Source organism: Xanthomonas sp. LMG 12462 (assembly GCF_009192885.1).
In the GTDB taxonomy this organism is placed as follows: Bacteria; Pseudomonadota; Gammaproteobacteria; order Xanthomonadales; family Xanthomonadaceae; genus Xanthomonas_A; species Xanthomonas_A sontii.
Genome location: NZ_NMPP01000006.1, coordinates 57,672 through 98,446 on the forward strand (window position 1 = coordinate 57,672; position 40,775 = coordinate 98,446).

General features: G+C 69.0%; 23 protein-coding genes (1 of these 23 only partly in view). 7 read left to right on the forward strand and 16 right to left on the reverse strand.

Annotation, left to right across the window (positions count from 1 at the left end; all coding sequences use genetic code 11):
- The 5 genes in view from CEK69_RS02225 to CEK69_RS02245 are tightly spaced (at most 3 nt apart) and all read left to right on the forward strand, a layout consistent with a single transcriptional unit that may run on beyond the window.
- A protein-coding gene (locus CEK69_RS02225) for an efflux transporter outer membrane subunit (protein WP_226975007.1) crosses the window boundary here: on the forward strand, nt 1-439 show its 3' end. The gene continues 1,049 nt to the left of window position 1, outside the view; only the last 439 of its 1,488 coding nucleotides appear in the window; the start codon falls outside the window, past its left edge; its stop codon occupies nt 437-439.
- Nucleotides 440-442: 3 nt separating this feature from the next.
- A complete protein-coding gene (locus tag CEK69_RS02230; RefSeq protein ID WP_152243545.1) occupies nt 443-1,645 on the forward strand; it encodes an efflux RND transporter periplasmic adaptor subunit in 1,203 nt (400 codons plus the stop codon).
- On the forward strand, nt 1,642-4,794 hold the full coding sequence (locus CEK69_RS02235; protein ID WP_152243547.1) for an efflux RND transporter permease subunit: 3,153 nt from the start codon (nt 1,642-1,644) through the stop codon (nt 4,792-4,794). Before CEK69_RS02230 ends, CEK69_RS02235 begins: the two co-directional genes overlap by 4 nt.
- Nucleotides 4,791-5,474: a heavy metal response regulator transcription factor gene (locus tag CEK69_RS02240; RefSeq protein WP_152243549.1), complete on the forward strand. Its 684-nt coding sequence runs from the start codon at nt 4,791-4,793 to the stop codon at nt 5,472-5,474. The genes CEK69_RS02235 and CEK69_RS02240 overlap by 4 nt, the downstream gene beginning before the upstream one ends.
- Nucleotides 5,471-6,904, forward strand: a complete 1,434-nt coding sequence (locus CEK69_RS02245) for a heavy metal sensor histidine kinase (protein WP_152243551.1) — start codon at nt 5,471-5,473, stop codon at nt 6,902-6,904. Before CEK69_RS02240 ends, CEK69_RS02245 begins: the two co-directional genes overlap by 4 nt.
- A 15-nt stretch (nt 6,905-6,919) precedes the next feature.
- Here CEK69_RS02245 and CEK69_RS02250 read toward each other — a convergent pair whose 3' ends face one another.
- From CEK69_RS02250 to rsmD, 6 genes are all read right to left on the reverse strand, one after another.
- Complete coding sequence (locus tag CEK69_RS02250; protein WP_152243553.1) at nt 6,920-7,813, reverse strand: MBL fold metallo-hydrolase; 894 nt, start codon at nt 7,811-7,813, stop codon at nt 6,920-6,922.
- A 45-nt stretch (nt 7,814-7,858) separates the two neighbouring features.
- Complete coding sequence (gene ggt, locus CEK69_RS02255) at nt 7,859-9,616, reverse strand: gamma-glutamyltransferase (protein ID WP_152243555.1); 1,758 nt, start codon at nt 9,614-9,616, stop codon at nt 7,859-7,861.
- On the reverse strand, nt 9,613-9,897 hold the full coding sequence (locus tag CEK69_RS02260; RefSeq protein WP_017908325.1) for a YfhL family 4Fe-4S dicluster ferredoxin: 285 nt from the start codon (nt 9,895-9,897) through the stop codon (nt 9,613-9,615). Before CEK69_RS02260 ends, ggt begins: the two co-directional genes overlap by 4 nt.
- Before the next feature lie 225 nt (nt 9,898-10,122).
- Nucleotides 10,123-10,617, reverse strand: coding sequence for a hypothetical protein (locus tag CEK69_RS02265; RefSeq protein WP_010342035.1), 495 nt, complete (start codon nt 10,615-10,617; stop codon nt 10,123-10,125).
- Between the two features lie 40 nt (nt 10,618-10,657).
- Complete coding sequence (gene coaD / locus CEK69_RS02270) at nt 10,658-11,164, reverse strand: pantetheine-phosphate adenylyltransferase (RefSeq protein WP_010342036.1); 507 nt, start codon at nt 11,162-11,164, stop codon at nt 10,658-10,660.
- Nucleotides 11,161-11,766, reverse strand: a complete 606-nt coding sequence (gene rsmD, locus CEK69_RS02275) for a 16S rRNA (guanine(966)-N(2))-methyltransferase RsmD (protein WP_152243557.1) — start codon at nt 11,764-11,766, stop codon at nt 11,161-11,163. Before rsmD ends, coaD begins: the two co-directional genes overlap by 4 nt.
- Nucleotides 11,767-11,978: 212 nt before the next feature.
- Here rsmD and htpG point away from each other — a divergent pair, with 212 nt between their 5' ends.
- Entirely contained in the window at nt 11,979-13,883 is a 1,905-nt protein-coding gene (gene htpG / locus CEK69_RS02280) for a molecular chaperone HtpG (RefSeq protein WP_152243559.1), read from the forward strand.
- 180 nt (nt 13,884-14,063) lie between these two features.
- Entirely contained in the window at nt 14,064-15,128 is a 1,065-nt protein-coding gene (locus tag CEK69_RS02285) for an Ldh family oxidoreductase (RefSeq protein ID WP_304951728.1), read from the forward strand.
- Nucleotides 15,129-15,458: 330 nt separating this feature from the next.
- Here CEK69_RS02285 and CEK69_RS02290 read toward each other — a convergent pair whose 3' ends face one another.
- The 10 genes from CEK69_RS02290 to CEK69_RS02335 all read right to left on the reverse strand — a co-directional run bounded on the left by CEK69_RS02290 (nt 15,459) and on the right by CEK69_RS02335 (nt 40,294).
- Nucleotides 15,459-18,335 carry a TonB-dependent receptor gene (locus CEK69_RS02290; RefSeq protein WP_152243561.1) on the reverse strand — a complete coding sequence of 959 codons (2,877 nt, stop codon included), beginning with the start codon at nt 18,333-18,335 and terminating at the stop codon, nt 15,459-15,461.
- A gap of 493 nt (nt 18,336-18,828) precedes the next feature.
- Complete coding sequence (locus CEK69_RS02295) at nt 18,829-21,243, reverse strand: glycoside hydrolase family 127 protein (RefSeq protein WP_152243563.1); 2,415 nt, start codon at nt 21,241-21,243, stop codon at nt 18,829-18,831.
- 384 nt (nt 21,244-21,627) lie between these two features.
- Nucleotides 21,628-23,427 (reverse strand): Svx/AvrXca family virulence/avirulence protein, encoded by a 1,800-nt coding sequence (locus tag CEK69_RS02300; protein WP_152243583.1) that lies wholly within the window; start codon nt 23,425-23,427, stop codon nt 21,628-21,630.
- A 432-nt stretch (nt 23,428-23,859) separates the two neighbouring features.
- Entirely contained in the window at nt 23,860-25,461 is a 1,602-nt protein-coding gene (locus CEK69_RS02305; RefSeq protein WP_152243565.1) for a family 43 glycosylhydrolase, read from the reverse strand.
- The gene (locus tag CEK69_RS02310; protein ID WP_226975008.1) at nt 25,458-29,639 is read right to left on the reverse strand and encodes an Ig-like domain-containing protein; all 4,182 of its coding nucleotides are present in this window, start codon (nt 29,637-29,639) and stop codon (nt 25,458-25,460) included. The genes CEK69_RS02305 and CEK69_RS02310 overlap by 4 nt, the downstream gene beginning before the upstream one ends.
- 164 nt (nt 29,640-29,803) lie before the next feature.
- Nucleotides 29,804-32,632, reverse strand: coding sequence for a TonB-dependent receptor (locus CEK69_RS02315; RefSeq protein ID WP_152243569.1), 2,829 nt, complete (start codon nt 32,630-32,632; stop codon nt 29,804-29,806).
- A gap of 333 nt (nt 32,633-32,965) precedes the next feature.
- Nucleotides 32,966-35,332 carry a Tat pathway signal protein gene (locus tag CEK69_RS02320; protein ID WP_152243571.1) on the reverse strand — a complete coding sequence of 789 codons (2,367 nt, stop codon included), beginning with the start codon at nt 35,330-35,332 and terminating at the stop codon, nt 32,966-32,968.
- 150 nt (nt 35,333-35,482) lie between these two features.
- On the reverse strand, nt 35,483-35,791 hold the full coding sequence (locus CEK69_RS02325) for a flagellar basal body protein (RefSeq protein WP_152243573.1): 309 nt from the start codon (nt 35,789-35,791) through the stop codon (nt 35,483-35,485).
- A gap of 479 nt (nt 35,792-36,270) precedes the next feature.
- On the reverse strand, nt 36,271-38,583 hold the full coding sequence (locus CEK69_RS02330; RefSeq protein WP_152243575.1) for a S9 family peptidase: 2,313 nt from the start codon (nt 38,581-38,583) through the stop codon (nt 36,271-36,273).
- A gap of 139 nt (nt 38,584-38,722) precedes the next feature.
- A complete protein-coding gene (locus CEK69_RS02335; RefSeq protein ID WP_017916460.1) occupies nt 38,723-40,294 on the reverse strand; it encodes an APC family permease in 1,572 nt (523 codons plus the stop codon).
- Between the last annotated feature and the right edge of the window lie 481 nt (nt 40,295-40,775).

Below are 40,775 nucleotides of genomic sequence, written 5' to 3' on the forward strand. Positions count from 1 at the left end.
AGCGCTGGCCGGCACGCTGTTCGACGGCGGCGCCCGCCACGCGCAGCGCGCGCAGGCGCAAGCCACCTTCGACGCGGCCGCGGCGACCTACCGGCAGACCGTATTGAGCGCGTTCCAGGGCGTGGAGGACCAGCTCGCCGCCACGCGCGAACTGGCGCGCGAGGAGCAGCAACAGCGGCGCGCCGCCGACGCCGCGCAGCAGGCCGAGCGCGTGCTGATGGACCAATACCGGGCCGGCACCGCGCTGTACAGCGCCGTGATCACCGCCCAGGCCAACGCGCTGGAAGCGCAACGCACGTTGCTGCAGGTGCAAGCGCGCCAGTTCGGCGCCCAGGTCGCGCTGCTGGTCGCGCTGGGCGGCGACTGGGACAGCGCCCGTCTCCCCGCCGTGCGCGGCGCCTCGCCGGGCGCCACGCCGGCTCCTGTCCTCCCGGAGTAGCCCATGTCCACCGCCGCGCCCACCCGCCCTGCCGATCCGCCACCGCGCCATGCCATGCCACGGCGGCGCTGGCCATTCGTCGCCGCCACAGTGCTGGTCGCGCTGCTGCTGGCGGTGTGGTTGCGCCCGCGCCATGCACCGACCAAGGCCACGCCGCCGGTGCCGGTGACCAGCGCGCCGGTGCTGCGCAAGGACGTGCCGATCCGCCAGACCGGGATCGGCACGGTGCTGCCGATCGCCTCGGTGACCGTGCACTCGCGCATCGATGGGCAACTGATCGACGTGGGCTTCAGCGAAGGCCAGGACGTCAAGGCCGGGCAGGTGCTGGCACGACTGGATCCGCGCACCGACCAGGCGCAACTGGCCGCGGCCACCGCGCAGTTGGCGAAGGACAAGGCACAGCTGGGCAATGCGCAGGCCGACCTGCAGCGCTACACGCAACTGCTGCAGGACAACGCCACCACCCGCCAGACCCTGGACACGCAGAAGGCCCTGGTCACGCAACTGCGCGCCACCCTGCAGAGCGATGCGGCGGCGATCGACAACGCGCGGGTGCAACTGGACTTCACCACCATCCGCGCGCCGATCGACGGCCGCGCCGGCGCGCGCCTGGTGGATCCGGGCAACATCGTCCACGCCAGCGATGCCGGCGGCCTGGTGGTGCTGAACCAGATCGACCCGATCGCCGTGCAGTTCACCCTGCCGGAAAGCACGTTCCAGCAGATCAACCGCGCATTGCAGGCCGCACCGGCCAGCGTCGGCGTGGACGCGGTCGACCACGGCAGCGGACAGGTGCTGGCGCACGGCACGCTGGCCCTGCTCAACAACCAGATCGACACCAGCACCGGCACCATCGCGATGAAGGCGCACTTCCCCAATTCCGGGCACACGCTGTGGCCGGGGCAGACGGTGGATGCGCGCATCACCCTGGGCATGCGCAGCGGCGCGCTGGTGGTGCCGAGCGCGGCCGTGCAGCGCAGCCAGGACGGCGAGTTCGTGTACGTGGTCGGCAGCGACGGCAGCGTGCGCGACCAACCGGTGCAGGTGCTGGACGAGGCCGATGGCGAGAGCGTGATCGGCCAGGGCCTGCAGGCCGGCCAGCGCGTGGTGGTGGATGGGCAGTACCGGCTGCATCCGGGGGCGAAGGTAGTGGAGGCGAAGCCGGCCAGGCACGCCAAACCGGCCGCGGCGGGAGCGCACGCGTGAGCGTCTCGGCCGCTTTCATCAAACGCCCGATCGGCACCTCGCTGCTGGCCATGGCGCTGCTGTTGCTGGGCCTGGTGGCCTGGCCGCTGCTGCCGGTGGCGCCGTTGCCGCAGGTCGATTTCCCCACCATCCAGGTCTCGGCGAGTCTGCCCGGCGCCAGCCCGCAGACCATGGCCTCGAACGTGGCACAGCCACTGGAGCGGCAGCTGTCGCTGATCCCGGGCCTGAGCCAGATGACCTCGACCAGCGCGCTCGGCTCGACCCAGGTGACGCTGCAGTTCGACCTGGACCGCAACATCGACGCTGCCGCGCTCGATGTGCAGACCGCGATCAACGCCGCGTCCGGGCAGTTGCCGAGCGGGCTGCCGAGCGCACCGAGCTTCCGCAAGATCAACCCGGCCGAATCGGCGTCGCTGATCCTGGCGGTGCAGTCGCGGGTGTTGCCGCTGACCCAGGTCAACGACTACGCCGACAACGTGCTCGCGCAGCAGATCTCGCGCATCTCCGGGGTGGGCCTGGTCAACCTGTACGGTGCGCAGAAGCCGGCGGTGCGCGTGCAGGTGGATCCGGCCAAGCTGGCGGCGCTTGGCCTGAGCCTGGAGGACATCCGCTCGGTGATCGCCACCACCACGGTGAACGCGGCCACCGGCTCGATCGACGGCGCGCGCCAGGCCTTCACTGTCTCCACCAACGATCAACTGCTGCAGAGCCAGGCCTGGAACGACGCGGTGCTGGCCTGGCGCAACGGCGCGCCGATCCGCGTGCGCGACGTCGGCACCGCGGTGGACGGGCCGGAGAACGCCAAGATCGCCGCGTGGGGCTTCGCCGGCGCCGCCGCGCCGGCCGACAGCGGCATTGTCGACGGCCGCGCGATCATGATCGCCATCACCAAGCAGCCCGGCGCCAACGTCATCGACACGGTGGAACAGGTCAAGGCCGCGCTGCCCAGGCTGATGGCGTCGATCCCGCCCAGCGTCAGCGTCAAGATCCTCGCCGACCGCACGCAGAACATCCGCGCCTCGGTCAGGGACGTGGAGTTCACCCTGCTGCTGTCGATCGTGCTGGTGGTGGCGGTGATCTTCGTGTTCCTGCGCAGCGCGGTGGTCACCCTGATCCCGAGCCTGACCGTACCGCTGGCGATCCTCGGCACCGCCGCGCTGATGTACGTGCTCGGCTACAGCCTGGACAACCTGTCGCTGATGGGCCTGACCATCGCCGTCGGCTTCGTGGTGGACGATGCCATCGTGATGCTGGAGAACATCTACCGACACATCGAGGACGGCATGGCGCCGCTGCAGGCGGCGCTGCAGGGCGCGGCCGAGATCGGCTTCACCCTGGTCTCGATCTCGGTGTCGCTGGTGGCGGTGTTCATCCCGCTGCTGCTGATGGGCGGCATCGTCGGCCGGCTGTTCCGCGAGTTCGCGGTGACCGTGAGCCTGACCATCCTGGTGTCGCTGCTGGTGTCGCTGACCCTGACCCCGATGCTGTGCGCGCGCCTGCTCAAGCCACACGCCGAGCAGGCGCAGGGGCGCCTGGCGCGCGCGTTCGAGCGCGGCTTCGACGCGCTGCTGGCGGCCTACCGGCGCGGCCTGGAGACGGTGCTGCGGCACCCGCGGCTGACCCTGGCCAGCTTCCTGCTGACCGTGACCACCAGCGTGGCGCTGTTCGTGGTGATGCCCAAGGGCTTCTTCCCGCAGCAGGACACCGGCTTCATCTCCGGCACCGCCGATTCGGCGCAGGATTCGTCCTCGGCGGCGATGCGCACGCGCATGCTGCAACTGGCCGACATCATCCGCCGCGATCCGGACGTGCTGTCCTTCGGCATGCAGACCGGCGCCAGCACCTTCAACTCCGGCACCTTCTCGATCGCGCTCAAACCCAAGGACGCAGGCCGCACCGCCAGCGCCGATCAGGTGATCGCGCGGCTGCGCAAGCGCCTGGCGCACGTGCAGGGCGTCACCCTGTTCATGCAGGCCGGGCAGGACATCAACGTCGGCGGCCGCCTGGCCCGCACCCAGTACCAGTACACCCTGACCGACGCCAACCTGGACGAGCTGAACACCTGGGCGCCGAAGCTGCTGAAGGCATTTCGGGCGCTGCCGCAACTGACCGACGTCGCGTCCGACCAGCAGAACGCCGCGCCGATCGCCAGCCTGACCATCGACCGCCAGCGCGCGGCCAGCTTCGGCATCACCCCGCAGCAGATCGACGCGACCATCAACGACGCCATCGGCCAGCGCCAGGTCGCGCAGTACTTCACCCAGCTCAACAGCTACCACGTGGTGCTGGAAGTGACGCCGGCGCTGCAGGGCGATCCGTCGCTGTTCCAGCGGCTGTACCTGACCTCGCCGCTGACCGGCAAGCAGGTGCCGCTGTCCACCTTCGCCACGCTCGACACCAGCAAGACCGGCTACCTGTCGGTGAGCCACCAGGGCCAGTTCCCGGCGGTGACCATCTCCTTCAACCTGGCGCCGGGCGCGGCACTGGGCGATGCGGTGGACGCGATCCAGCAGGCCCAGGCGCAGCTGCGCGTGCCGGCCACGCTCAGCGGAAGCTTCCAGGGCACGGCGCAGGCGTTCAGCGCCTCGCTGCGCACCCAGCCGTACCTGATCCTGGCGGCGTTGATCGCGGTCTACATCGTGCTCGGCCTGCTCTACGAGAGCTACATCCACCCGCTGACCATCCTCTCCACCCTGCCCTCGGCCGGCGTCGGCGCGCTGCTGATCCTGATGGCCGGCGGCTACGACTTGAGCGTGATTGCGATGATCGGCATCATCCTGCTGATCGGCATCGTCAAGAAGAACGGGATCATGATGGTGGACTTCGCCCTGCATGCCGAACGCGAACGCGGGCTGTCCTCGCGCGATGCGATCTTCGAGGCCTGCCTGATGCGCTTCCGGCCGATCATGATGACCACCCTGTGCGCGTTGCTCGGCGGCCTGCCGCTGATGCTCGGCCATGGCGCCGGCTCGGAACTGCGGCGGCCGCTGGGCTATGCGATGGTCGGCGGGCTGCTGCTGTCGCAACTGCTGACCCTGTTCAGCACGCCGATCGTGTACCTGTACCTGGACCGCCTGCACGGCTGGTACCTGCAGCGGCGCCAGGCACGTCGCGCACGCACTGCCGCGCCGGAGGCGCTGCAGCCATGAAGGTGCTGATCGTCGAGGACGAGCGCAAGACCGCCGACTACCTGCAGCAGGGACTGAGCGAACAGGGCTGCACGGTCGACGTGGCCTACGACGGCATCGACGGCCAGCACCTGGCCCTGCACTACGACTTCGACGTGATCGTGCTCGACGCGATGCTGCCGGGCCTGGACGGCTTCGCCATCCTGCGCTCGCTGCGTTCGGTGAAGAGCACGCCGGTGATCATGCTGACCGCACGCGACAGCGTGGAGGACCGGGTCAAGGGCCTGCGCGAGGGCGCCGACGACTACCTGATCAAGCCGTTCTCCTTCATCGAACTGCTGGCGCGGCTGCAGGTGCTGGCGCGGCGCGGCCGCGCCCAGGAGAGCACGCTGCTGCGCGTGGGCGAGCTGCAGATCGACATGATCAGCCGCAAGGCCATGCGCGGCCGGCAGCGGCTGGACCTGACCGCCAAGGAATTCGCGCTGCTGGCGACGCTGGCCCGGCACCAGGGCGAGATCCTGTCCAAGACCGCAATCGCCGAGATGGTCTGGGACATGAACTTCGACAGCAACACCAACGTGGTGGAAGTGGCGATCAAGCGCCTGCGCGCCAAGATCGACGTGCCGTTCGACGCCCCGCTGCTGCACACCGTGCGCGGCATGGGCTACGTGCTGGAAGAACGCGAGGACGCGAGCGGGTGAGCGCGCCGGCGCGGCCCTCGATCGCGCTGCGACTGGCCGGCCTGTTCGCGGCCACCGCGCTGCTCGGCTTCGCCCTGATCGGGCTGGTGCTGCACCAGGTGCTGGAGCACGAACTGCGCCGCCACCAGCGCGAGGAACTGCGCTCGCGCATGGAGGCGGTGCAGTACATGCTGATCAACAGCCGCTCGCCGGAGCTGGCCGCACATGCGCGCACGCGCCTGGCCAGCGTCTCCAGCGCGCCGGACCTGCGCTTCTGGCTGTGGAGCGCCGATCCGGCGTTCCGCTACGGGCGCGGCGCCGAGGCGATGGCGGCGGCCACGCGCGGCCGCAGCGGCCTGGTGCGCATCGGCGATCCGCAGGCGCTGGGCATTGCCGACGCGCAGCCGCTATCGTGGCAGGCCATCGGCCAGGCGCTGCCGGCCACGCCGGTGCGCCCGCCGGTGCAGTTGATCGCGGCGATGGACAGCGCACCGTTCGCGCTGACCCGGCGCCGCTTCGACATCGCACTGGCACTGGTCACGCTGGCCGGCACCGCGCTGGTCGGCGCGCTGGGCTACTGGACCGCCAAGCTCGGCCTGCGCCCGGTGCAGCGGCTGTCGGCCGATGCCCAACGCATCGGCCCGCACGACCGGCGGCGCCTGGACCTGCCGCGGCTGCCGCGCGAACTGGAAGACCTGGGCGCCTCGTTGAACGCGGCCTTCGACCGGCTCGATGCCGCCTATGCGCAGCAGGAAAGCTTCAATGCCGACGTCGCCCACGAACTGCGCACGCCGCTGGCCAGCCTGATCGGCCAGACCCAGGTGGCGCTGACCCGCCACCGCGACGCGCAACAGTTGCGCCAGGTACTGCAGTCGAACCTGGAGGAACTGGAACGGCTGCGCGCGATCGTCGCCGACATGCTGTTCCTGGCCCGCGCCGAGCAGGGCCAGCGCGCGCGCCAGTGCGAGGACGCGTCGCTGGCCGAAGAAGTCGGCAAGACCGTGGAGTTCTTCGAGGTGCTGCTGGACGAGGCCGGCTTGCAGGTGGAGGTGCGAGGCGACGTGGTGGTGCCGGTCGAGAAGTCGCTGCTGCGGCGCGCGCTGTCCAACCTGCTGCACAACGCCATCCAGCACTCGGCCGGTCAAGCGCCAATCGTGGTGGAGATCGCACAGCGCGGCGGCGAGGCGCTGATCGCCTTCTCCAACCCCAGCGTGGCGCTGGCGCCCGAACATCTGCAGCGTCTGTTCGACCGCTTCTATCGCGGCGACGCCGCCCGCGCCAACAGCCGCGAAAGCCATGGCCTGGGGCTGGCGATCGTCAAGGCGGTGGCGAGCATGCACGGCGGGCGCGTGTTCGCGCAGCACCGCGACGGCATCACCACGATCGGGTTTTCGGTGGCGCTGGATGGCACCGCTGCCGGCGTGCCGGCGCAGGCCGCGCTGCGCTGGTAAGCCGCAAGGCCTCGCTCAGGCGGCCAGTGCGCGCGCCTGCAGCGCCGGCACTTCGTGCGCAGTGACGAAACGGCCCTTGGCATCGCGCTGGAGCTGCGCCAACGCGCAGTCCGGATCGTGGGTGAAGAACAGGCGCACGTCGCGCGCCAGCGCGTCTTCCAGGAACGCACGCTTCTCGTCGATCAGCAGCTCGGCGTTGCGGTCGTAGCCCATGGTGATCGGCACGTGCACCCACGAGCGGCCCGGGATCAGGTCGGCGCAGAACGCCACCCCGCCGTGTGCCTGACCGTCCTCGCCGTGGCCGGGGCCGACGATCTCGGCCAGCATCAGCCCCGGCGTGTGGCCGTCGCTGAAACGGAATCGCACCGCCTCGCCGAGCGCGCGCGAATACTCGCCGTCGACCAGCTCCAGCCGGCCGCTGGCCTCGAGCAGGCCGGGCAGCTCCGGGATGAAGCTGGCGCGGTCGCGCGGATGCGGGTGCACCGCGCGTTGCCAGTGCGCCGCGCCGACCAGGAACTGCGCGTTGGGAAACAGCAGTTCCGGCGCAGCGCCCTCGCGGTACGCGGCCAGCAGCCCGCCGGCATGATCGAAGTGCAAATGGCTCAGCACCACCACGTCGATGTCGGTATGGGCGAAGCCGGCGTCCTGCAGCGAATCCAGCAGCACGTGGCGCGCCTCCTGCACGCCGTAGCGCTCGCGCAGCGCCGGCGGGAAGAACGCGCCGATCCCGGTCTCGAACAGCACCGTCTTGCCGGCCAGCGGACTGGCCAGCAGCGCGCGGCAGGCCAGCGCGATGCGGTTGCCGTCGTCGGGCGCGGCCCACTGCTGCCACATCGCCTTGGGCGCGTTGCCGAACATCGCGCCGCCGTCGAGTTTCTGCGAGTTGCCTTGGATGGACCAGAGTTTCATGGGCGGGGATTCGGGATTGGGGATTGGGGATTCGCAAAACGCGCGTCAGGGCACCGGCGCGGTCTGCAGCACTTCGGCGCTGCCGACTTCGTTGCGCGGGTCGCTGCCGCCGCTGAGCACGTTGCGGCGCTTGTCCCATTCCACGGTCTGCAGGTTGCCCCAGACGTGGCTGGAGCCGTGGCCGTCCTCGGCCGTGTCGCCAGGCAGCTTGAGCGTGTGCCCCATCGCTTCCAGGCCCTTCGCCGTGGCCGCGTCGAAGGTGCCGGTCTCGGCCTCGATCACGTCCGGCAGCCACTGGTGGTGGTAGCGCGGCAGCGCGGCGACCTGCTGCGCCGTGAGGCCGTCGTCGTAGCCGAGGATGCCGAGCAGCACCATGGTGATGATGCGGCTGCCGCCCGGGGTGCCGAGCACGATGGCCTTGTCCGCGTTCTCCATGAAGGTCGGCGACATCGAGCTGAGCGGGCGCTTGCCCGGCTTGGGCGCGTTGGCCGCGTAGCCCATCACCCCGAACGCGTTGGGCGTACCCGGACGCAGCGCGAAATCGTCCATCTCGTTGTTGAGCAGCACGCCGGTGCCCTTGGGGATCAGCCCGGAGCCGTATAGCAGGTTGACCGTCTGGGTGGCGCCGACGCGGTTGCCTTCGCCGTCGATGATCGAGAAATGCGTGGTCTCGTCGTCTTCCAGCGGGGTCGGCTGGCCCGACAGCAGGTCGCTGGGCGTGGCCTTGTCCGGGTTGATGGTCGAGCGCAGGCCCACCGCATAGTCCTTGCTGAGCAGGATGCGCTGCGGCACGTGGGTGAAATCCGGGTCGCCCAGGAAGAAGGTGCGGTCGCGGTAGGCCCGGCGCATCGCTTCGACGGTCAGGTGCACGCGGTGCACCGGGTCCATGGTCTTGAGGTCGTAGCCCTCCAGGATCTGCAGCATGCTGGCCAGGGCGATGCCGCCGGAGGACGGCGGCGGCGCGGTGGTGATCGTCCAGCCCTTGTAGTCGAAGCGGATCGGCGTGCGTTCCTTGACCGTGTAGCCGGCCAGTTCCTCGGCGGTCCAGCGCCCGCCGGCCTGCTTCACGCCGGCCAGCAGCTTCTTGGCGGTGGCGCCGCGGTAGAAACCGTCGAAGCCCTTGTCGGCCAGCAGTTGCAGCGTGTTGGCCAGTTCCGGCTGCTTGAACACGTCGCCCACCGCGATCGGCCGGCCGTTGCGCAGGTAGACCTCGCGGGTGCCGGGATAGCGCTCCATCACCTTGCGCCGCGACTGGTAGCCCTCGGCCATGCGCGCGTAGACCGGGAAGCCGTCGCGGGCGATGCGGATCGCTGGCGCCAGCGACTGCCGCAGCGGCAGCCGGCCGTGCTTGGTCGCCAGTTCCACCAGCGCCGCCGGCAGCCCGGGGATGCCGGCCGACCACGGGCCGTTGATGGAGCGATCGCGGTCCAGCTCGCCCTTGGCGTCCAGGAACGCGGCCGGCGTCGCCGATTCCGGCGCGGTCTCGCGCGCATCCAGCATCACGTCCTTGCCGGTCTTGGCGTCGTGCAGCAGGAAGAAGCCGCCACCGCCGAGGCCGGAACTGATCGGTTCGACCACCGACAGCGTCGAGGACACCGCCACCGCGGCGTCGAAGGCGTTGCCGCCCTCGCGCAGGATCTGCAGGCCGGCCTCGGTGGCCAGGCGGTGGCCGCTGGCGATCGCGGCGCCGGGCGGGTGCGCGGCCGGGGCGGTGGCGGTCGCCTCGGCGACCGGCGCCTCGGCCCACGCCGACGGCGTCAGGACCAGGGCGAGCAGCAGGACACGGCGGACGAGGCTTCTCATGCGGCGGGGGGCTCCTGTGGGTACAACTCGGGGTGGTCGCGCTGCAGACGCTGCAGCTTGGCCAGCAATTGCGCGTGGGTCTCCGGGATGGCCGGGTCGGGGTCGATGCATTCCACCGGGCACACCACCACGCACTGCGGCTCGTCGAAATGGCCGACGCATTCGGTACAGCGGGCGGGGTCGATCACGTAGATCGTCTCGCCCATGGCGATGGCCTGGTTCGGGCAGGCCGGCTCGCAGACGTCGCAGTTGACGCAGAGCTCGTTGATCTTGAGGGACATGTGGCGCACTTCGGCACTGACCCGGGCAGTTTACCGGATCGGGGCGGAACGGCCCTGCGAAGGCGGCGCCGGGGCGCGGAACGCTGTAATGCAGCGCGCGGAGCGGCTTGGGCAACTGCCGCGATGTGGCGCGGCACGCAGCGGAACTTCGCGACGCGACCGCCCGTTGCGGGCGGCGCGGGATGGCGGAACCGGCGCGCATCGGCGCGCCGGCCCGCGCAGGGCTTACTTGGCTTCGACGAAGATGTAGTCGGCGCCGGTCGGCTTGACCACGGCTTCGACGCGGGCGTTGTCGGCCGGAGCGCCGATGTAGACCACGCGCACGCCCTTCATGCTGTTGGCCTCGACCTTGGCGAACGCGGCGGCGATCAGATCGGCCATCTTGGCCGAGGCCGAGGAACCGAACGCCAGCATGTTGCCCGGCTGGATGCCGCGGCCGATGGCGGTGGTGGCGCTTTCGACCTGGCGCTCGTACTTGGCCTGGAACTCCGGATCCGATTCCGGCGGCAGGTAGTACAGGAACGGGCTGTTGGTGACGTTGCCCATGTTCTGGATCGCCACTTCCTGCAGGTACTTCTTCCAGCCGGCGTCGTCGTCCTTGGCCGGGGCGGTCAGCGCGGGCTGCGCGTCGGCGGCCGGCTTGGCGGCTTCTTCCTTCTTGCAGGCGGTGAAGCCCAGGGCCAGCGAAGCGATCAGCAACGCGCGTGCGGTGGTGTTCATGGAACGGCTCCCTCTGTGTCGTCAGTGAATGGTGGTCGGCTCAGCGCTGCGCGGCGGCCTGGCGGGCCTGGACCAGCGCCTGCACCACCGACGGCGGCACGAAGCCGGAGACGTCCCCGCCCAGGCGCGCGATCTCGCGCACCAACGAGGACGAAATGAAGCTGTGTTGCTCGGCCGGGGTGAGGAACAGCGTCTCCACCTCCGGGATCAGATGCCGGTTCATGCTCGCCATCTGGAACTCGTATTCGAAGTCCGACACCGCGCGCAGGCCGCGCAGCAGCACGCCGCCGCCGACCGAGCGCACGAAATGCGCCAGCAGGGTGTCGAAGCCCAGCACTTCCACGTTGCGGTGCCCGGCCAGCGCTTCGCGGGCCAGCGACACGCGCAGGTCCAGCGGCAGGGTCGGCCCCTTGGAGGGGCTCTGCGCCACGCCCACGATCACCTGCTCGAACAGCGGTGCGGCACGGTTGACCAGATCGATATGGCCGTTGGTGATCGGATCGAAGGTGCCGGGATAGACGGCGATGCGGCTATGGGCCACGGTCATGCGTCGGGTACCGCGTGAAGGTCGCCGGGAAGTGTAGCAGCGGTGCGCCGGTACAGGGCAGCGCGCACCTCGCGGCTGCCGCCCTCACGGTACAGCGCCCAGGGCGCCGGCACTGCGGGCGCCTGCCCGGCCGGCGACTCCAGGTACAGCCAGGCATCGGCCGCCAGCCGCGCCGGCAGGCGCTGCAGCACCGTGTCCCACAGCCCGGCGGCGAACGGCGGGTCGACGAAGGCGATGTCCGCCAGGGCCTCGGCCGGCGCCTCGGCCAGCCAGCGCAGCGCATCGCCCTGCACCACCTGCACCTGGTCCTGCGCCTGCAGCCGCGCGACCGTGGCGCGTAACTGCGCCGCCTGGCCTAAATCGCGTTCGACCAGCACCGCAGCGGCCGCACCGCGCGACACCGCCTCCAGCCCCAGTGCGCCGCTGCCGGCGAACAGGTCCAGCACCCGCGCCCCGGGCAGCACCGGCTGCAGCCAGTTGAACAGGGTCTCGCGGACCCGGTCGGAGGTCGGGCGCAGCCCGGCCAGGTCCGGCACCGGCAGCCGCGTGTTGCGCCAGCGCCCACCGATGATCCGCACCTGACCGCCGCCGGGACGGCTCATCGGCGGCCTCGCAGGGGCCGGGACAGGCGGGACGGGGAATGCAGGAACGGCATGGGCGGCGGGCGCGGAAACGGGGTCCGGATCATAGACCAGCGCGGTGTCGCGCGTATGCGCAGCCCAGCGCTTGAAGCCGGCCGCAGCCGCCACCATGTCGGCCGGCAGAGCCGTGCCCTCCTCCGCGCGGCCGCCCATCCTTCATGGAGCACCTACCGATGAGCGTGGAAACCCAAAAAGAAACCCTGGGCTTTCAGACCGAGGTCAAGCAGCTGCTGCAGCTGATGATCCATTCGCTGTACTCCAACAAGGAGATCTTCCTGCGCGAACTGATCTCCAATGCCTCCGACGCCGCCGACAAGCTGCGCTTCGAGGCGCTGGTCAAGCCGGAGCTGCTGGACGGCGATGCGCAACTGCGCATCCGCATCGGCTTCGACAAGGACGCCGGCACCGTCACCATCGACGACAACGGCATCGGCATGAGCCGCGAGGAGATCGTGGCGCACCTGGGCACCATCGCCAAGTCCGGCACCTCCGAGTTCCTCAAGCACCTGTCCGGCGACCAGAAGAAGGATTCGCACCTGATCGGCCAGTTCGGCGTGGGCTTCTACAGCGCCTTCATCGTCGCCGACCAGGTCGACGTGTACAGCCGCCGCGCCGGCCTGCCGGCCAGCGAAGGCGTGCACTGGTCCTCGCGCGGCGAAGGCGAGTTCGAGGTCGCCACGGTCGAGAAGGCCGAGCGCGGCACCCGCATCGTGCTGCACCTGAAGGACGACGAGAAGGACTTCGCCGACGGCTGGAAGCTGCGCGGCATCGTACGCAAGTATTCCGACCACATCGCGCTGCCCATCGAGTTTCACAAGGAACACTACGGCGAGGACAAGGACAAGCCGGAAACCCCGGAATGGGAGACGGTCAACCGCGCCAGCGCGCTGTGGACGCGTCCGCGCACCGAGATCAAGGACGAGGAATACCAGGAGCTGTACAAGCACATCGCCCACGACCACGAGAACCCGGTGTCGTGGAGCCACAACAAGGTCGAGGGCAAGCTGGAGTACACCTCGCTGCTGTACGTGCCCGGCCGCGCGCCGTTCGACCTGTACCAGCGCGACGCCTCGCGCGGGCTCAAGCTGTACGTGCAGCGCGTCTTCATCATGGACCAGGCCGAGCAGTTCCTGCCGCTGTACCTGCGCTTCATCAAGGGCATCGTCGATTCCAGCGACCTGCCGCTGAACGTCTCGCGCGAGATCCTGCAGTCCGGCCCGGTGATCGACTCGATGAAGTCGGCGCTGACCAAGCGCGCCCTGGACATGCTGGAGAAGCTGGCCAAGGACGACGCCGAGCGCTACCAGAGCGTGTGGAAGAACTTCGGCCAGGTGCTGAAGGAGGGCCCGGCCGAGGATTTTGGCAACCGCGAGAAGATCGCCGGCCTGCTGCGCTTCGCCTCCACTCACGGCAGCGACGGCGCGCAGAACGTCTCGCTGGCCGACTACGTGGCGCGGATGCAGGAAGGTCAGGACAAGCTGTACTACCTGACCGGCGAGAGCTACGCGCAGATCAAGGACAGCCCGCACCTGGAAGTGTTCCGCAAGAAGGGCATCGAAGTGCTGCTGCTCACCGACCGCATCGACGAGTGGCTGATGAGCTACCTCACCGAGTTCGACGGCAAGTCCTTCGTCGACGTGGCGCGCGGCGACCTGGACCTGGGCAAGCTCGACAGTGAAGAAGAGAAGCAGGCCAAGGAAGAAGCCGCCAAGGCCAAGCAGGGCCTGGTCGAGCGCATCCAGAACGTGCTCAAGGACGATGTCTCCGAGGTGCGCGTCTCGCACCGCCTGACCGACTCGCCGGCGATCCTGGCCATCGGCCAGGGCGACCTGGGCCTGCAGATGCGGCAGATCCTGGAAGCCAGCGGCCAGAAGCTACCCGAGAGCAAGCCGGTGTTCGAGTTCAACCCGGCGCATCCGCTGATCGAGAAGCTGGATGCGGAAGCCGATGGCGAGCGCTTCGGCGATCTGGCGAAGGTGCTGTTCGACCAGGCGGCGTTGGCGGCTGGCGACAGCCTGAAGGACCCGGCGGCGTATGTACGTCGGCTCAACAAGCTGTTGTTGGAGTTGTCGGTGTAAGCCTGAGACATGTGGTCGCGAAAAGAACGAAGCCGGCATGCGCCGGCTTTGTTTTTTTGAAAAATCCTGAGTGATCGATCATTACAGTGCCTCGGAGCGAGGTGACGCTATGCATGGCACCGGCCGACTTAGATAGAACTTCGAGATTGCATGACGCTCCCAGGCTTCTCACGAAGCGCCGTGAGCGCGAGAATCCATGACATTCCCGGACCGTCCTCTTCGATGAACCCCAGCGACACCATCACCCTGTCCCTGGACCAGGCCACCGCCCTGGTCGAACGCATCCTGACCCACGCCGGCTTCAGCCCGGCGCACGTGCAGGCGCTCACCCACACCATCGTCGCCGGCGAACGCGACGGCTGCGCCTCGCACGGGTTGTACCGGACGCTCGGCTGCGTGGCGACGCTGCGCAACGGCAAGGTGGTGGGCGACGCCGAGCCTGCCGTGCACGATCATGCGCCCGGCATTGTGCGGGTCGATGCAGGCGGCGGGTTCTCGCTGCTGGCGTTCGAGCGTGGGCTGCCGTTGTTGATCGAGAAGACCCGTGCCAATGGGCTGGCGGCGCTGGCGATCAACCATTGCGTGCATTTCTCTGCGCTATGGCCGGAGGTCGAACGCATCACCGACGCTGGCTTGGTCGCGCTGATCTGCAACCCCAGCCATGCCTGGGTGACCCCGGCCGGCGGCCGCACGCCGCTGCTGGGCACCAACCCGCTGGCGTTCGGCTGGCCGCGCGCGGATGCGCCGCCGTTCGTGTTCGATTTCGCCACCAGCGCGGTGGCGCGCGGCGAGATCGAGCTGCGTCGCCGTGCCGGCCAGCGGATTCCCGAAGGCTGGGGCGTGGACGCGACGGGCGCACCGACCACCGATCCGGCCGCGGTCGCCGACGGTGGCGCGATGCTGACCTTCGGCGGCCACAAGGGCTCGGCGTTGTCGGCGATGATCGAGCTGATCGCCGGGCCGCTGATCGGCGACCTCACCAGCGCCGAATCGCTGGCGCACGACGCTGGCGCCGGCGCTTCGCCCTACCATGGCGAACTGATTCTGGCCATGGATCCGGCGCGCTTTCTTGGCGCCGACCGCGCCGCACACCTGGCCCGTGCGGAAGCCTTTTTTGCGGCCTACGAGGCCACCGGGGCACGCTTGCCGTCGCAACGCCGTTACCAGGCACGGGAACGCAGCCGCAGCGAAGGCGTGCGGATTCCGCAGGCCCTGCATCAGGATCTGCTGGCCTTGCTCGACTGAAGAAGACTATTGGTAACGCGCTTCAACGTGACTCAGCGGGACATGCCGTTGTCGCATAGAGACGGCGTCAGCCGCGACCGGCATTACTGGTGAGGCGTCGCGGCTAAAGTCGCTTCTACAATTGAGCTTCAGCGCATCGTGTGCTCGTGTCATGCGCGCGCCAGATGCGGGTGAGCAAGCGCCCCGCCCGCACGATCCGCGGGCAGGAACGGCATTACCGTCGATGTGGAATCCCGCTAGCATGTGGAATCCCGCCTGGCCGTGCGGACCGCGGCGGGTTCTACCCGCCACGGCACTGTCACCTGGTCGCCTGCGCAATCAGGCTCCGCCTCAGAACTTCACCGTCGCCCGCGCCCAGTAGTAGCGGCCAAGCAGATCGTAGGTGGCCACGTCGGTGTTGGCGTTGGTGACGTTGTTGGCGTAGTACAGCGGCGGCTGCCGATCGGCCAGGTTGTCCACGCCGACTTCGAAACGCGTCTTCCACGGCTTGACCTGATAGCCCACCTGCACGCTGTGGTAGACGTAGGCGCCGATATCGCGGACCACGGCGGGCTGGTCGGCATCGGCCGACAGGCTCTGGCGGGTATCGGCACTGCCGATCTCGGTGCGGCCGATGTAGCGCACGCGCCACGACGCGCTCCAGTCGCCCAGGTTCCAGTTCAGCGTGCCCAGTGCGCGCCAGCGCGGGAAGTTGCCGTAGGCGTAGGTGTACTTGCCGGCGTTGTGGATGGTGACCGTGCTGGGGTCGGTGGTGTCGGGGTTGATGTCGTAGCGGATCACGTAGGTGCCGTTGAGGCCGGCGCTGAAGTTGCCCCAGGCGGTGTCCGGCAGGCGGTAGGTGAGGCTGAAGTCCGCGCCGCTGGCCCACAGCTTGCCGAGGTTCACGGTGGGCTCGGCGATGTAGTTGATGGTGCCGTTGTCGTTGCGGTGGATCAGCGCGCAGAACGCGCTGGCATCGTTGGCGTAGCACTGGTTGAGCACGGTCTGCGCCGAGACCTGGGTGATGGTGTCCTTGAGGTTGATCTTCCACAGGTCCGCGCTCATCGACAAGCCCTCGACCCAACCCGGGTCGTAGACCACGCCGAAGTCGTAGGACATGCCGGTCTCCGGCTTGAGCTGGTAGCCGGCCACTGCCGCGCCGGAGGCCTTGGCGCCGACCTGGTTGTCGGCCTGCTGGTAGCTGCCATCGGTGGGCACGTTGGCGCAGGCCGCGGCATGTCCGCCGGTGTAGCCATTGCACGGGTCGGTGACCGACGGCGAGTCGCCGGCCACGCCGGCATACAGCTCGCCGATGTTGGGCGCGCGGAACACCTGCGAGGCGGTCCCGCGCAGCAGCAGGTTCTCGATCGGGCGGTACTCCAGCGAGATCTTGCTGTTGGTCTTGCTGCCGACGGTGTCGTAGTCGGAGAAGCGGCTGCCCACGGTCAGGTTGAGCGAGTGCACACCCGGCAACCCGGCCAGCAGCGGGAACAGCGCTTCGGCATAGGCTTCCTTGACGCTGAAGCTGCCGCCGAGCACCGAGGCGCAGTACTCGAGCACGCCGCACATGCCGTTCTCGTCGCCGGTCCACAGCGGATCGGCGGCGGTGCTGGTGCTTTCCTTGCGATAGGAGACACCCACGGCCAGGCTCGCGGTGCCGGCCGGCAGCGCGAACAGTTCGCCGTTGGCGTTGGCCTCGAACTGCTTGACCGTATAGACGTTGGTGACGATCGGATTGACCACCAGCGCTTCCAGCGCCGCCTTGTTGCTGGCGGCGTTGAGGTTGAACACGTCGATCGGGGTGCAGCCGGCGATCGGCGTGCCGGCGCTGCCGCACTTGACCGTGCCGTCAGCGGCGAGGAACGACGGCCCGACCGCGGCATTGAAGCCGGCGTAGTCGAGGAAGCCGTAGTTGATCGACTTCTGCTTGACCTTGCCGTAGTTGAGGCTGGAATCCCACTGCCAGGAACTGTCGCCAAAGCTGCCGCGCAGGCCCGGATTGATCTGGAAATTGTAGGTGTTGTACTCGTAGCGGCGGTTGCCCAGCACCGTGGCGCGGGTGTTGAAGTTGTTGTACGAGGTGCCGGTGCTGCGGTCGGTGCCGAAGTTGACCCCGAACGGGTTGTAGTAGCTGGCGGAGGAGACCAGGAAGTTGTCGCCGTTGGCGAAGATCGGGATCGGCGCGATGATCGAGGACGAGGTGGTCTTGCTGAAATAGGTGTTGACGTAACCTTCCAGGTGATCGTTGAAGCGATAGCTGCCGAGCACGAAGGCGTTGGTGCGTTCCTGCGGGGTCTGCAGCAGGTTGTACGGCTGGTAGTTGTAGGAATCGGTGGAAGCGACGTAGCAGTGGTACTGGCTGGCGTTGGTGGGGCTGCTGCTGCCGCCGTTGAAGGTGACCCGCGAACAGCCGTTGCTGGCCGCCAGCGCCTTGGCCGCGGCAGAGCCGTCGTTGAAGCTGATGCTGCCGGTCGGCGTGGCCGAGGAGCCCTGCTTCACCCCGACCCCGTCGATCAGCGACAGCGCGTCCTTGGAATACGCGCGCGCGCCGGCCGAGACCGGGTCGATGTCGTGGTAGGACAGGCCGGCGACGATGCTGCCGCGCTCGCCGGTCTTGCCGGCGGTGAGCGAGAAGTTGCGGCGGTTGCCGTCGCTGCGCGAGCTGGTGCCGAAGTCGGCGCTGGCCTCGATGCCGTCGAAGCCCTTGCGCAGGATGAAGTTGACCACGCCGCCGATCGCGTCCGAGCCGTACACCGCCGAGGCACCGTCGCTGAGCACTTCCACCCGCTCGATCATGGTCGCCGGGATCGCATTGACGTCGTTGCTGGCCAGGCGCGTGCCGTTGACCAGGACCAGGGTGCGCTTGTCGCCGAGGCCGCGCAGCGAGATCACCGAGGCGCCGGTGCCGCCGCCGTTGTTGGTATTGGGGTTGGTGGCGTTGCCGGCGATCGACGGCAGTTCCTGCACCAGATCGCCCAGCGTGGCCTTGCCGGTGGCTTCGATCTGCGCGCGACTGATGGTCACCACCGGATTGGCGGTCTCGGTGTCGACGCGGCGCAGGCGCGAGCCGGTGACCACGATGCTGTCCAGCGTCTGGGTGGTGCTGTCGGCGCTCGCCTCCTGCGCCTGTGCCGCCCCTGCGCTCCCCAGCGACAGGGCGGTGGCGACTGCCAGCGCCAGCGGCGTCGCGGCATGACGGAAGGAAGGGCGTGGCTGCGGAAACGACATGGGGCGGGCTCCTGGAAGGTGGCGAGACGAAACAGCAAAAAACGCAGGCCGAACGACGCCATGCCGACGGACGGACCTGCTGGACGGTGGCGCCTGCGCGGCGCCTGCGGTGGCGTGCCTGCACCGGACCACGACGGCCTGGCGCACAACGGGGAGGCCGATCTCCTGCGCGCACGGCCGTGCGCGGCTCCCCGCTCCTGCAATGACGTCCGACGACGATGGCGGCGCTCCGGTAGCGCACGCCGGCGCCACGGCCGGTACGACGATGCGATCAGATTTTCATCACGCGGTCACAACTGTGCCGTGGATGCGTGGCCGCGTCTTGTCGCGATTCGCGGTTTCGCGTGCGGAATCATGCATGGTCGTGCGCGGCGCCGCGCTGCACGCGGCGAGCGTGCCGCGGCATGGCGCGATGTCGCGCGAACACGAGCACGACAGGCACACGCTGCAATCGGCCGCGAGCGGCAATGGCGATGCTTCGCGCCATACCGCATCACGCCGGGATCAGCCAGCCGCCGAACAGCGGCCCGGCGGTGTCGCCGTGCTGCGGCTCGATGCGCACGGTCAGCGGTTGCGCATCGCGCGTCAGTTCCGGCGGCAACGGGTAGTCGCGGTCGACGAAATCGATCACCTGGCCGCGCTCCACCGCCACTTCCGCCGCCAGCTTGCCGTTGACCAGGATGTTGAAGCGGCCCTTGTCGCTGCCCCAGAAGCGCAGCCGCAGCGCCAGCGGCTGCGCGCTGCCGCGCATGCGGAACTCGACGAAGCCCTTGCCGCGCACGTCGCGGCACTGCTGGCGGCGGTAGGCGCCGCCGAAGGAGGTGTCGCTGCGCAACTGGTGCGCCTGCTCGGAGGCTTCGTCGCCGAACTGGATCATGTCCACCGCGATCGCACGCAGCTTGTCCTGCTCGGCCTGGCGGCGCGCCCGCAGCTGGGATTCCTGCGCCCACTGGGTCGGGCCCATGCGCTTGAAATACAGCGCACTGCGGCGCTCGTACTGCGCGTAGAACGGCACGAAGGTCAGGCCCGGCGGCTGCGTGCTGCTGGCCAGGAAATGGCCGGGCTGCGGCAGTTCGGCGAAGCCGCGCAGCGGATCGGCCGCGGCCACCAGCGCCGGGTCCGGCGCGTCGTAGGGTGTGCTCACCGGCCCGAGGTCGGCGGCCAGCGCCAGCGGCCCGCGCATCACTACCACCGTGTCCGCATCCCCGGCGGCGTGTTCCAGCCGCAGCGGCGTGGCCAGGTCCAGGTCGATCACGTCGCCGGCGCGCCAGTCGCGCTCCAGCGTCAGGTAGCCATCAACCAGCACTGCCCGTGCGGGGCTGCCGTTCACGCGCAGCGCGTAGCGGCCCTGGCACCAGTCCGGCACCCGCAACAGCAGGCGCCGCGGCGCGCGTTGCCCGGCGCGCAGCACCTGCAAACGCACCTTGCCGTTGTCGGGCACGCCGCTGTCCAGTTCCAGCGCCAGATCGCGCTCGGTCCAATCCAGCCGCGAGGGAATGTAGAGATTGACGTACAGCGACGTGGCATCCTGCCAGTAGATCGCATCGCCGAACTGCGCGTGCGCTTCCATGCCGCTGCCGACGCAGCACCAGAACGAATCGAACTTGTCGGAGAAGCCACGCTCGCCGCCGCTGATCATCGGCGTCATGTAGGTGAACATGCCGGTGGCAGGGTGCTGCGCGGCCATGGTGTGGTTGTGCAGCGTGCGCTCGTAGTAGTCGAAGTAGCGCGCCTGCGGCGTCCACTGGTACAGGTGCCGGGTCAGCTTGAGCATGTTGTAGCTGTTGCAATGCTCGCAGGTCTGCTCGGTCAGGAAGGCGGCGATGGTGTCCGGCTCCTGGAAATACTCGCGGTCGGCATTGCCGCCGATCACATAGCTGTAGTGCGCGGTCACCGTCTCCCAGAAGAAGCGCGCCGCCGCGGCCGCATCGGCATCGCCGGCGACCTCGAACTGGCGCGCCTCGCCGATGAACTTGGGCACCTGGGTGTTGGCGTGGATGTGCGGCAGTTCGTCGCGCCCGGCCGCGGCCGGGTCGATCACCTTCTCGTGGCGCAGGCGCTTGCCGATGGCGATCCAGCGCGCATCGCCGGTGCGCGCGCCCAGTTCGATGTAGGACTCGTTGAGGCCGCCGAACTCGGTATCCAGCAGGGTCTGCATCTGCGCGTGGTCGAGCGCGTCGAACACACCGGCAAGGTAGCCGGCCAGCGGCAACAGCACCTGCAGCGCTTGTGCGTTGCCGGCCAGTTCTTGCGCGTCGAGCAAGCCGGCGAACAGTTTGTGCACCGTGTACAGCGGCGACCAGCTACCGTTGAGATTGAACTTGCTGCCCTTGATGACGCCGCGGCGCACTTCCTCGAACACCACTTTGCCGCTGTCGATGGCGCCGTTGTCGTTCTTGCGGGTGAGCCCGCCGACGTAGCCGTCCGCGTCCTTGGCCTGCGCGCGCGCCAGTTCGGCGACGATGTAGTCGATGCGCTCGCGCAGTGCGGGATCGCGGGTCTGCGCGTGCATCTTCGCCAGTGCGCTGAGGTAGTGGCCCAGCGTGTGGCCGGCGATGGTGTCGCCCTCCCAGCCGCCGTACACCGCGCCCTTCGGCGGCAGGCCGGCGTACTGCAGGAAGTTGTGCAGCAGGCGGTCCGGCTCCAGTTCCAGCAGGTAGCGGCGGTTGGTCTGCAACGAGTCCAGGAACAGCGAGGGTTTCAGCGTGACCTGCTGCAGGGGCAGCGCCTGCACCCGGCCCGGCGTGGACGCGGCGACGTCCAGCGGGAAGCGCAGCAGCCCGGCGGCCACCGCCAGTGCGCTCCATTGCAGGAAGCGGCGCCGCGAAGGATCCAGCGCGGCGCCGGCCGCGTCGGCAGCTGCGTGCGCGCAGGCGGCGCCATGCCGATGCATGCCCTGCCCGCTCATCGCCGGCCTCCCGCGTGCGAGGCGGCATGCGGGAAAGAAACGCATCGAGGCATGGACTGCTCCTGTATGAGATGTCGGGACGCCGACGCCGCAGGGCAACGACCGGCGGATCCATGGTCACTGTGTCATCCGGGTGACAGCGCGTCTTGTCCACACTGATGCGTGCAGATGCGGATTTCTGCCGAATCACCGTGCCGACCCGGCGCTGGCGACCAGGCCCCTGCGGACAGCGTGGGCGAACGCGGCCGACACGCCAATGCGCTGCGGCTCATGCGCCACCTGCACGACGCGTCGCGTCATGCCGGGATCGCGACACCGCGGCGGTGTCGCAGCGAATGCACCGTGCATCCGCCACGACACCGCCTGGCAGTCACTGCCGGTCGATCATTGCGGCTTCGCCGTGACCTCCGGTACCGCGTCGGTCAGGTCGGCGCCATAGTCGGGATCGGACACCGTATCCGCATCGACGTAGCCGTAGAACACGCCCTTGCTGGCCGACGCGCCGCGTTGTTCGACGTCGCCACGCAACTGCGTGGAACCGGACAGCGTGAACCCGCCGAACGCCCCCGCCGGCTTGAACACCGTATGCAACTGGGCGCGATCCTTCACCGTCACCCCGTCCTGCAGCAAGCTCAACCCGCCGACCACGGCGCCGTCCTGCGCCTGCCCGCCCAGGATCGTCGCATGATCCTCGATGCGCGCATCGCCCAGCACCTTGCCCCCCAGCACCCGCGCATGCGGGCCGACATAGGCGGTCGACGCGACATACGCGTTCTGCGCGACCCAGCCACCGCCGTTGGGGTGGCGGCTGCCGACGCGCGTCGGCGTCGGCGCACCGGGCTGCTGGCCCGACGGATACGCGTTCTCCAGCGCGACGCTCCACGGGTAGCGGTAGACCGAATAGTAGGACTGATCCCACTTGATCTTCTGCATCTTGCTCGGCGTCCCCATCACCACCAGATACAGGTCGCTGTCATCGCTGCGCACCTGGAACGACAGCGCGGCATCGGCGCCTCGCTGCAACGCGCTGTAGCGCGGCTTGCCGTTCGCCTCGATCGCGACCAGGCCCCAGCGCCAATCCGAGTCCGGCGTGCCGATGCGATCGGGATCGTTCGCCAGCCCGGGCAAGGTGTCGACCGCAGATGCCTGCTGCACGTCGCCGTGGAATCGCACCACGACCGCCCCGGCGCCCTGGGCGGGAACCAGCCTGACCAGGTTGTAGCCCCAACGCTGCGGCGCCCAGTCGAACGGCACTTGGTAGACGCCTGTCTGGCCCTGCACCGGATCCAGCCGGGTCAGGCGCAGGGCGCGATCGCGATTGGTCTCATCGGCCAGGTTTTCCGGATCGAACGCGGTATTGCTGCCGTATTGCTGGCGCATCACGACGCCATGGTCGCGACCGTCCGGGTCGGTGTAGTCCCACTGCACGTTGTGCATGGCCCAGTCGCCGAACACGTCGTTGAGCTGCGACTGGCTCCAGCCCATGTTGTCGCGGATGATCGAGAACGGATCGGCATCGGCCTGGCGGGAATCGCCGGGCTTGGGCGCCTTGGCCCACAGATCGTTGATGATCGCGTAACCGAAGCGATCCTTGAGGTACTCCATGAACTGCCAGTTGCAGTAGCGGTCGCGGGTCGAGCCAAGATAGAGATGCGGGTAGTTCACCAACATCTCAGAGCACTGCACGTCGTCGTGGAAATACTGATGCGCCATCCAGTTGGCATGCGATTCCCAGATCCAGCCGACGTACGGCGAGTCGCGCAAGCCGCCGGTACTGCCCTGCAAGCCATGGGTCAATTCATGCGCCAGGCCCCAGTGGTACCCCAACTGATCCGGGTTGATCCACATGCCCATGCCGCCACTGGCGGAGGTACCGCCGTTCAGGCCGAAGCTGTGGTCCAGGTAGACGCTGACCTTGTACTTCGTTTGCGTGTTGCAGTAAGGCTCGGGAAACCCGACGCGCTCCATGTAGGCAGACCAGATCAGTTCCAGTTCCTTGGCTGCCGAGGCGACGTCGTCCTGCGACACGGTTTGCCCGTCCTTCCAGCGGAACGCGAAGTGTTGCGTTTCGTAGCGAACGGCCGGCATGTCGGTATCGCCGGGATTGGCGATCCATTGGCCGGCGGTGCAGGCCGCCGCGTGTGCATGTTGCGCAGCCAAGGCCAGAACAGCCGACAGGCACATCGTGGAGACCAGACGCACGAATCGAGAAGCAGCAAGTTTCACGGCTCTACACTCCTCTTGTCCGACGACATTGGATGAATAGGACGATCGACGCGCGTTCCGCCGCACCAGCCTGCAGTGATTGAGGCATGCCGCCGCCACCCCGACGGCATGCGGATCCAGGTTCGCCTCCGGCGAACGCCAGGAACACGCCGCACGGCAGCCACTCGCGTATCGGCAATGCGTCGCCAGACTAATCCACCAAAACGCCATGCACCCGACGTTTATCCTCATGGAATCGGGATAATTCCGCACAGAGTCCGAAAATCAAACCGACGTCACGGCAGGAACATGATGCGGCCGGCACCTGCCGCCGACATCAGCGGCAGGTGCTGCAACCGAAGCGCCTGCGAAGGTCGGCGAGGTCGGTTCGATCGGCATGCACGCCTCACTTCAAGGCATGTCGCAGCGCTGCACATCCGCCGCGGTCGCCTGCGGCAAGCGATGCGCCTGCGGCGCCAACATCTCCCACTCCTGCACCGCCAGTGCGGCGTAGCGCTCGCCGCCGCCGGATGCGTCCAGCTCCGCGCGCACGCAGCGCGTGGTCACTGGCGCGAAGCGCAGCGTCTGCCAGCGGCCGGCGACGGGTGCGCGCGTACTCTCTGCCAGCGGCCACCAACGGCCGTCGCGACGGTACTCCAACCGCCAGCGCGCCGGCGGCGCCACGCCGCTGTCCGCGCCCGGCGGATGATCGGCCCAGAACAGGATGCGACTGCCCTGCAGCGTCACCGGTTGCGCCCAGCTGTACTGCAGCCATTGCTGCGGTGGGTTGTGCGGTGTCCAACTGCCCCATAGCTGCGGCGGCAACGGATTGCGCTTGACCCGGCCGTCGTTGAGCGCGGCGATCCAGTACTGGTGCGGAATGTCCGGACCGTTGGACGCGCTGGCATGGGCATAGCGGGCGAGGTTGCGCTGCGGCGGCAACGGCGGCTGCGGCCGCTGCGTGGGCACCACCGGCAGGATCCGCGCCGGCTGCCGGGTGTCGTCCCACTGCAGCCGGTCGATCGCCACGCTGCGGCGGAAATGCCCGCCGCCCTTGGCGTCGGCGGTGTGGTAGACCAGGTACCACTGGCCCTTGAATTGCACGATGCCCGGATGCGAGGTGGTCGAGGACACCGGCGGCAGGATCACGCCGCGGTAGGTCCATGGCCCCAACGGCGAGGGCGCGCTGCCGTAGGCGATGCACGCGTGGTACAGCGTCGGCGTGCACTCCGACTCCGGTCCGGCACGGTTGCCGGCGTAGGCCAGGTAGTAGGTGCCATTGCGCTTGAACAGCCACGGCGCTTCGAAGTAGCCGTCCAGCGTGGTCACCGCCACCGCCCGCCCCTTCGGCGTGACCATGTCGCGTTCAAGTTCGATGCCGAACAGCTTGCCGAAAGTGCCCCAGTACAGATACACGCGGCCGTCGTCGTCGACCAGGACGGTCGGGTCGATGTTCTGGATCGCGTTGGGCACCGGCAGCGACTGCGACAAGATCGGTCCCTGCGGATGCGCGTCGCGCCACGGCCCCAGCGGGCTGTCGGCCACCGCCACGCCGATCGCGAACGGATCGGCATTACGCGAGTGTGCTTCCTGCACCGGCGCATACAGGTAATAGCGTTTATCCGGGCCCTGCACGATCTGCGCAGCGTAGGCGTGGCCGGGCGCCGCCCAGGCGAATACCTTCTGCGGGCGCAGCAACGTCGGGTAATGGGTCCAGTCACCGCGGCCGACATCGTCGGTGACCAGCAGTTGCCAGCGGTCGATCACGAAGTCGTTGACCTCGGGTGCCGCCTCGTCGCGGCCGGCGATGATGTAGAGCTTGCCGTCGGCGACCAGCGGCGCGGGGTCGGCCGAATAGGCACGTCCGTCGGCCAGGATCGGATTGCCCGACGCATGTACCTGCCGCGACCAGGGCACCGCCGGTGTCGCGGCGATGGCCGCGGCAACGCCGATGCAGGCAGCGCAGGCCACCAGCAGGCAGGCGACGGCACGGCGCACGGGATGGCGGTTCATGGCGTCGTCTCCGCCTCGATCACCAGCTCCAGCCGCACCGGCAGCGTCCCGGTGCCATCGCAGCCCTGCGCCTGTCCGACCACGCTCAGGCGGCCGGGCTTGGCATAGGCGGCCGGCGCCAACGGCGACCACTGCACCGGCACACGCTCGCGCGAGCCGTCGTTGTACTGCACGGAGACCAGTTCCGGCAGCACCGGCGTCTGCCCGGCAGGCACATGCAGCGGCGGCGGCACCTGCACCGTGGTGAGCTGGCCCGGCGCGGTCGCGCGGACCCAGATGCTGGCCGTCGCCGGCACGCCGCCGTCGGCCAGGCCCTGCACCTGCACGCGGCCCTCACCGGCCAGCGCCGCCGCATCGACCTGCGACCAGCGCACGCCCAGCCAGGCCCAACTGCCGTCGGCGAAGTAGCCGGCGATGCGCGCCGGCAGCGTCGGCGCCTGACCGGGCGCGATGCGCACGTCCACCGCTTCGGTCGCCACCGCGCGCTCGGCGAACACCTGCCATTCGTCCAGACCGACCGCGTAGTGGCCCTCGCCCTGCGCCGCGGTCTGCAGCACCGCGCGCAAGGCCGTGGTGACCACCGGCGCGAACGTCACCCGGCTCGGCGCGCCATCGCCCTGCACCGGATAGCCGCCGCGCACGGCGATGTCGCGCCACTGCGTGCCGTCGCGGTATTGCAACGTCCACGCGCGCGGCAACGCCACCCCGCCCTGCGGCTGGTCGTCCCAGAAATACAGCGCCGCCGCGTTCATCCGTTGCGGTTGCGGCCACTCGTACTGCACCCACACCGAAGCCGGCTGCGCGCGCCCCCAACTGCCCCAGCGGCGGTCGGCTGTCGGCACTTGGTGCGGCGCCGGCAGCAGCCCATCGTTGAGCGCCTGCAGGCGGTGATGACCGGCGGTGAACTGCGCGCTCGGCGTAGCCTCGCCCTGTACCTGCAGCGTCTGCCCGGCCGGAGCCGCCGCCGCGATCACCTTGACCTCGGCGTGCCACTGCAACGCGCCATCGTCGGCCTGCAACTGCAAGGTGTAGGCGCCGGGCGCAGTGAAGCGCACCTGCGTGGTGGCCGCCTGCGGCTGCTCGAACAGCGCCGCGCCGCCGGGCGGTGCCTGCAGCGTGCGCCAGTGCAGGGAAAGCGTGCCATTCGGCAGCGCGTCGTCGCCGACCCGCCCGGCCAGGCGCACCACGCCGCCGGTACTGCTGCCGTCTTCCTGCCAGGCCTCGACCTGCGGCGCCTGGTTGCCGTGCGCCGCTGGCGCCGCGGCGCCGCTGGCATAGGCCTGGAGCTCCTTGATCCCGGTGCGCAGCGCGCCGGCATGCGTGACTTGCAGACGCCAGCGCTGCGCGCGCAGCGGCGGGAAACGGATGCGGTTGCGGTTGCCCTGCGTGATCGGTGCATCGCGCACCTGGCCCGGCACGGTCTTCCACACGCCGGCGTCGAAGTACTGCAGCACGTACAGCCACGGCGGCGCGTAGCCGGCGCGCGTGCCCGACGCAAAGCCGTGCTGTTCGCCCGGAGGCGAGGAACTGCGATAGAAGTACACGCGTACGTCGTCCAGGGTCTGCGGGCGCTGCAGATCCAGCTCCAGCCAGTCACTGGCGGCAGGCGAACCGGCGGTCCCCCAGAACGGTTCGTTGGCGGTGCTGCCGTCGACCGCCGCCGTGGCCGGGAATCCGTCGGTCGCGTAGCTGGCGCTGACTGCCGCGCCCTGCGCCAGGTTGCGCGCGCCGGGCGGCAACGCGATGTCGAGCCCCGCGTCGGCGAGGACCGCACCGATTCGCGCCGTGCCGGGAAACCGCACCTGCTGCGGCGCCTGCAATGCCAGCCGATGCGCGGCCAGCACCTGCATCTGCGCGGCACCGGCGTTGACCGCATCCGGCAAGGCCTGCACGCGGCCGCTGGCGGGGTCGTACAGCACGTGCGCCAGGCGATCGACGGTGAAAGCCAAATGCCCGTCCAGGTACAGCGAATAGCCCTTTGGCGCGGCCCCGCCGTAGCGGCGCCCGTCGCGGTCCCAGACGATGCTCAGGTCGCGGTCGCGGTAGCGCAGGCGGTCGGCGGCGAAATGGTCCCAACCGATGTCGATGGGATACAGCTCGACCAGGGCATCGCTGCGCGGGCGCAGGCCCATCGCATCCTCGATCACAGTGAAGTTGGTGGCGCCGAGCTGGGTGTGGTGGATCCACGAGCGATAGCCGATGCGGCCGCCATCGGCGGCGCTGCCCTGCGCCCAGAACTCGTTCTGGTCCGGATAGCGGTTGTCGCCGTCGATGTAGTGCGCCCACGCGTTCCAGTACAGCAGCTTGCGGTAGCTGGACGCATCCAGGTATGGGCTGGGGTAGTCGCGCAACACGCTGCCGAGCAGGCGGAACGCCACGGTGGAATTGATCACCGAAAAATTGTTGCTGCCGCCGGCGCCGCGCGCCTGCGCGTCGGCCTGGTTGGCGGTGTAGAACGGAAACAGCGGGAACTGTCGCGCATCGGCGAACAGGCGCAGCGCGCGCACGTACTTGGGGTCATCGTCGGCATCGCCGTGCCTGGGCATCAGGCCGACGCTGAAGGGGTAATAGTTGTTGGTTTCCTTCCAGTCCACCGGCAGGCGCGGCTCATCGGCCTGGCGCTGCTTGAGCAGGTCGCCGTGCAGGCCCATGCCGTCAGCCTGCGCGCTATGGTCCTGCCACAGCACCTCCAGCACGGCGCGGCGGATCTTCGCCGCCAGCGCCTGCATGCGCACCGCGGTGGCGGCGTCGCCGGCCAACTGCGCGGCCTGCGCGGCAGCCAGCGCATTGGCGTACACGTACGCGCTCTCGCTGCGGTCCATGCGCGGCGCGCCATGCCGCTTGGCCCAGTCGAAGGACACCGCATCGGCGTCGTTGCCGGTCATCGCCGCCCAGTCGTATTCGATCAGGCCGTTGCCGTTGCGGTCGTAGGCGCGCAGCAGCGCGTCGACGTCGTCGCTGGCGTAGCGCGCCAGTTGCCCGGCGATCGCCGGCGGGCCGCCATGCACCTGGTAGGCGCGCCAGGCGGCGGCGCTGAGGTACTGGGCGTAGGAATTGGACCAGTTCTCCGGCGCGCCGGGATTGTCCACGTACTTGCCGCCGCCGGCGGTCTCGCCCGCGCCGAGCCAGGAGCCGTAGGCGTAGAGCGGATCGCGCAGGTACTTGAGGTCGTCGATGAACATGCCGGTGGTGAGCACGATGGCGTTGTCGTAGCCGAGCACGCCCTCGACCGCCACCGGGAACTGGTAATCGTTGCCGGGCACCGCCGCGTCGAGGAAATTGAAGCGCAGCAGCCACCAGCGATAGAACAGGGTCTTGTCGAGATTGTCCTCGGGCGTGTCCAGGTACGGCAGGTTGTCGGCCCACCAGCGGTTGTAGGCGACGACGTGATCGCGATAGGCCTGCTGCGGCGACTGCGCGGCGATGCGCCGGTATTCCTGCAGCGAGGCAGGCAGCTCGTGCGCGATCAGCCCCAGTTGTACCTTCAGTGTCGGCGCGGTGCCGTGCGCCGGCACCGCCAGCGGCCGCGCGATGCTCGCACCATCGACCGCGAAGCCGTCGCCGGACAAGCGCGGAAACAGCGTGGTAATGGCGTTGTGGGTGACGAAGGCGCCGGTCAACTCGGCACTGTCGGGATGCGTGGCCATCGGCGAGAGCGCACGCAGGGTCAGGCTGTGCGCCACGCCGTCGACACTGGACACGGTGACTTCGACCACCGCCACGTTCTGTTCGCTGATGAACTTGACCAGTTGCAGGCGCACGCCGCCACCGGCATACGCGCTGCTGAAATAGCTCGGCGTCTGCCGCCGCTGCGCGCTGTCCTCGACCAGCGCGATCGGCACGCCGTCGCGCTCCAGTTGCAGGCGGAACAGCGCGTCGTGGCCGGTCTTGTGCACGTAGGCAACGTCGCCGACGAAGCCAGGCTCCTCCGGCTTGTGCGTGTACAGGTAGGCGGCGCGGCCGCGGGTGAACAGCCAGTTGTTGCTGTCGCCGAAGCCGCCACCGGTACCCTGCCGCGCGAGCAGGCGGTCGATCCAGAAATCGCGGCCGGGCGCGCGGCCGGCGCCCGCCGCCAGGTCGGCGGCGAACACGCGCTGCAACTGGCCCTGCCCCCGGCCCGGCGCGAACGCCACGCCGCTATCAGGCAAGGGATGCGCATCGCCCTTGAAGTGCGGCATGCCGATCGCGGCATTGCTGGGCTGCAGGCCTTCGCCGTCGCGGTCGAGGTCGCCGACGGCGGCTGACGCCGCCACCGCACTCGCAGCGAACGACAGTCCAACCAGGAGAGCGATGGCGCCGCGCCGCACGCGCGATGCGGCGCCACCGAGGACAGGCATGCGACTCAAAACTCGGTCCTGATCCGCGCCCAGAAGTAGCGCCCCAGCGTGTCGTAGGTGAACGCATCGGTGTTGGCCGCGCTGGCATAGCCGTAGTAGCGCGGCGGCGTGCGATTGCCGAGGTTGTTCACGCCCAGCGCCAGGGTGGTATGCAGGCTCTCGAACTTCCGGCTCACGCTGGCGTCGTGGTAGGTCACCGTGCCGACCGGGAAGTACACGCAACTGCCGTCGGCGGCGGTGTTGACGCAGAAGTCCTCGTAGGCGCTGCCGACGGTGGTGCGCCCGATCAGCCGCGTGTTCCAGCTCGCGTGCCAGGGGCCGTTGTCCCAGTCGAGGGTGAAGTTGGCGCGCCAGCGCGGCATGTTGCCGTAGCTGGATTGTTCGCCCACGTAGTTGTGCGGATCGCCGCTGAATTTGTAGCTGGACAGGTAGGTGGCATCGACGCCGGCGCGGAAGCGGCCCCAGGCTGTCTCCGGCAAGGCGTACTTGATGCCAACGTCGTCGCCGCGGATGTCGACCTTGCCGCTGTTGATCGCGAACGGCACGGTGACGCTGACCAGTTGCCCGGTGGGGCCGCGCTTGATCAGCGGGCAATAGGCGCTCTGGCCGTCGTAGCAGTTCTGCAGCACCTGATCCAGGCCGGTGCCGTTGATCATGTCGTCCAGGGTGACGCGCCAGCTGTCCAGATTCAGCGACAGACCCTCGGCCCAGCCCGGGTCGTACACCGCACCGATGTTGTAGGAGCGGCCCTGCTCGGGCTTGATCGCGAAGCCCGCGTTGGCCGAACCGGTGGTGAGCACGGTGAAGGACGAGCTGTTGACGAAGCTGCCGTTGGTCGGCACGTTGGCGCAGGCCGCGGGGTTGCCGCCGCCGGTGTAGCCGTTGCACGGATCGGTGTAGGTCCCGGCGTCGTCGACCACGCCGTTGAACGGCGAGCCGTACAGATCGCCCAGCGCCGGCGCGCGGAACACCTGCGAGCCGGTGGCGCGGATCAGCAGGTTGTCGATCGGCCGCCATTCCAGCGCCACCTTGCTGTTGGTGGTGCTGCCCCAGTAGTCGTAGCGCGAGTAGCGCGTGCCCAGGTTGAGGTTCAGCGCCTGCGCGCCGGTCACGCCCTTGAGCAGCGGTACCAGCACTTCGGCATACGCCTCCTTGATGGTCTCGTCGTGGCCCTGGTTCATGATGCAACCGTCGTTGTAGTCGCAGTTGCCGTCCGCATCGGCCGCCGCCACCGGATTGCTGGTGCCCTGCGAGAAGCCGTTCTTGCGGAACGACAGGCCGAAAGCGGCCTGCACCGCTCCGGCCGGCATCGCGAACAGGTCGCCGTTGACGCTGGCCTCGGCGAACTTCATCGTGCTCTCGTCGATCAGGTCGACCGCGCTCTGGGTGGCCTTGATGCCGGCGATGGTGGCCGGATCGTCCGGGTTGAACACGTTGATGGGGGTGCAGCCGGCGATGACGTTGCCGGGCGTACCGCACTTGATGGTGCCGTCGCTGTCGCGGAACGAGGCACCCACCGCGTTGTTGAGCGCCGAGGTGATGGAGAAGCCGTTGCGCACCAGGGTGTCCTTGTAGTGCGCGTAGCCGGCCGCCGCATCCCACTGCCAACTGCTGTCGCCGAACTTGCCACGCAAGCCGGCGACGATGTTGGTCTGGTACATCGTCGAGGTGTAGACGCGGGTGTTGGCCGGCACCGAACGCAGCAGGTAGCGGCTGAGCTGGGCGCCGAAGGGGTTGTAGTAGTTCTTCGCGGCGTTGGGCAGTTCCAGGCCGTAGGCGGTGAGCTGCGAGGTGGTCTCGCTGCGGGTCCAGAACATGTCCAGGTAGCCCTGCACGTTCGGGGTGAAGTCGAACGTGGCGTGCGCAGAGGCGTTGGTGCGCTGCACCGGGGTAATCAGGTACTGCCCGGTGTAGGAGTTGTAGCCTTCCACCGCCTGGCTGTAGGTGTGGAAGTCGCTGGCGGTGACCTGGCCCGGCGCCAGGTTGGCGTTGGGCGTCAGCACGCTGCCACTGCGCAGGAAGGCGCGGGTGCCGTTGCCGCGGCGCTCCACCACCTGGCCGTTGAGATAGTTCTGCGCGGTGCGCGCGTAGTCGCGATCGCTGTCGTACAGCGCGTTCATCGAGCTGCGGCTCACGCCCAGGATCAGCCCGCCGCGGTCCCAGGTCTTGCCCCACTCCAGGCCGAGCGAGCGCCGGTTGCCGTCGCCGTGGGTGCTCAGGCCGTAGTCGGCGGTGGCGGCGAAGCCGTCGTACTTGTCCTTGAGGATGATGTTGACCACGCCGGCGATGGCGTCGGAGCCGTACACCGACGAGGCGCCGTCGGTGAGCACCTCGATGCGCTCGACCATGGCCGCCGGAATCGCGTTGACGTCCACGCCGGGCGCGGCGGCGACGCTGCTGGCCGGCCCGGCCATGCGATGGCCGTTGACCAGCACCAGGGTGCGCTCGGGGCCGAGGTTGCGCAGCGACACCAGCGCGCGGCCGTGGCTGAAGCCGGAGTTGAGCGCGACGTTGGGCATGTTGCCGGCCATCGCCGGCAGTTGCTGCAGCAACTGGCCGAGGGTGTCCTGGCCGCTGTCCTCGATGCGCTGGCGGTCGATGGTGATGACCGGGCTGGCGGTTTCCGCATCGACCCGGCGCAGATGGCTGCCGGTGACGCTGACGCGTTCCAGCGTGGTCGCCTGGGTGTCCTGGGTCTGCGCATCCTGCGCCTGCGCTGCCGGCGCGAGCAGGGCCAGGGCGGTGCAGATGGCCGCGGCCAGCGGACCGGGCTGCGGCGCGGCGCGCCAGGAACACGGGAGCAGCGGCGCAACGCGTTCGAGCAAAGACGGCATCGGAAATCTCCTGAGCGGCAGCCTGGCGTTCGTCGGAGCGCCGCCCTTCCCCAGGCGGGCGCCCCGTCGCCAGCGCGTGTGGCGGATACGAAAACGGACGTGTCCACGCATGCGCCATCGGATGGGACGATCCCGACGCCGCCTGCACGGCGACGCGCACGACCCATGCGCTGCGTCCCCGGTGACGTGCAACGAATCTCCCCCTGGACATTCACTGCACGGTCACAATGTGCGCGTAGGACGCGCGCGGCGTCTTGTCGTATTTATCGGGAAAACGTGCGGAATACCGCACTGCCCCGCAGGCAGGCGGGACGTTTCCGACTTTTTCGCCACTCAGCCGTAGACGGCCGAAATCGCCACCGTCGCCGCGCTGCCGGCCGGCACCAGCACGCGCTCGTTGCGCGGCCCGGACAGCGCCGCCGGCTGCCCGTCCAGTTGCACCTCCTGCAGGCGGGTGCCGGCCGGCACGCGCAGGGTCAGCCAGGTGCGTGCCGGCCGCTGCGCCGGCAGCGTCACGCGGCCGTCGATGCGCTTGAGCGCCGGATCCGCGTGCAGCGCCAGCGACACCCTGCCCCAGCGCGTCGGCGCCGCGTCGATCGCGATCGTCTCGCCACTGCCCAGCCAGTCGCGCGGCACCGCCCGCGCCAGGAACAGCTCCTCGCCGGCGCTGTCCTCGAACACCAGCATCCAGCGCAGCAGCAGCGGAATGGTCAACTGCGCGGGGATGCAGAACAGCGGCATGCCGCCGGTGATGCCGGTGACCTCGCCCGCCGTCCAACTGCCGCGGGTATGCACGTGGTAGCGGTGCGCGTACAGGAACAGCAGGTACTCCTCGACGCGGTCCAGGCGCAGCAACTGCTGCGCGTAGCCGTAGGAGATGAAACCAAGCAGGTCGCGCGCCTCCGGGGTCGGCGCGGTGATGTTGCCGACCACACCGAGGCTGGTGCCGCCGTGGCCGCGCACGCAGTCGATGACCAGGTGCGCCAGGTCGTCGGGCAGCACGTCGGCCTGCAGCAGTTCGGCATAGGCGCGGTGCGGCCAGCCCTGCTCGCTGGGATGTTCCTGCTGCAGCGACTGGCGGAACGTCAGTTTCACCCCTGGCAGCGGGCCGATGTACGGGGGCTGCAGATCGCGACGGATGTTGCCACGCAGCGTGCGCAGCAATTGCGTGGACAGTTGCTGCGCACGGCGCTGCCACTGCGCCGCGGCGGCCTGCCCGCCCGGCCCGGCGATGCCGCTCCACACCGCCGCCAGGTCCCGCCAGCCACGCACCGTCAGCGCGCTGTTGGCGTAGTACGGCTTCCACCACACCTGCGGATCGGGGAACAGGCAGGCGTCGGATTCGTTCCAGCCGTGGAGCAGGCCATGCCCCGGTGCCGATGGCGGCAGGCGCAGGCTGGCGTCGTGCAGCTCGACCAGCACCTGCGCGGTGGCGGCGATCTTGTCGCGGTGCTTGCGCAGCAGCGCGGCATCGCCGGTGTAGCGCAGGTAGCGCGCCAGCAGCGACAGGGTCAGCCCGAACTGCCCGGTCTCCGGGCCGCGCATGTTGACCATGCCGTCGGCCTGCACGAAGTCACTGAAATAGCCGTCCAGCACCGCCGCCGCCTGACTGAAACGCCCCCATTCCAAGTTGGCGTACAGCGAACTGGTGAAGGTGTCCTGGAAGCCGTCGTACTCGTTGCCGTAGTAGTCGCGGTCCACCGCACCGTACTTGGGATAGGTGCCGCCCGGACGCACCACCAGTTCGCGGGCGAAGGCGAAGCGCGCCATGTCGCGCCAACTCGCATCCGGAGTCTGCGCCTGCACAGTGTCGGCGAGCTGCGCCTGCCAGTAGCCGACGAAGGCGAGCAGGCCGCGGTAGAAATCCTCGGCGCTGCGCGGGCCGCGCCGCGGCGGGTAGTCGGGATAGCTGTAGCCGTACACGACCTTGCTGACCTTGCCATGCTCGACCAGCGCACTGCGGTGCCAGGTCTGCACCACGAAGCGGTCCTCGGCCAGCACGTCGGCGAACAGCAGGATGTCGTAGTAGCGGCCCTCGCCGGCCGGCACCACCTTGCGCACCGCCGGCATCCAGCCGCCGAGCAGGCCTTCGCTGCGGCGCCGCACCAGCTCGTCCTTGCCCAGCTCCGGGAACGCCTGGATCGCGCGATAGCAGCGGGTGCGCCCGTCCGGGTACACCGGCATGGTGTCGGCGCACTCGCGGGTACCGACGAAGGTGGTCCACGGCAGGCGCCCGTTGTAGTCCTTGGGATCCAGTTGCGAGGCCGGCGGCGGCGCGACGTCGCGCACCTCGTCGGCGCGCGGGTCGCCGTCGCGCAGCAGGCGATCGGCGAGCAGGTCGGCATCGGCCATCGCCACTTCGGCCAGGGCCATGCCGAAGTACGGGGCCTGCGCGGCCGGGAACACCGCTTCGGTGCGCTTGCCCAGCACCAGCGCCCCGCCCGGCCCGCGCAGGGTCAGATCGCCGTCGGGCTGGCGCAGGTCTTCGTACACCTCCCAGGTGGCGCCGGCCTCGACGAAACGGCATTGCAGGGTGTGCCCGGCCAGCGCGTCGGCCGCCAGCGGCTGCAGTTGCGGCGGTGCGGGCGCACGCGCGGCGCTGGCCGCTGTGGGTGCCGCGGCGGCACGCCCGGCCAGCGCTTCCACGCCGGCAACCGCGCCGACGGCCAGGCCCTGACGCAGGAAATCTCTCCGATCCATCTACCGTCCCCGATGCAATGCGATCGTCGCATCGTGCGCTGCGCGCGCCGCAGCGTCTTGTGCGCTGTGCCGAGGATCGGTGCGGAAAATCGCATAGCCGCGTGATCGCGGCGATGTTGCGTTGCGGGAACGCAACGCGTCGGCGACGGCTTACGCGAGCACGTCGAGCAGGCTGCCGATGCTGTCGTCGGCCGCGCGCAGCACGCGCGCATTGGCCTGGAACGCGGTGCGCTCGGTCAGCGTACCGACCATGTCGTCGACCAGATCGCTGCCCGGCCCACCGGCCTGCCGCACCTGCCCGACCACGCCACCGCCGGCGCTCGCCTGGTTCACCGGCACCGAACGCTGGAACCCGTCGGTGGCGAGATTGGCGATGTTGTTGGCGCGCACCTGCAGCCCGGATGTCGCCGCGCGCATGCCGGAGAGCGCGATCGAGGAACTGGGGGCGATGGCGGTCATGACGGGCCTGGGGCGCAGGGAGACTTGCCGGGTTATCGGCTGGTTTGGCGAGGTCTTGAGTGGGGGGATTGGGGAATTGGAATTGGGGATTGGCAAGAGCGGGCGCGTCGGCGCGATGATCTGAAGCCCCTCTCCCCTCGGGAGAGGGGTTGGGGTGAGGGTACGGAGCCGCGCGATGCCCCAAAACTTGGTGCATCGCCCGCACCCTCATCCGCCCCTGCGGGGCACCTTCCCCCCAAAAGGGGGCCATGGTCCCGAGGGGAGAAGGGAAAAGCCAAAGCCCCTCTCCCGTCGGGAGAGGGGTTGGGGTGAGGGTCCGGGCGCCGCGATGCCACCGAAATTCCAATGTCACCCGTACCCTCATCCGCCCCTACGGGGCACCTTCTCCCGAGGGGAGAAGGGAAAGTCGAGTTCCGAAGGAACAAGAACCACCGCGCCTTTACGAATCCCCAATCCCAAATCCCAAATCCCGGCCCCACCTACAGCCGATTCCACGCCGGCGTCGGCTCCCCCAACAGATGCCGCACGAAGAAGTCGTACTGGCGCCGTTGCACGTAATCGATGGGACCGGTGGAGCGGCCGACGGTGTGTTCGCCGCCGGGCACGACCAGCAGGTCGAAGTCCTTGTTGGCCTTGATCAGCGCGTCCACCACCTGCGCGGTCGAGGCCGGGTCGACGTTGCTGTCCTGCTCGCCGACGATCAGCAGCAGGTCGCCACGCAGCTTGGCCGCATTGTCCACGCCGGAGGCGCGGGCATAGCTGGCGTCCACCGGCCAGCCCATCCACTGCTCGTTCCAGCTGATCTTGTCCATGCGGTTGTCGTAGCACCCCGCATAGGCCACGCCCACCTTGTAGAAGTCCGGATGCCGCTCCAGCGCGCCCAGCGTGCTCTGCCCGCCGGCCGAAGCGCCGTAGATGCCGACGCGGCCGATGTCGTAGGACGGATCCTGCGCCGCCAACGCCTTGTGCCAGGCGATGCGGTCGGGGAAGCCGGAATCGCCGAGGTTCTTCCAGGCCACGTCGTGGAAGGCCTTGGAGCGGTTGGCGGTGCCCATGCCGTCGATCATCACCACGATGAAGCCCAGGTCCGCCTGCGCCTGCATGCCGATCTGCTTGTCGCCGCCGGAGTGATAGCCGAACGGCCAGAAGGTCTTGGGCACGAAGGAATCGTGCGGGCCGGCGTAGATGTTCTCGATCACCGGGTACTTCTTGTGCGGGTCGTAGTCGCGCGGGCGCACCACCATGCCCCAGATGTCGGTCTTGCCGTCGCGGCCCTTGGCGACGAAGGTCTGTGGCGCGCGCCAGCCGGCGGCCTGCAGCTTGCGGATGTCGCCGCGCTCCACCACCTGCAGCAGGCGCCCGTCGATGGCATGCAGTTCCATTACCGGCGCCATGTCCGGACGCGAATACACGTCCACGTAATGGCGCCCATCGTCGGCGATGGCCACGTCGTGGTCGGCATCGGCCTGGGTCAGCCGGGTCAGGTGGCCGCCGTCGAAATCCACCGCGAACAGTTGCCGATAGTACGGATCCTTGCCCGCATCCATGCCGCTGGCGGTGAACCAGATGCGCCGCTGTGCATCGTCCACGCGCAGCACATCGCGCACGATCCACTCGCCCTTGGTGATCTGCGTCTTGATCCGGCCGCTGGCACCGTCGAACAGGTACAGGTGGCGCCAACCATCGCGCTCGGAGATCCACAGGATTTCCTGGCCCAGGCCGTCGACATCGTGGTGGTAGCTGCGGTCGGCGTACACGAAGGTCTTGGCGTCCTCGCCCACCGCCACATGCGCCTTGCCCGTGGCCGCATCCACCGCGATCGCGCGCATGCGCTGGAAGCCGCGCTGCACGTAATCGAACACGAAGCTGGCGCTGTCGCGTCGCCACTGGATCGGCGAGAGCTGGTACGGGTTGGCGAACAGCGCGTCGTCGATGGGCAGGCGCTTGGGCGCACCGCCGCGCGCCAGCGCGCCGAGGTCGAACAGCACCGGTCGCTCGATGTCCACCGCATCGCCGGGCTTGGGATACAGCTGCGTGCGCACGATCGGCTGGCCGCCGCCGGGCGGCGCCGCCTCCACCCGGGTGACGCGGCGGGGAAAACCGGGCTTCACCCGGTACAGCGCCAGCCGCTGCGAATCCGGCGACCAGGCGATCGTTTCCGGGTCGTAGAAATCGTCGCTGCGGCCATCGTCGGCCAGGCGCAGCGTGTGGCCGTCCGCCACTGCGCGCAGCATCACCGCATTGCCGTCGACATAGGCGTCCCAGCGCCCGTCCGGCGAGCGCCGCGGGGTGGCGTCGGCCGGCACGCTGAGATCGCGCACCACGCCGAAACCGCGCGGCCGCGGCTGCGGGCCGCTGTCGGCGCGCGCGCAGACGTAGGTGGTGAGCGTGCAGCGCCACGGCGTCTCATCGAGCTCGAAGGTGATCGCCGCCTGCGGCTGGCCGCCCTCGGCGACGTAGGCGAAGCGCGCGAACGGCAGCCGCAGCGCCGGATACCTGGTGCCGGTCGCCGCACTCAACGCGCGCGCCAACTGCTGCTGGTCGAACGCCGGCTGCTTGCGCTGGCTGGCCACGTCCTCGACCACGAAGGCGAAGCCGCCCGGCACGGTCTTGCGGTAGTAGAACGCGCCGTCGTCGCGCCACTGCGCCGGCCAGGTCACGTTCTCGGTCAGGCCGATCCAGGCCTCGCGCAGGCCCAGCGAGCGCTGGTAGTCGGCGACGCTGGGCGCGGCCTGGGCGGCGCCGGCGCAGCAGGCCAGTGCCATGACGATCGATACGACGAACTTGTTCATTCGGTTTCCAAAAATCTCATGACGCGCTGTTTCCCGTAGAGCGGCTTTAGCCGCGACGGGCTTTCCCGTTGACGTCTGCCGCAGCCAATTCCACAAAAAGGGACAAGAACCGTCCTACGCCTCTCCACACACGCAACGGCTACTCCCCGTCATCCTCTTCCAACGCCAGTTCCTCGGGACGCAGGCCGCTGCGCGCACCCCAGTGATAGCAACCCAAGGCGATCGCGGCCACGCACAGCGTGTCCCAGGGATGGGCGATCCAGCCGCTGCCGCCGAAGGTGCCCAGGCGCGACACCACCAGCACCAGCGCGAAGAACACGATCAGCCACAGCACGCCGCGCACCTGCCGCCACAGCCGTGCGCGGCCGGCGGCGTTGGGCAGGCGGTACAGCACGTACAGCGCGAACATGGCGATCTGCAGGCCGAGCAGCCACGACAGCGTGTTCCAGGTCGACCAATACACGATCAGGCCTGCGACGATGAACGACAGCGGCCCGAGCAGCGCCATGCCGCGCAGCCGGAACGGCCGCGGCAGTTCCGGCGCGCTGCGCCGCAACGCGGCCACGGTCACCGGCGCCACCGCATAGCTCAGCACCAGCGCCGCCGACACCACGTTGATCAGCGCCTCCCACGAGGGGAACGGCAGGGTCCAGAACACCGACAGGCCCAGGCTCAGCCACAGCGCCGGACGCGGGATGCCGGAGGCGGCGTCCACCTTGGTCAGCACCGGCATAAAGCCGCCGCTGCGCGCCCAGCCGTAGACCACCCGCGGCGTGGCGTTCATGTAGATATTGCCGGTGCCGCTGGGCGAGATCATCGCGTCGCAGATCACCAGCGCCGCCAGCCAGCCCATGCCCAGCGCCAATGCGATGTCGTGGTACGGCAGTGAGAACGCCTTGTCGATGCCGCCCCAGCCGTTGGCCAGATGTTGCGCCGGCACCCCGCCGAGGAAGGCGAGCTGCAGCAGCACGTAGATCACCGTGGACAGCGCCACCGACAGGATCAGCGCGATCGGGATATTGCGCTGCGGATCGCGCACCTCACTTGCCACCGACACGATCGGCGTGAGCCCCAGGTAGGCGAAGATGATGCCGCCGGCGGAAATCGCCGCCTCCACCCCGGCCGCGCCGAACGGCGCGAAGCCCTGCACGTGCAGGTTGCGCACATCGAAGTGCGCCATCAGCAGCACGATCACCAGCACCGGCACCAGGAACTTGAACACGCTGACGATGTTGTTGGCGGTGGCGAAGGTCTTGACGCTGTAGTAGTTGAGCAGGAAGAACGCGACCAGCAGCGCCAGTTGCAGCAGCCAGCCGGCGACGCTGGGATGGGTGCTGCCGGCCTGGTTGAGCCAGGGGAACCACGCCGCGGCGTATTGCCGCGCCGCTTCCACCTCGATCGCGATCAGGCTGGAGAAGGCGATCAGGGTGATGAAGCCCATCAGCCAACCGAGCAGCACACCGTGCGAGTACTCCGGGTAGCGCACCACGCCGCCGGCGCGCGGCAGCGCCGCGCCGAGTTCGCAGTACACCAGGCCCAGCAGCAGCACCGCCACGCCGCCGGCGATCCACGAGACGATGCCGGCCGGCCCGGCGATCGCCGAGACGTGGCTGGCCGAGAACAGCCAACCGGACCCGAAGATCGAGCCCAAGCCGATGAAGGTCAGATCGGTGAGGCTCAAGCGCTTGTGGAACTTGCCTTGTGCGGCCATGGCGTCTCCCGCTGGATTGGTGTCACTGGCGATTCGATGATCTGCGGCGTTCCCTACCCTCACCCCAACCCCTCTCCCGGGGGGAGAGGGGCTTATTGCTCCCTTCTCGCTCCGGGAGAAGGTGCCCCGAAGGGGCGGATGAGGGTACGGGCGAAGCCTCGTGCAGTTGAAACACTGCATGCGCTTCGCGCCCCGACCCTCACCCCAACCCCTCTCCCGGAGGGAGAGGGGCTTTTACTTCCCTTCTCCCTCCGGGAGAAGGTGCCCCGCAGGGGTCGGATGAGGGTACGGGCGAAGCCTCGTGCAGCTGAAACACCGCATGCGCTTCGCGTCCGAACCCTCACCCCAACCCCTCTCCCGGAGGGAGAGGGGTTTATTGCTCCCTTCTCCCTCCGGGAGAAGGTGCCCCGAAGGGGCGGATGAGGGTACGGGCGAAGCCTCGTGCAGTTGAAACACCGTATGCGCTTCGCGCCCCTTACCC

What these genes read in the sequence shown, in the direction of transcription:
- CEK69_RS02295 (WP_152243563.1), bottom strand. Translation starts at nt 21,243, where the DNA reads ATGAGCGGGCAGGGCATGCATCGGCATGGCGCCGCCTGCGCGCACGCA.
- CEK69_RS02250 (WP_152243553.1), bottom strand. Translation starts at nt 7,813, where the DNA reads ATGAAACTCTGGTCCATCCAAGGCAACTCGCAGAAACTCGACGGCGGC.
- CEK69_RS02320 (WP_152243571.1), bottom strand. Translation starts at nt 35,332, where the DNA reads ATGGATCGGAGAGATTTCCTGCGTCAGGGCCTGGCCGTCGGCGCGGTT.
- CEK69_RS02260 (WP_017908325.1), bottom strand. Translation starts at nt 9,897, where the DNA reads ATGTCCCTCAAGATCAACGAGCTCTGCGTCAACTGCGACGTCTGCGAG.
- CEK69_RS02325 (WP_152243573.1), bottom strand. Translation starts at nt 35,791, where the DNA reads ATGACCGCCATCGCCCCCAGTTCCTCGATCGCGCTCTCCGGCATGCGC.
- CEK69_RS02230 (WP_152243545.1), top strand. Translation starts at nt 443, where the DNA reads ATGTCCACCGCCGCGCCCACCCGCCCTGCCGATCCGCCACCGCGCCAT.
- CEK69_RS02305 (WP_152243565.1), bottom strand. Translation starts at nt 25,461, where the DNA reads ATGAACCGCCATCCCGTGCGCCGTGCCGTCGCCTGCCTGCTGGTGGCC.
- CEK69_RS02330 (WP_152243575.1), bottom strand. Translation starts at nt 38,583, where the DNA reads ATGAACAAGTTCGTCGTATCGATCGTCATGGCACTGGCCTGCTGCGCC.
- htpG (WP_152243559.1), top strand. Translation starts at nt 11,979, where the DNA reads ATGAGCGTGGAAACCCAAAAAGAAACCCTGGGCTTTCAGACCGAGGTC.
- CEK69_RS02240 (WP_152243549.1), top strand. Translation starts at nt 4,791, where the DNA reads ATGAAGGTGCTGATCGTCGAGGACGAGCGCAAGACCGCCGACTACCTG.
- rsmD (WP_152243557.1), bottom strand. Translation starts at nt 11,766, where the DNA reads ATGAGCCGTCCCGGCGGCGGTCAGGTGCGGATCATCGGTGGGCGCTGG.
- CEK69_RS02265 (WP_010342035.1), bottom strand. Translation starts at nt 10,617, where the DNA reads ATGAACACCACCGCACGCGCGTTGCTGATCGCTTCGCTGGCCCTGGGC.
- coaD (WP_010342036.1), bottom strand. Translation starts at nt 11,164, where the DNA reads ATGACCGTGGCCCATAGCCGCATCGCCGTCTATCCCGGCACCTTCGAT.
- CEK69_RS02290 (WP_152243561.1), bottom strand. Translation starts at nt 18,335, where the DNA reads ATGTCGTTTCCGCAGCCACGCCCTTCCTTCCGTCATGCCGCGACGCCG.
- CEK69_RS02310 (WP_226975008.1), bottom strand. Translation starts at nt 29,639, where the DNA reads ATGCCGCACTTCAAGGGCGATGCGCATCCCTTGCCTGATAGCGGCGTG.
- CEK69_RS02300 (WP_152243583.1), bottom strand. Translation starts at nt 23,427, where the DNA reads ATGTGCCTGTCGGCTGTTCTGGCCTTGGCTGCGCAACATGCACACGCG.
- CEK69_RS02335 (WP_017916460.1), bottom strand. Translation starts at nt 40,294, where the DNA reads ATGGCCGCACAAGGCAAGTTCCACAAGCGCTTGAGCCTCACCGATCTG.
- CEK69_RS02315 (WP_152243569.1), bottom strand. Translation starts at nt 32,632, where the DNA reads ATGCCGTCTTTGCTCGAACGCGTTGCGCCGCTGCTCCCGTGTTCCTGG.
- ggt (WP_152243555.1), bottom strand. Translation starts at nt 9,616, where the DNA reads ATGAGAAGCCTCGTCCGCCGTGTCCTGCTGCTCGCCCTGGTCCTGACG.